Origin of the sequence: Bradyrhizobium sp. Rc2d (assembly GCF_900099855.1) — a bacterium.
Classification (GTDB): Bacteria; Pseudomonadota; Alphaproteobacteria; order Rhizobiales; family Xanthobacteraceae; genus Bradyrhizobium.
This window is the reverse complement of the sequence record NZ_FNCU01000065.1, coordinates 1-40,388: the sequence shown is the minus strand read 5'-3', so window position 1 is coordinate 40,388 and position 40,388 is coordinate 1. Positions and strand designations below refer to the sequence as shown.

Sequence of the window (40,388 nt, the reverse complement as noted above, 5' to 3'; positions counted from 1 at the left end):
AACATCATCCGCTGACCGACCGGCAGAAGCGCTTCAACGACGCTGTGGGGCGGCGCCGCGCGCCGGTCGAGCAGGTCTTCGCGCGCCTCAAGGTCGTCTATGGCTGGGCGCGCGCTCGCTATCTGGGCTTGGCGCGCAACCAGACGCATCTGCGTCTGCTTTGCCTCGCCATGAACCTCAAACGATGGGCGGTGCTGCGTCCGACAAGGGGGATGGCGTGACCGCCATCGCCCACGGCCATCGATTCAGCCGCGAAAACGGCCCGATCCACCGTTCGCGCCCCGCCCGAGGCCGCAAAAAAATCCTTGAAATCGCGCCTCACTCCTGCGCGACCGATTGCGCAAAGCTCTCGCTTGCGGGAGAGGTCGGCGCGAAGCGCCGGGTGAGGGTTCTCTCCAAACAGAGGTTCTCGCCTTTCGGAGACACCCTCTCCCCAACCCTCTCCCGCAAGCGGGAGAGGGAGCGCAGCTTCTTCGTTGCTGCATCAGGCCTAATCTCAATCCACTCTAGTTGCCGGAACGACACATCGGGTCGGCGGTCTGCGCGCGCCGATCCGCCCACCGTTGACATCCACTGACCGATCGGGCGATGTTACATTGTAACGCCGCGATGGCAGGGGATTGCTCGCGCGGTGTGGGGCGCTTTCGGATGAAATGGTTTCGGTCAAATGTGAGGCACGGTGCCCGGCTCGCGCTGTTCGCGATGCTGGTGCAGTTCGCACTGACGTTCGGCCACAGCCACTGGTTCGCGCAGGCCGCGCCCCTCGCCCAATCCTCGCTCCAGCAGACGGACAGCGCCAAGGACAAGGTCAAGGGCGTTGCTGCCATCGACCGCGCCGCAGTCCAGAAGCAATCGCCCGCCCGTCCTGACCGCGAGCATCCCGGCGACGACAATTGCGCGATCTGCGCCGTCGTCGCGCTGGCGGGCACAATCGTTTTCGCGACGCCGCCGGTGCTGCTGCTGCCGCAGGCGATCGAGCTGCTCCACCGCACCCTAGATGCCGAATTCATCCATCTGAAATCGGCCGGCACGGCGTTCCAGCCCCGCGCCCCTCCCGCCTCCTGACCTCCAACTCTTAATCACGCCCAGCCTCGCCGCATGGCGGCGAATGCCTGGGAGAAGTTGAAGTCGAATTCCGTCGCACCGCGACGGCAGGCCACCTCCGATCAGCAGATGATCACGCGGACGGCCTGACTGGAATCAGGACCATGTCATTTCAATTGCGACGCGCGCAGCGTCTTGGCGGAGCAAGCCTGCTCCTGCTCAGTGCCGCCGCCACGCCCGCCTTCGGCCAAGAGCCTGCGCAAGACAAATCGGCCACCGAGATCCCGGCCGTCACCGTGACGGCGCCGAGCCCGATCGTGCGCCGAGCGGTGGTGCCGTCCCGCAACGCAGGTCGCGGCACGCGGACCGCACGTGTGCGCAGCCGCCAACAAACGGCGGAAACCACGCCGGCAGCCCCCGTTCCCGCCGCGCCTCAGCAGGGCGTGCTGCCTGTTGTGACCAACCAGTTCGCCACCGTCACGGTGGTGCCGAACGAAGAGATCCGCCGCGAGGGCGGCGGTCAGCTCGGCGATCTCCTGTTCTCCAAGCCCGGCATCACCGGTTCCAGCTTCGCGCCCGGCGCCTCCAGCCGGCCGATCATCCGCGGCCTCGACGTCAACCGCGTCGGCATCATCGAGAACGGCACCAATGGCGGTGGCGCCTCCGATCTCGGCGAGGATCATTTCGTCCCGATCGACCCGCTCGCGACCAACCAGGTCGAAGTGGTGCGCGGGCCGGCGGCGCTGCGCTATGGCTCGACCTCGATCGGCGGCGTCGTCAGCGCCACCAACAACCGGATTCCGGATGCGATGCCGAGCTGCGCGCCGTCGTTCCAGACCTACGGCCTGCCGACCAAGGCGCCGCTCGCGAGCGCCGCGACCTCGCCTTGCGTCACCGCCGAGACGCGCACCGCGTTCAGCTCGGTCGATCGCGGCGTCGAGAGCGGCGTGCTGCTCGACACCGGCGGCGGCAATTTCGCGTTCCATGCCGATGCCTATGGCCGCACGACGTCGGACTATTACATTCCGAGCTATCCGTACTTGTTCGACCAAACACGGCCAGTCGGCAATCGCCAGCCGAACTCGGCAACGCGGTCGGATGGCGCGTCGATCGGCGGGTCCTACATTTTCACGGGCGGCTTCATCGGCGCGTCGATCACGCAGAACGATTCGCTCTATCATATCCCCGGCATCGATGGCGCCGATCACCGGACCCGGATCGATGCGCATCAGACCAAGATCAACGTCAAGGGCGAATATCGCCCGGATGGCGCCGCGATCGATGCGATCCGTTTCTGGGCGGGCGCCACCAATTACCGTCACAACGAGTTGGGTCTCGCCGATCCCGCCGATCCGACAACCGATGGTGTCCGGCAGACCTTCACCAATCGGGAGGAGGAGATTCGTGTTGAAACGCAGCTGATGCCGTTCAATGCACGCTTTGCCGAGGTGACGACTGCGTTCGGCTTTCAAGCAGGCCATCAGGAGTTGACTGCGCCGAGTCCGGACGATCCCGGCGCGCTGTTCAATGGATTGTGGGACCCGAACCGCAACTACCGCGTTGCCGGCTACGTCTTCAACGAGTTCAAGTTCAGTGAACAAACGAGAGCGCAGATCGCCGGCCGCATCGAGCATGTCGAGCTGCACGGCTCGACGCCGGATTTCCCGGCGGATTTCCTGCCCGACGGCAGTCCTCAAACGAGCATCGTCCGCAATCCGTCCTTCACGCCCAAGAGCGGCAGCATCGGCCTGTTGCAGGATCTGCCGGGCGGCATGGTCGGCAGCATCACCGCGCAATATGTCGAGCGCGCACCGAAGCCGGCCGAGCTGTTCTCGCGCGGCGGCCACGATGCGACCGCGACCTTCGATATCGGCAATCCGAACCTCACCATCGAGACCGCCAAGTCCGTCGAGGTCGGCGTGCGCAAGGCGACGGGACCGCTCCGCTTCGAAGCGACCGTCTACTACACCCATTTCGACAATTTCATCTTCCGCCGCCTCACCGGCGTGATGTGCGACGGCGATTTCGCCTCATGCGGTGCGCCCGACGCCGAGCTGAACCAAGCCGTCTATTCGCAGCGCAACGCGAACTTCCGCGGCGGCGAGTTCCAGTCGCAGATCGACCTCGGCGCATTCCAGGGCGGGATCTGGGGCATTGAGAACCAGCTCGACGTCGTTCGCGCCACCTTCACCGACGGCACCAACGTGCCGCGGATTCCGCCGGTGCGAATGGGCGGCGGCGTGTTCTGGCGTGACGACAACTGGCTGATGCGCGTCAACCTGCTGCATGCCTTTGCACAGAACAACGTCGCCGTGATCGCGGAGACGCCGACGGCGGGCTACAATCTGCTGAAGGCCGAGATCAGCTACAAGACCAAGCTCGACCGCAATTGGTTCGGCGCACGCGAGATGATGGCCGGCCTCGTCGGCAACAATCTCCTCAACGAGAACATCCGCAACTCGGTGTCCTACACCAAGGACGAGGTGCTCATGCCCGGCATCGGCGTCAGGGCATTCGCGAACTTCAAGTTCTAGTTTCGAACCAGTCGGGGCCTACGGGCCCCGACATACATTGTCATTGCGAGGAGCCCTTGCGACGAAGCAATCCAGGCTGCCTTTGCGGAAAGATTCTGGATTGCTTCGCGGAGCCTGTCATCGGGCCGCGCTTTGCGCGGACCCGGTGGCTCGCAATGACGGTGCACGAGGCAACACCGCGCGTAGCCTCTACCCCCGCGCCTTGCTCCAGTCGGGACCGACTACCCCCGACACGCCCTCGAAAGCGCCGTCGACGAGCTCGAACACCAGGATACGGGCGGCGTCGACCGGGCCCGGCATGGTGACGCGGCCCTTGGGGACCGGCTTGAAGCCGACCCGGCTGTAATAGGGCTCGTCGCCGACCAGGAGCACGATGGCGTGGCCTTTTTCCTTGGCATCCTTGAGCGCGCGCTCCATCAACAGACGGCCGATGCCGCGGTCGCGGAACGGCGGCTCGACGGTGAGCGGCCCCAGCAGCAACGCCGGCGTGTCGCCGATCAGGATCGGCAATTGCCTGACCGAGCCGACCAGCAGCGTGCCGATGCGCGCGGTGAAGGACAATTCGAGCAGATGGTCGACGTGCTCGCGAATCCGGTAGGCGCTGAGCACGAAGCGGCCGGGACCAAAGGTGCGCTCGTGCAGCCGTTCGATCGCCTGGGCGTCGCCGGCGGCCTCGGGAAGGATGGTGAGTGAGAGATCGGTCATGTCAGTTCGCGGGATAGCACCTGAACGCAGCGCGGTCCATCGGGCAGCAAAGATGCTCAGTTCCTTTTCAGCGCCGGCGGGAGAGGTATTCTGACTCGCCGGTCTGAATCCGTTGAACGACCAGCACAGCCCGCCCTCAGCGCCACGTCGCAATCAGGGGCGTGCCGCCCAGCACTTCCGCGATCCGCAGCCGTGTGCCGGGCGTGGTCCCCTCGGGCAGCGCCGTGATCGCGAAGAACCCGCATTCGACGATCTCGTGGTTGGGCGCCGGCAGGCGGTCCTGGCTGAACTGCCTGACCACGTAGACCGCGACGTGGTCGCGGCGCGAGACGTGGCTGTTGAGGAAGATGCCGTGCAGCACGGCATCTCCGATCAGATCGATGTCGCCCTCCTCCTTCAGCTCGCGCCGCAGCGCGTGCGCCATGGTCTCGCCGAAATCGACGCCGCCGCCGGGCAGATACCAGCCGCTGACGTAGCTGTGCCTGACCAGGAACACCCGGTTCTCCGCATCCAGCACCACGGCGCGGACGCCGAGCGTCATACCGCGGACCAGCAGGAAATAGACATGGAAGAGGCGCCGCAGCAGCGGCTCGAATTTTCGTCGAATGGTGTTCAGACGTTCTCCCATCAGGCTTTCCTTGACACCCCCTTTTTGAGGCCCTGCTTGCGCGCCGGCTGCGACCTTGCCATTACAGCGGAGCAATAGCGAGGCAATCGCGCGCCATGGCCCCCTTTACGCTCGCCCATCTGTCCGATCCGCATCTGCCGCCACTGCCGAAGCCGCGGCTGATCGAGCTCGCCGGCAAGCGCGCGCTCGGCTACGTCAACTGGACGCGCAACCGGCACAAATACCAGCGCCGCGAGGTGCTTGACGCGCTGGTTGCCGACATGAAGGCGCAGGCGCCCGACCACATCGCGGTGACGGGCGATCTCGTCAACCTGGCGCTGGAAGCCGAATTCGCGCCGGCCCTGGCCTGGCTCGAAAGCGTCGGCCCGCCCGACCGCGTCACCGCGATTCCCGGCAATCACGACGCCTATGTCAGCGCGACACGTCATCGCTTCGGCGAGACGTTCCTGCACTACATCGCCGCGGACACGATCGATACCGTGGCTTTCCCAGCCGTCCGTCGGCGTGGGCCGCTGGCGCTGATCAGCCTGTCGACGGCGGTGCCGACCCTGCCGCTGATGGCGACGGGCACGCTCGGGCGCGATCAGCTCGCGTCGCTCGAACAGGTTCTCGACCGGCTCGCCGCGGAAGACGTCTTCCGCGTGCTGCTGGTGCATCATCCGCTGAAATCCGTCGCGCGCCAGAAGCGGATGACGGACGCGGCCGAGTTGCTGGCCCTGTTGAAGCGCCACGGCGTCGAGCTGATCCTGCACGGCCACGACCACATTCATTCGACGATGTGGTTCGAGGGCCCGAACGGCAACATTCCCGCGCTCGGCGTGCCATCCGCCTCCGCGCTCGCGCACGGACGCTACCCGGCGGCGGCGTATAATCTGTTCACGATCGAGAAGGACAATGCCGGCTGGCGCTGCGAGCATACGGTGCGGAGCCTGGGGGCTGGATTCCAGATCGAGCAGATCAAGCATGCGCGGTTGATCTAGTTCACCGTCATTGCGAGCGCAGCGAAGCAATCCAGAATTCCCGCCGCGGAAAGATTCCTGGATTGCTTCGTCGCAAGGGCTCCTCGCAATGACGATGGAGAGAGCCTCACCAGCTCCGCAGCGCCGCCAGCACGGCGACGCCGAACAAGGCGGCGGCGCCGAGGATGAAGCCAAACACGAACGGCCACAGGCGCGAGCGGCGCGGCGGCTCGGTGGCCGGTGCTTGCGGTTCGGGCGGGACCACCATCGCATGCTCGCGCTCGATCATGCGCCGCGCGACATAGTCGGTGACGGCATCGACGATAACAGCGGTGTCGTGCGATTCGGCGAGCACGATGCGGCCGAAGCGGGTGTCCTGGACGAAGCGGTACATCCGCTTGTCACGCCCCATCATGATATGGGCGACGACGTCGATCCAGAGCCTGGGCGTATCGCCCTGGCTGATGCCGCGGTCGAACAGGTCGATCTGCTCTGGCACCTGCGCGAACAGGGGATCGAGCGCGTCGTTGAGGATTTCGAGCCGGGCCACCTCGGCGTCCCTGAGATCGACGACCACGCCGGTCCGGTCGGCGGCCTCGATCCGGGCGCGCAACAGCGCATCGCGCAGCCGCACCGGGCGCGGCTGGCTGGCATGGATTCCGCTGGTTTCGGGCTCTGACATTGTCGGCCTCGTCCTCAAACACCATGGTTAACCTATCAGCAACCACAGCGCCCGCAAAGGGCCCACAATTCCAGATACTTACGGCACCCACAGACGTTTCACCCGTGCCAAAAACAGACGATCCCACCCAGGCAGGGCCTGGATGGGACCATCCGTCCTTGGACGTCTTCTTAGTTCAGTGCGTCAGGCCGGGACCCGCGACGGCTCTTCCACGATGGAGAAGCGGACGCCGGCCTTGTGGCGGCTCTCCTCCGACACCTCGCGCCAGCAGTCCTCGGCTTCCTTGCGGGTCTTGAACGGACCTTTGACCTGGGCCGAGCCTTCCACGAGCTTGTGGAAGTTCATCGAACCGAACTCGCCGCCGATCACCCAGAAATTGCTGCCTTTGGTCATTGTCAGTCTCCTGTCCAATAGCGTGATGCGTTAGCCGAACTGGTTCATGGTGTTGTGGGCGCCGCCCGCCTTCAGGGCAGCCTCGCCGGCGAAGTACTCCTTGTGGTCGTCGCCGATGTCGGAGCCGGCCATGTTCTGATGCTTCACGCAGGCGATGCCCTGACGGATCTCGGCGCGCTGCACGTTCTTGACGTAGCCGAGCATGCCCTGCTCGCCGAAATACTCGCGTGCGAGATTGTCGGTCGAGAGCGCCGCCGTGTGATAGGTCGGCAACGTGATCAGATGGTGGAAGATGCCGGCACGCTTGGCCGAATCCGCCTGGAAGGTGCGGATGCGGTCGTCGGCTTCCTTCGCCAGCGGCGTGTCGTCATACTCCGCCTTCATCAGCTCGGCACGGTTGTACTGGCTGACGTCCTTGCCGGCTTCCTTCATCGCGTCGTAGACCTGCCAACGGAAGTTGAGGGTCCAGTTGAACGACGGCGAGTTGTTGTAGGCCAGCTTCGCATTCGGAACGACCTTGCGGATGCGGTCGACCATCTTGGCGATCTGCTCGATATGCGGCTTCTCGGTCTCGATCCAGAGCAGGTCGGCACCGTTCTGGAGCGAGGTGATGCAGTCCAGCACGCAGCGGTCTTCGCCGGTGCCGGGGCGGAACTGGTAGAGGTTGGAGGGCAGCCGCTTCGGACGCATCATCTTGCCGTTGCGGTTGATGATCACGTCGCCATTCTTGGCGTTCTCCGCCGTCACTTCCTCGCAATCGAGGAAGCTGTTGTACTGGTCGCCGATGTCGCCGGGCTTGTGGCTGACGGCGATCTGCTGCGTCAGGCCGGCGCCGAGCGAGTCGGTGCGGGTCACGACGACGCCGTCTTCGACGCCGAGCTCGAGGAAGGCGTGGCGGCAGGCCCGGATCTTCGCGAGGAAAACGTCATGCGGCACGGTGACCTTGCCGTCCTGGTGGCCGCACTGCTTTTCGTCTGAGACCTGGTTCTCGATCTGGAGCGCGCAGGCGCCCGCCTCGATCATCTTCTTGGCGAGCAGATAGGTCGCCTCCGCATTGCCGAAGCCGGCATCGATGTCGGCGATGACGGGCACGACGTGGGTCTGGAAGTTGTCGATCTTCTCGATCAGCTCCTTCTCCCTAGTCTTGTCGCCTTCCTTGCGCGCCTTGTCGAGCGCGCGGAAGATGTCGTTGAGCTCGCGCGAGTCGGCCTGACGCAGGAAGGTGTAGAGCTCCTCGATCAGCGCGGGCACCGAGGTCTTCTCGTGCATCGACTGGTCGGGCAGCGGGCCGAATTCGGAGCGCAGCGCGGCGATCATCCAGCCCGAGAGATACAGGTAGGTGCGATCGGTCTTGCCAAAGTGCTTCTTGACCGAGATCAGCTTCTGCTGGGCGATGAAGCCGTGCCAGCAGCCCAGCGACTGGGTGTACTTGGTGGGGTCGCCGTCATAGGCGGCCATGTCGGCGCGCATCAGCGCCGCGGTGTAGCGGGCGACGTCGAGGCCGGTCTTGAAGCGGTTCTGCAGGCGCATGCGGGCGACGGCCTCGGCCGTCACCCCGTTCCAGGTCGGCTGGGTCTTAAGAAGCGTCTGAGCCGCCTCGACCTCGCTCTGATACGACGCCGGGCGCACAAGGGGGCTGATGCCGCGGGGTTGATAATTCATGGCCTGATCCTTTTCGCTGACGATGGCCGTTTTGCCATCGACATTTTTGACAGTGCATTGCGAAATGCGTCTCAGGAGCTAAACGCGAAAACGGAAACTTCGTACAGATGCCTTGTTTCTTATTGGTGATGTCATGTAACATCTGAACGTGTAATAGATGTTATTTTGTAAATCCTGTAAATTAATAGGTCAGTGACGCTGTCCTTAATGCGCACGAGGACCTGAGAGGAGACTTGAGAAATGGCCGCCGATTCAGGCAAGAAACTCTTCGTCGGTCCGCGCTTCCGGCGGATCCGGCAGCAATTGGGGCTGTCGCAGACCCAGATCGCCGAGGGGCTCGGGATCTCGCCGAGCTACGTCAACCTGATCGAGCGCAACCAGCGCCCGGTGACGGCGCAGATCCTGCTGCGGCTGGCCGAGACCTATGACCTCGACCTGCGCGACCTCGCCACCGCCGACGAGGACCGCTTCTTCGCCGAGCTCAACGAGATCTTCTCCGATCCCTTGTTCCGCCAGATAGATGTTCCCAAGCAGGAGCTGCGCGACCTCGCCGAGCTCTGCCCGGGCGTGACCCATGCACTGCAACGGCTCTATGCCGCCTATACCGAGGCGCGCCAGGGCGAGACGCTGGCGGCCGCGCAAATGGCCGACCGTGACGTCGGCACGCGTTATGAAGCCAATCCGGTCGAGCGCGTGCGCGAGCTGATCGAGGCCAACCGCAACTATTTCCCGGAACTGGAGCAGGCCGCGGAAAATCTTCGCGACGAGTTGAACGTGCCGGCCGAAGGGCTCTACGCGGCGCTGGCCGCACGCTTGCGTGAAAAACATTCGATCCAGACCCGCATCATGCCCGTCGACGTGATGCGCGAGACGCTGCGGCGGTTCGACCGCCACCGCCGCCAGCTCCTGATCTCCGAACTGGTCGACCCGCCCGGCCGCGCGTTCCAGCTCGCCTTCCAGCTCGGCCTCGGTGAATGCGCGCAGCATCTGGAGACCATCATCGGTCGATCCGGGCCGCTCGACGACGCGCCGCGGCGGCTGTTCCGCATCACGCTCGGCAATTACTTTGCAGCCGCTGTCATGATGCCCTACCCGGCATTCCTGGCCGCGGCCGAGGCGCTCAATTACGACATCCACGTGCTGGCGCAGCGATTCAATTCCGGCTTCGAGCAGGTCTGCCATCGCCTCACCACCCTGCAGCGACCGAACGCGCGCGGCATTCCGTTCTTCCTGCTCCGTGTCGACAATGCCGGCAACGTCTCGAAGCGCTTCTCCTCCGGCACGTTTCCGTTTTCGAAATTCGGCGGCACCTGCCCCTTGTGGAACGTGCACTCGACCTTCGATACACCGGACCGCCTGCTCAAGCAGGTGATCGAGCTTCCCGACGGCACGCGCTATTTCTCGATCGCGCAGATGGTGCGCCGCCCGGTCGCGCCGCATCCGCTGCCGCAACCGCGCTTCGCCATCGGCCTCGGCTGCGAAATTCGCTACGCCGCGCGCCTGACCTACGCCGCAGGCATCGACCTGGAGAAGACCGAGGGCACGCCGATCGGCGTCAACTGCCGCCTCTGCGAGCGCGAAAACTGCGCCCAGCGCGCCGAGCCGCCGATCACGCGCACGCTGATCCTGGACGAGACGACGCGGCGGGTGTCGAGCTTCGCGTTCTCGAATGCAAGGGAGCTATGAGGTTGCGCGCTTAAGGGCAGACACGCGCCACTCACTCTGCCGTCATGCTCCGCGAAAGCGGGGCATCCAGTACGCCGCGGCCCATCGGCTCAATCACAGCCGTCACGGCGTACTGGATCGCCCGGTCAAGCCGGGCGATGACAGTTGAATGTGTGGCGGCGGCCTAAACCGCTACGCCAGCGTGTGCACGATCACCGGCCCGGCCGCCGCACTCGCATGTCCCGCCAGCAGCGGCCCCAGATCCTTCTCGATCCAGGCGATCGCGCGCCGGTTCGCCTCCTCCGCCTGCTCGAACTTGTCGAAGATCGAGATCGCGGTCACCGTGTCGTCGCCGGCATAGACGACGTAATAGGCGCGGAAACCGTCGACGTCGCTGATGATCGGAACGGCGCCGTCCTTGATGCGGCGCGCCAGCTCTTCCGCACTCCCGCTTTTCGCCTTGGCCTGACGGATGGCGGCATACATGGCATCCTCCTTCCGGCTACTGATGTGAGGGCCTGGTGCCCGAAGCGGATGTTACGCCGAAGCGCGCCGCCAATCCACGCTTGGTTAACCCCGCCCTAATCCGCCTCCGCGATCTGCAACCAAGGATTAAGCACGCCTCAACATCGGTGCCTTAGTCTTGCCCCACTCACTTTTCGCAAACAACGGTGGCCTATCCTGCCGGCGAAGTGAGATCAGGGGGTTCATCATGCGCATTGCGTTGCTGCTGACCGCAACCATCGTCGGCGCGCTCTTCGCCAATCCATCCATTGCCGGATCGCTCGATGCGTCCACTGACGCAGCGCAGCCGCTGCCGCCGGGCTTCCAGAGCTACCGCGGCTACATGTTCGACTTGTCCGAGAATCGCGACCGCAAAGATGTCGACAAGCTCACCGACAATCTGAAGAGCCAGATCGACGTCGTCGAAGGCGTCGGCCTGTCGCCGCGCGTGCTGCGCTTCTTCCACACCGTTCCGATCGTCGCGAGCGAGCTGGCCTGCCTCGACGAAGGTGCCGCGACCGCGTGCTACGGCCGGGTCACGCCGGACATCCAGCGCAGCGCTCCCCGGACGCTGACGGTCTGGGACCCCGGCAAGCAGCGCTGGACCAATCCCAATGCCATCGATCTCGCGGTCGATTCGGGCCTCGGCGTGATCATGCTGCGGCCCGACATGATGCGCTACGAGAAGGAGGCCGTGCTGCTGCACGAGCTTCTGCACGCCTATCACGCGCGGCTGTTGCCGGACGGCTACGCCAACAAGGGCGTGATCGCCTACTATGCCCTGGCCAAGTCCAAGGACCTGCTGCCCAAGGAATCCTATGCGATGAAGAATCCCATGGAGTTCTTTGCCGTGACCGCGAGCATCTTCCTCTCCGGAAAGAGCGAATTCCACGATCCGAAGTCGCGCGAGACGCTCAAGGAGAAGATGCCGGACTATTACAAATACCTGGTCGGCGTATTCGGTTTCGATCCCGACCCGGCAGCCTCGAGCGGTCCGGTCGCCTCGCTGAAGTGAGGCAGACGTCGCGCGTCCTGCGCCAGCCCACATCAGAGCCGCGCGAAATGCGCGGCTTTTTTGTTTTGCCAGCCGGAAGCTGCGGATGACGCCTCCGCGGCAATTGCCAAGGCGGGGCCCGATCTGCATAGTCCCGCCCGCATCGATACCGTTTTCGAAGGGGATAGAACAACATGGCGGACGCCGACCTGGATGTCGTGATCCGGCAACTGGCCAGACAGCTGCATACGGGCCTGATGACCCGCGCCAAGGAGCGGCGGGATCGCTTCAACGGCCTTGCGGCCAAGGCCAAGGGCAAGGAGACCAGCGATCGCTTCAAGATGATGGCCAAGGCCACCCTGGAGCAGGCCACCGCCGCCGCCAAGCGCCTGCAGATGTCCGCCGACAACGTCGCCGACAGCTACGCCCGCGCCATGCGCCTCGCCGCCAGCACGCCGGTCGCGGCCAAGGTGGAGAAGAAGGCGAAGGAAGAGAAGCCGGCGAAAAAGGCTGCCAAGGCGAAGAAGGCGAAAGCGAAGAAGGCGAAGTAGTCGCGGCGCTTCTCCCTTCTCCCTTGCGGGAGAAGGTGGCATAGGCGGCCTTCGGCCGCCGTTCTTGAGAACGCCGATGCTTCGCATCGGCTATGGCGCCGGATGCGGGGTTGTTTCCGCAAGTTCAGCCGCAAGAGATTCGCGCGCGGAGAGATACCCCTCACCCGTCTCGCCGCTATCGCGGCGAGCCACCCTCTCCCGCAAGGGGAGAGGGAAGGCAGCGAAGTCTCACGACAATCTCACCTTCTCGGCGCGGCGAGCCGGGTCGGCTCGACATTCGAAAGCTCGGCGAGCTTGGCGCGCGCGGCTTCGCGGGTGCGGGCGTCCTTGCCGGGCGGCAGTGCCAGCGTGGCTTCGAAATCGGCACGTGCGTCGTCGGTCTGGCCATGAGCGAGGAATGCGAAGCCCCGGTCGAGGCGGGCCTGCGCATCCGAGGGATCGAGGCGGACCGCGGTGCTGTAGCTCAGGATGGCGCGGTCGAGATCGCCCTTGGCGGCGAGCGCGAGACCGCGCTGGTGATAGGGCGCGGCGAGCTTGGGATCATGCGCGATCGCCTCGTCATAATCCGCGATGGCAAGCTCGAGGTCGCCGTTCTGCCGGCGCGCCAGCGCCCGGTCGCGATAGAGCGAGGCGCGGTTGGGATTGAGGTGGATGGCCTCGTCGAAATCGGCGATCGCCCGCCTGAAGTCGCCGTGGCGCAGTGCGATCCGCCCACGCCCTTCATAGGCGAAGGCGATCAGCGAGCCGCGCAGCGGCGAGAAGCCGATCACGGCCGAGCAGATGTCGGGATCGTCCTCGTCGCCGCAATTGACGACCATGTGCGTGGACAGCCCAATGAGCACGCAAAGGACGATCAGCAATGGTACGGCAGCTCTGGTCATCTTCGACGCTGGCCGGCTGAGGTCCGGCCACGCATCCCCTTTCGAAGAAATGGTCTCGCCGCGGTGTTAGCACCGGCGCCGGGGAATTTGTGTGCGCCAGGTCACAAAGCCTGGCGCAAATTCCAGCCGGTTCCGCGTCAGCCCCAAGGACCACGTGAAGGACCGCGTGAAGGACCTCGCGAAGAGGAGCGGCCCCACGGGCTTCGCGGCGGATAGTTCTCGTTGGCGCCGACCGACGGTGCCTGCGCGCCGAGCTCGGCCGCGAGCTGTTGAAGCGCGGCGATGCGGTTCTGGGTCGAGGGATGGGTGGCGAACAGATTGTCGACGCCGTGGCCCGACAGCGGATTGATGATGAACATGTGCGCGGTCGCTGGGTTTCGCTCCGCTTCCAAGTTCGGCACCTGATGCGCGGCGCCCTCGATCTTCACCAGCGCGGACGCCAGCCACATCGGCTGTCCCGCAATGCGCGCGCCGAGATTGTCGGCGGCATATTCGCGCGTGCGGCTGATCGCCATCTGCACCAGCATGGCGGCGAGCGGTGCGAGGATCATCATCAGGATCGAGCCGACGATGCCCAGACCATTGTTGTTGTCGCGATTGCCGCCGAAGAACATGCCGAACTGCGCCAGCATGGAGATCGCGCCGGCGATGGTCGCCGTGATCGTCATCAGAAGCGTGTCGTGATGCTTGATATGCGCGAGCTCATGCGCGATCACGCCGGCGAGCTCCTCGCGGCTGAGCTGGTTCATCAGGCCGGTGGTGACGGCAACCGCGGCGTTCTCTGGGTTGCGTCCGGTCGCGAACGCGTTGGGCTGCGGCTCGTCCATCAGGAACACGCGCGGCATCGGCAAGCCGGCGCGGCCGGCAAGCTCGGCGACGAGACCGACCAGCTCCGGCGCGCTGGCACGATCGACCTCGTGGGCGCCGTACATCGAGAGCACCATGCGGTCGGAGTTCCAGTAGGTGAAGAGATTGGTCGCGGCGGCGATGACGAGCGCGATCATGGCGCCCGAGGCACCGCCGATCAGATAGCCCACGCCCATGAACAGGGCAGTAAGGCCTGCGAGCAGCATTGCGGTACGAAGATAGTTCATGGCCGTCTCCTGGCGCGGCCGCGCCGCTGGAGGCATTGCAGGCCGGCAAGCCTGAGGTAGGGATGACCCCGGCCCGGGTGCAAGGTTTCAAGGTGCGTCGCGGGGCCGCGGCTATTGTGGGAAGAGGTCATTCGGGGTCACCCAATGGGCCCGGAATGACGAAGGGAATGGCTCGGCCGCTTTCATTCCTTTAGACTGCGGCAGATTCCTCCTCCCCTCCGGAAACCTCATGCTCCTGACCCGATGTGCGATCGCGACCATTGCTCTCGTCGCGTGCTCCTTTGCTGCCTCCGCCCAGTTCGCGCCAACGCCCGTCAAGCCCGCAGCTCCGAAACCCGCTTCCTCGCCGCGCGCGGCATCGTGCCACAATGGCGCGAGCTTCGATCGCTTCCTGGCCGACGTGAAGCAACAGGCGGTGGCCGCCGGCGTGTCGCAGCGCACGATCGCGGAGGCCTCGCCGTATCTCGTCTACGACCAGGGCATCGTCAACCGCGACCGCGGCCAGCGCGTGTTCGGTCAGCTCTTCACCGAATTTGCCGGCCGCATGGCCGCGCCCTATCGCATGCAGAACGGACAGCAGCACATCAAGCAATACGCGGCCGCATTCGCGCGCGCCGAGAAGGAATATGGCGTGCCGCCGGCCGTGATCGCCGCCTTCTGGGGGCTGGAGAGCGACTTCGGCGCCAACATGGGCAATTTGCCGACGCTGAAATCGCTGGTGTCGCTCGCCTATGACTGTCGCCGCTCCGAGATGTTCGTGAACGAGACCATCGCCGCACTGAAGATCATCGACCGCGGCGATCTGCATCCCGACGAGATGATCGGCTCCTGGGCCGGCGAGCTCGGGCAGACGCAATTCCTGCCCGTGCATTACGTCAACTATGCGGTCGATTATGACGGCGACGGGCGGCGCGACCTGTTGCGCTCGGGACCCGACGTGATCGGCTCGACCGCGAATTACATCGCCAATGGATTGAAATGGCGGCGCGGCGAGCCGTGGTTGGAAGAGATCAAGGTGCCGCAAAACCTGCCGTGGGATAAGACCGATCTCACGGTGCGAGAGCCACGCTCGACATGGGCCCAGCTCGGGGTGACCTATCCCGACGGCCGGCCGCTGCCGAACGACAATCTCGCGGGGTCCGTGCTGCTGCCGATGGGACGCTTTGGGCCGGCCTTCATGGCCTATGCGAATTTCGCGGCCTACACCGAGTGGAATAACTCGCTGATCTATTCGACTACCGCGGGCTATCTCGCCTCGCGCATTGCCGGTGCCGCGCCAATGCGCAAGCCAACGACGCCGGTGGCGCAGCTGCCGTTCAACGAGCTCAAGGAATTGCAGCAATTGCTGGTGCGTGCCGGCTTCAATGTCGGCAAGGTCGACGGCGTGCTGGGCCAGCAGAGCCGCGCCGCGGTGAAGGCGATGCAGATCAAATACGGCCTGCCGGCCGATTCCTGGCCGACCGCGGAGCTCTTGGCACGCATGCGCGGCGGCACGGCGCAGGCGCAGCCGGCGGGTGTGTTGCGATAGCGGTCTGTCATGCCCCGCCACCGGGTCTCGCCTTCGGCGAGCCCGATGATAGGCTCCGGCGGGGCATCCAGTACGCCGCGGCCCATCGGTTCAGCCACAGCCGTCTCGGCGTACTGGATCGCCCGGTCCCGGCTCCGCCAAAGGCTTCGCCGGGCATTCGGTATTGGGCCGGCGAAGGTTCAGCGAAGACGGCAAGCCGGGCGATGACAGCGCGATAGAATTTTCGCATCGCACAAGCCGCTTCCGCGATTGTATTTTTCCATGACGCTCCCATGTGAGTGGCTCAGGTTTTCTCCTGAGGTTTCCCACCATCACAGCGAGCATCACATGTCCTTCTACGACGCCGTCGTCCCCGCCTATTTGCAAATGCTGAACAGCCTCACCGGCCTGCTCACCAAGGCGGAGGCGCATTGCGCGGCCAAAAAGATCGACCCCGGCGTCCTGCTCGGATCACGCCTCTTTCCGGACATGCTGCCGCTGTCGAAGCAGGTCCAGCTCGTCAGCGATTTCGCCGCCAAGGGCTGTGCGCGGCTGACCCATAGCGAGGTGCCCGCGACGCCTGACACCGAGACGAGCTTTGCGGAATTGAAGCAGCGCCTGGCCAAGACCATCGACTACGTGAAATCGTTCAAGCCCGAGCAGTTCGAAGGTGCCGACGTCAAGGACGTCACCTTCCCGGCCGGTCCGGACAAATCCATCACCATGAAGGGCCAGCAATTCCTGAGCGCGTTCTCGCTGCCGAACTTCTATTTCCACGCCACGACCGCCCACGGCATCCTGCGCCACAACGGGGTCGAGATCGGCAAGCGCGATTTCCTCGGCGCGAACTGATTTGCCAAATCGCACGGCCGCGTAGCGGAATTCCCCTGTCGCGGCCGAAATTGCACATGAATCATGCTACGCGGCCTTGCCGCGTAGCTCGCCTGCAGTTTGAGTATGGCTGCGCCCTTGCGCCTGATGTCGCGATGCACAAGTGTTCGTGACCTCTCATTGCCTGGAAGCATTCCCCATGAGCCGTCCGACCAAATTGTTTGAGACCTACAAGCTCGGCCCGATCACGCTGGCCAACCGCCTGGTGATGGCGCCGCTGACGCGCAACCGTGCCGTATCAGGCACGTTCGTGCCCAGCCCGCTCGCCGCCGATTATTACAGCCAGCGCGCTTCCGCCGGGCTTCTGATTACCGAAGCGAGCCAGGTCTCGCAGCAAGGTCAGGGCTACCAGGACACACCCGGCATCTATTCCAAGGACCAGGTCGCCGGCTGGCGCAAGGTCACCGACCGCGTGCACGAACGCGGCGGCAAGATCTTCATCCAGCTCTGGCATGTCGGCCGCATCTCACATGTCGATCTCCAGGCGAATGGCGCAGCCCCGGTGGCGCCGAGCGCGATCCGCGCCAAGGGCAAGACTTTTGTGAACGGCACCTTCGCCGACGTCTCCGAGCCGCGGGCGCTCGAGCTCTCCGAAATTCCTGGGATCATCGACGACTTCAAGCGCGCGACGAAGAATGCGCTCGAGGCCGGCTTCGACGGCGTCGAGATCCACGGCGCCAACGGCTATCTGCTCGACCAGTTCGCCCGGGACGGCGCCAACAAGCGCACCGATGCCTATGGCGGCTCGATCGAGAACCGCGCGCGGCTGATGCTCGAGGTCTCCAAGGCGGTTGCCACTGAAGCCGGCGCCGATCGCACCGGCATCCGCATCTCGCCGGTGACGCCGGCCAACGACCTCTCCGACTCCAACCCACAAGCCTTGTTCGATCACATCGTCGATGGTCTCAGCGCGCTCAAGCTGGTCTATCTCCACGTCGTCGAGGGCGCCACCGGCGGTCCGCGCGACATCGCGCCGTTTGACTATGCGTCCTTGCGCAAACGCTTTGCCGGCACCTATGTCGCCAACAACGGCTACGATTTCGATCTCGCCACCAAGGTGCTGGACGCGAACGCGGCCGACCTGATCGCCTTCGGCAAGCCCTTCATCTCCAACCCCGACCTGGTCGAGCGGCTGAAGCAGGGCGCGGGCCTGAACGATTGGGACAAGGCCACCTTCTACGGCGGCAGCGCCAAGGGGTACACGGATTACCCGACGCTGGCGGCCGAGCCGGCGGAATAAGGCTGCTTCTTCCGTCATTGCGAGGAGCTCTTACGACGAAGCAATCCAGACTGGCTCCGTTGAAAGACTCTGGATTGCTTCGCTACGCTCGCAATGACGGCGCGGTTGCAGGGTGCGCTCACCAACAAAGAAGGCCGGGACTGCTCCCGGCCTGTACCTGCCGATAGGCCTCACGCCAATGCGCGTGTCTCGGCGTCTGCAGCGACCATGCGTTCCACGATGCGACGCATGCGCTGCGGGGCGGCATCGATGGCGAGGCGGATGGTCTTGGCATTGGGGCGCGCCTGTACGACCTCCTCGATGCGCTCCAGAATCTCCTTGTCCTCGTTAAAGGCGATACGGAAATCGGCGTGCAGGCGCTGATCGACATCGGCATCGTCAAGCGCAAAATTTCGCACATGGAGCCAGTGATCGATGCAGATGTGATCGTCGACCGGCGTGATGAAGTGGCATGCGAAGATGCGCAATCCCCGGCCTCGGTCCGTGGCATCGACGATCTTGCCGGCGTCCGCGCTGCCGAAATCGATCACCGCGATACAGGGCGCGATATAGTCGTAATAGTGCCAGCGATCGACATTGCCGGCGAAATTGCCGTACTTGGCGAAAAGCGGTATCGGCGGCGCGTTCCTGATCCACCGCCACACCAGCACGCCGTCCTCGGAAAAAGTGTGCTCGACCGGAATGTCTTCGCTGGCCGAATTGCCGAGCGTCGACAGGTGGACGAAGCTGACATGCGCGGGATCGCAGAGATTGTCGGCGAGGTTGAGATAGTTGGTTTCGATTCGAAGAGCGTCTCCTTCCGCCGCATGCCAGTCGTTCTGACCGTATTGCGGCAGATCATAAATCCGCGACGGGTTGGCGAGCGCGGGATCGCCGGGCCAGATCCAGACCAGTCCCATCTTCTCCCTGAGCGGATAGGACGACACCCGTGCATTCGGCGGGATCATCGGCTGACCCGGAATCCGGACACAGCGCCCGTCGGACCCGAAAGTCATGCCGTGATAGCCGCACTCGATTGCATCACCCTTGAGCTTGCCCATCGATAGCGGCGCCAACCGATGCGGACAAGCGTCGTCGAGCGCAACGACGCCACCCGCTTCGCTGCGGTAGACGACAAGATCCATGCCGAGAATGCGATGGCGCGACAGCGTGCGCGTGACGTTGCGCGACCACGTCAGCGGGTACCAGGTGTTGCGGGGAGCAAGCAGGTTCATGCGGCACCTCTAGTTCTTGAGCTTGGCCATCACCTCGGCGTCGGCGGGCTGGTAGTCGGCGCCGTCGACATAGCGCCAGTCGGTCATCACGCCCTGGCCGTCCCGTACTGCGAGCCTGCCGACATAGACGCCCATGGTGGATTGATGGTCGATCGCACGGAAGGCGATCGGCCCCACCGGCGTGTCGACCTTCAGATGCTCCATCGCCTTGATCAGATCATCGGTCTTGGTGGAGCCGGCCATCTCGATCGCCTTCGCGAGGACCAGCGTGTTGGTGTAGCCGATGAGTGCGCCGATGTTGGGCGGCTCCTTGAAACGAGCGACATAGGCTTGCAGGAACGCGTCATGGGCCTGGGTCTTGATCTCGCTCCAGGGATATCCGGTGACCAGCCAACCGGGCGGCGCTTCGTCCCTCAGCGGCGCGAGATATTCCGGTTCCCCGGAGAGGATGCTGACGACAGCGCGGTTTGCGAACGCCTTGCGCGTCGACCCCTCGCGCACGAACTTGGCGAGGTCGGCCCCGAATGTCGCGTTGAAGATGGCGTCCGGGCTCTCCGCCATCATCGCCTGCACCACTGCGCCCGCGTCGATCTTGCCGAGAGGCGGCCATTGTTCGGAGACGAATTCGACGTCGGGCTTCAATCGCTTCAGTTCGCGCTTGAAGCTCGCCACCGCCGCCTGACCGAACTCGTAGTTCGGTGCAATCGTCGCCCAGCGCCGCGCGGGGAACTTGGCCGCCTCCTTTGCGAGGATGGACGCCTGGGTATACGTGCTCGGCCGCAGCCTGAACGTATAGCGATTGCCCTTCTCCCAGATGAGGGCGTCAGTCAGAGGCTGTGAGGCGAGGAAGAATGTCCGCTTCTGCTTGGCGAAATCGGCGACGGCGAGGCCAACATGGGAGAGGATCGTGCCCGTCAGGAGGTCGACCTGCTCACCGTCGACGAGCTGACCGGCTGCGGTGATGGCGACGTCCGGTTTGCCGGCGTCGTCACGGGCGATGATCTCGAGCTTGCGGCCGAGCACGCCGCCGTTGCCGTTGATCTGGTCGCGCGCGAGCTCCCAGCCCTGGCGATAGCCGCGGGTCCCCAGCGGGAGGGCCGAATAGCTTGAGATCTCTCCGATCCTGATCGGCGGCGGCTCTGCGGCCCGACCTGCGCCGCAGGCCACCGCCAGGACAAGTCCGATGAACTTCGCAACAGCCGAAATGCGCATATCAGCCTCCCGCCATTGGGACCAGCTTATGTATGTAGTACTTACTACATAGCGAATACCAAGAGCTAATGATTGTCAATGGCGAAGAAATCGGCGGGCTTGCCAAAAAAACGGCAAGCCCCATCCTGCTGGTTGTGATTCCCTGGGATACGCGATGCCCAACGATACAGAGCTGCCAGCCCGTACACTGGCCGGCCCGCGCCTCAAGCGGGCAGCCAAGCGGAAAAAAGCTTCAACGGTTCGACGGACGCGAGCGCCCGATCAGACCCGCGAGGCCATTCTGCGTGCGGCCGTCGCCGAGTTCGCCCGCGAAGGCTATGGCGGCGCGCGGGTCGATCGCATCAGCAAGGCCGCCAAGAGCAACGACCGGATGCTCTATTACTACTTCAAGAGCAAGGAGAAGCTCTTTCATCAGGTCATCGAGCATTGCTATGCCGATCTGGTCGCGTCGGAAGAGGCGCTCGATCTCGACTTTTCCAGCCCGCGCCAGGCGCTGGCGGCACTCGTCGCCTTCAATTGGAACTACTATTGGGCCCACCCGGAGCTATTGAGCATTCTCGCTACGGAGAATCTCTTCAAGGGTCGTCACGTCAGGAACAACATCCGCCGCAGCTTCGCCAATACCCAACTGGGCATGCTGGAGCGCGTGCTCCAGAGCGGCATCGAGCGGCGTGAGTTCAGGCCGGACTGTGACCGCCTCCACCTTTATCTGTCGATCCTATCGCTGACCTATTTCTACCGCGCCAACCTCTATACGCTGTCGAGCTACATGCAGACCGACCTCGCCGATCAGGAGATGCGGAGCGCGTGGCTTGCACATGTGCAGGCCATGATCGAGGATCTGGTGAGACGGAAGGAGTGAAGGCGCGCGCCACAGGCTCGTCATAGCGAGAGCAGCGAAGCAAACCAGAATCCTTCCGCGGCGACAGTCTGGATTGCTTCCGCCTACGCCAAGGCTTCGGCGGACAAGTCGCTGCGTTCGCAGTGACGGTGTGGAGACAGCGCGCCGAACTCCAGAAAAAAGAGAAAGGCCGGGATCGCTCCCGGCCTTTCGTATTTGATGACTTACGCGCCGCTCACTTGGCTTCCGCGCGCTTGGGCGGAGTTGCCGGCCACGACTTGATCAGCGTGTCGTAGTCGACCGTCTCGCCCTTCGGCTTCTCGTTGGCGAGCTTGCGCTGCGGGGCAATCGTGCCGTCCTTCTGGGCCTTGGCGAACCAGTATTCGGCCGATTCCTTCTTGTGCAGTTTCGGACCGCAGGCGCCCTGCACGCCGGACTTCTCCAGGCGCTCCATAACGGAGTCCTGGGCGGCCGCAAGGGCATCCATCGCGGCTTGCGGCGTCTTCGCACCGGACGACGCATCGCCGATGTTCTGCCACCAGAGCTGCGCGAGCTTCGGATAGTCGGGCACGTTGTTGCCGGTCGGGGTCCACTGCACGCGGGCGGGCGAACGGTAGAACTCGATCAGGCCGCCGAGCTTCGGCGCACGTTCCGTGAAGGACTTATCCCAGATGTCGGATTCACGGATGAAGGTGAGACCGACATGACTCTTCTTCAAGCTCACCGACTTGGAGATGATGAACTGGAGATAGAGCCAGGCCGCCTTGCGGCGATCTGCCGGGGTCGACTTCAGCAGCGTCACGGAGCCGGCGTCCTGATAACCGAGCTTCATGCCTTCCTTCCAGTACGAGCCGTGCGGCGACGGAGCCATACGCCACTTCGGCGTACCGTCCGCGTTCATCACGGCGATGCCCGGCTTCACCATGTCGGCGGTGAAGGCGGTGTACCAGAACATCTGCTGGGCGATGTTGCCCTGCGCCGGCACCGGGCCCGCCTCCGAGAAGGTCATGCCCTGCGCCTGCGGCGGCGCGTACTTCTTCAACCACTCGAGATACTTGGTGATCGAGTAGACCGCGGCCGGGCCGTTGGTGTCGCCACCACGCTCCACCGAGGAGCCGACCGGACGGCAGCCTTCCATACGGATGCCCCACTCGTCGACCGGCAGGCCGTTCGGAATGCCCTTGTCACCGTTGCCGGCCATCGACAGCCAGGCGTCGGTGAAACGCCATCCGAGCGAGGGGTCCTTCTTGCCATAATCCATATGGCCGTAGACCTTGACGCCGTTGATCTCCTTGATGTCGTTGGTGAAGAACTCGGCGATGTCCTCATAGGCGGACCAGTTCACGGGCACGCCGAGCTCGTAGCCATACTTGGCCTTGAACTTGGCCTTGTAGTCGGGATTGGTGAACCAGTCGTAGCGGAACCAGTAGAGGTTGGCGAACTGCTGGTCGGGAAGCTGATACAGCTTGCCGTCCGGCCCCGTGGTGAACGACTTGCCGATGAAGTCGTTGACGTCGAGCATGGGATCGGTGACGTCCTTGCCCTCGCCGGTCATGTAATCCGACAGCACGATGGTCTGACCGTAGCGGAAGTGCGTGCCGATCAGGTCGGAATCGTTGATCCAGCCGTCATAGACGTTCTTGCCCGACTGCATCTGGGTCTGGAGCTTCTCGACGACGTCACCTTCCTGGATGAGGTCGTGCTTGAGCTTGATGCCGGTGAGCTCGGAGAACGCCTTGGCCAGCGTCTGCGATTCATATTCGTGGGTCGTGATGGTCTCGGAGACGACGTTGATCTCCATGCCCTTGAAGGGTTCGGCGGCCTTGGCGAACCACTCCAGCTCCTTCTTCTGGTCTTCCTTCGACAGCGTCGAGGGCTGGAATTCCGCGATCCACTTCTGGATCACGGCATCGTCGGCGGCGCGAACCGGCGCCGAGACGGCGAACGACACCGCAACAATCGCGGCGACGCTGGACATGGTCAGAAAGCTATTCTTGGTCAATGGACCTTTCCTTCTCCTAAACTGTCGCATGTTATTCCTCCGTTGCAGCGACAAACTTTTATACAGGCCCGGGTTGGTCCCGGATCTGGCCGTCCCTTCGCGAGCTTCAGACCGTGCGGAAAATGAGCACGGCCGTGGCCAGCGAAATTCCTGACGCGAGCCACAGGCTCGAGATCTCAAAACCCTCCTCACCGATCGGCAGCGTGGCGATCGCATCGGTGCCGACGAGGCCGATCCACACGAGGTGAATGACGGCGGCCGCGATCAGCGAGATGAATAGGCGGTCGCCGCGCGTGGTCGGAATACTGAGCACGCCGACGCGCTCGGCCTCCGGGTAGACCGCGGCGAGCCACGTCATCACCGCGAGCGTGCAGGCCAGCCCAGCGAAGAAGATCGCGGTCGGCAATGTCCAGGCCATCCATGCGATGGATTCCATGCTCGCCTCCTTACACGCGACCGAGCGCAAAGCCGCGCGCGATATAGTTGCGGACGAACCAGATCACGAGCGCGCCCGGAATGATGGTGAGCACGCCGGCGGCGGCGAGCAGGCCCCAATCCATGCCGGCGGCCGACACCGTGCGCGTCATGATCGCGGCGATCGGCTTGGCCTGCACCGAGGTCAGCGTGCGCGCGAGCAGAAGCTCGACCCAGGAGAACATGAAGCAGAAGAACGCGGCGACGCCGATGCCGCTCGCGATCAGCGGCACCAGGATCTTGATGAAGAAGCGCGGGAACGAATAGCCGTCGAGGAAGGCGGTCTCGTCGATCTCGCGCGGCACGCCGGAGACGAAGCCTTCGAGGATCCACACCGCCAGCGGAACGTTGAAGATGCAGTGCGCGAGCGCGACCGCCCAGGGCGTATCGAACAGGCCGATCGCCGAATAGAGGTTGAAGAACGGCAGCGCATAGACCGCGGCCGGCGCCATGCGGTTCGACAAGAGCCAGAAGAACAGGTGCTTGTCGCCGAGGAAGCGGTAGCGCGAGAAGGCGTAGGCCGCCGGCAGCGCCACCGCGATCGAGATGATGGTGTTGAGAACGACATATTCCAGCGAGTTGATGTAGCCGGAATACCAGCTCTCGTCGGTGAAGATGCGCTTGTAGTGCTGCAGCGTTGGGGTGTGCGGCCACAGCGTCATCGTCGAGACGATCTCGCTGTTGGTCTTGAAGCTCATGTTGACGAGCCAATAGATCGGCAACAACAGGAAGATCAGGAACAGCCCCATGACGAGGCGGCGGCCGGGGATCGAATGCATCAGGCCACTCCTTCCTTTGGCTTGAGCGCGGGCACGGGCTTGAGCGCGGCCGAAGGTTTTGGCTCCACTGCCGGCTCGCTCTCCGCCTGGACTTTGCGTTCGACGCCGGCATTGGTCATGACGGTGTAGAAGATCCAGCAGACGATCAGGATGATCAGATTGTAGACCAGCGACAGCGCCGCGGCCTTGCCGAGGTCGAACTGGCCGAGCGCAATCTTGACGAGCTCGATCGACACGAAGGTCGTGGAGTTGCCGGGCCCGCCGCCGGTGACGACGAAGGGCTCGGTGTAGATCATGAAACTGTCCATGAAGCGCAGCAGCACCGCGATCAAGAGCACGCGATTCATCTTCGGCAGCTGGATCGCCTTGAACACCGCCCAGCGCGAGGCACCGTCGATCTGGGCAGCCTGGTAATAGGCTTCCGGAATCGACTTCAGGCCGGCATAGCAGAGCAGCGCGACGAGGCTGGTCCAGTGCCAGACATCCATCACGATGACCGTGACCCAGGCGTCGATGTCGTTGGAGACGTAATTGTAGTCGAAGCCCATCGCGTTGAGGACATAGCCGAGCAGGCCGATGTCCGGACGGCCGAAGATCTGCCAGATCGTGCCGACCACGTTCCACGGAATCAATAGCGGCAGCGCGAGGATCACGAGGCAGGCCGCGACGGTCCAGCCCTCGCGCGGCATCGACAGCGCGACGATGATGCCGAGCGGCACCTCGATGGCGAGGATCACCAGCGAGAAAAACAGATTACGGCCGAGCGAGGCGAGGAAGCGGCCGCCGAGATCGGTCGAGGGATCGAGCAGCTCCTTGAACCAGCCGACGCCGTTCCAGAAGAACTGGTTGTTGCCGAAGGTGTCCTGCATCGAATAGTTCACCACCGTCATCAGCGGCAGCACTGCCGAGAAGGCGACGACCAGGAACACCGGCAACACCAGGAACCAGGCTTTTTGGTTGACGGTCTTGTCCATCAGGCGGCTCCCTCCACCAGAAGGCTGTCGGCATAGACGTGGACATGCGACGGATCGAATTGCAGCCCGGCGTTGCCATCCGGGCTGGTGAATCCGCCAGGGGCGCGCGCCGCGAGCTTTGCGTCGCCGAGCCGCGCCCGCGCGAAACGGATGCGGCCGAGATCATCGATGCGCTCGATCTTCGCGGTGAGCAGGTCGGGCGCGGGCGCGACGACCTCGACGAATTCGGGACGGACGCCGATCTCGATCTTCGCGCCCGAAGGCAGATTGTCGTAGCTGCGGTTGAGCGCGATGACATGGCCGCCGATCCGCGCCTCGCGTCCCCTCACCTCCGCGGGCAGGATGTTCATGCCGGGCGAGCCGATGAAATAGCCGACGAAGGTGTGTGCCGGCTTGTCGAACAGTTCGGCCGGGGTGCCGCTCTGCACCACGCGGCCGTCATGCATGACGACCACGGTGTCGGCGAAGGTCAGCGCCTCGGTCTGGTCATGGGTGACGTAGATCATCGTGAGATCGAGCTCGCGATGCAGCGCCTTCAGCTTGGAACGAAGCTGCCATTTCAGCTCGGGGTCGATCACCGTCAGCGGCTCGTCGAACAGCACGGCGGCGACGTCGGAGCGGACCAGGCCGCGGCCGAGCGAGATCTTCTGCTTGGCGTCGGCGGTAAGCCGCGTCGCCTTGCGGTTCAGATAGGGTTCGAGATCGAGCAGGCGGCCGATCTCGGCAACGCGCTTGTCGATCTCGGCCTTCGGCACGCCGCGATTCTTCAGCGGAAACGCCAGGTTCTGCCCGACCGTCATGGTGTCGTAGATCACCGGAAACTGGAACACTTGGGCGATGTTGCGCTTCTGGGTTGACAGAGGTGTGATGTCCACCCCGTCGAACATGATCCTTCCGCGCGAGGGCGTGATGATGCCGGAGATGACGTTGAGCAGCGTGGTCTTGCCGCAGCCGGACGGCCCGAGCAGCGCATAGGCGCCGCCCTGCCGCCAGGTCATGGTCACAGGCTTCAGCGCAAAGCTTTCCGGCGCAGCATCATTGCCGCCGTAGGAGTGCGCGAGATCGACGAGGTCAATGCGGGCCATGTCGCACCTCCCTCAAGAGCTTTTTCTGTTTGACGCGTTTTCTTCACGCGAACCGCTACGCACTTCGCTTGAAAACGCTATGCCAGGTGCCGCGACGAGCCGGTCGGCCGCGTCGAAGACAAAGACATCATTGGGGTCGAGCACGGCATCGATGGTCTGGCCCGGCTCGAACTCGTGCACGCCGTGCAGCACTGCCACCCAATTCAATCCGTCGCGGGTCAGATGCACGAAACTCTCCGAACCGGTGATCTCGGTCACCGTCACCGTGGCATGGAAGGCGTGGCGGTCGGCATCGCCATTGGCAAGGGCGAGCTGATGCGCGCGGAAGCCGACGCGATAGGCGCCATCGGCAAGGCCGGCATAGAGCCCCGAGGCCGGCGAGGCGGTGCCGCCGGCATATAGCACGGAGCCGTTCTTCTTCTCGAGACCGACGAGATTGAGCGGCGGATCCGAAAACACCTGCGCGACGCGCAGCGTCTGCGGGCGGCGGTAGACGTTGGCGGTCTCGCCCATCTGAAGTGCCCGGCCCTCCCACATGCACACCGTGTTGCCGCCGAGCAGCAGCGCCTCGGTCGGCTCGGTCGTGGCATAGACGAAGATCGCGCCAGAAGCCTCGAAGATGCGCGGCAGCTCGGCGCGCAGCTCCTCGCGGAGCTTGTAATCGAGATTGGCGAGCGGCTCGTCGAGCAGCACGAGATCGGCGCCCTTGACCAGCGCGCGCGCGATCGCGGTACGCTGCTGCTGGCCGCCGGAGAGCTGGAGCGGCGTGCGCTTCAGGAACGGCTCGAGGCGGAGCAGTCTTGCAGCCTCCGCGACACGCGCCTCGATCTCGTCGCGCGGCTTGCCCTGCACGCGCAGGGGCGATGCGATGTTCTCATAGACCGTGAGCGAGGGGTAATTGATGAATTGCTGATAGACCATCGCAACCGAACGCTGGCGCACATCGGCGCCGGTGACGTCCTTGCCATTGACCAGCACCTTGCCCGTGGTCGGCTTGTCGAGGCCGGCGAGCAGCCGCATGATCGAGGTCTTGCCTGACAGCGTCGGCCCGAGCAGCACGTTGAGGGTTCCGCTCTCGAGCGTCAGTGAGACGTCGCGGATGTGCGGGATCCCCTCGACAGTCCGGGTCACGTGATCGAGCGTCACGGTCATGAGCGTCCTCCCGCTTCCAGCAGGGGAGTTTGCGGCACAGCGTGGGTCCTGATCCAGTCGTCAAGCGCCGCGATCTCGTCGGCAGATAGTCGCAGGCCGAGCTTGGACCGGCGCCAGACGATGTCCTCGGCGGTGACGGCCCATTCATTGGCCATGAGATAACGGACCTCGCGCTCGGTCAGCGTCGCGCCAAAGGCCTGGCCGAGATCGGCCGCCGATTTCGCATCGCCGAGCAGCTTGATCGCCCTTGTGCCGTAGGCGCGGGCGAGGCGCCGCGCATGCTCGTGGCTGAGGAAGGGATAGCCGCGCTGGAGCTCGGCGATCAGGCCGTCGATGTCGGACACGTTCATGTCGCCGCCGGGCAGCGGCCATTTGCCGGTCCAGCCCTCGCGCGCTTTGGCGCTGCGAAGATAAGGCGCGAGCCGTTCCAGCGCCTCTTCGGCGAGGCGGCGGTAGGTTGTGATCTTGCCGCCATAGATCGACAGCAGCGGCACGCCGCCGGGTGTGTCGAGCTCGAACACATAGTCGCGGGTCGCGGCCTTGGCTTCGCTGGCGCCATCGTCATAGAGCGGGCGCACCCCGGAATAGGTCCAGACCACGTCCTCTGGCGTGACCGGCTTGGCCAGATATTCGCTGGCGGCGGCGCAAAGATACTGGATCTCCTCAGGTGTCGCCTTCACTTTGGCGGGATCGCCGTCATAGTCGCGGTCGGTGGTTCCGATCAGCGTGAAATCGTCTTGGTACGGGATCACGAAGATGATGCGGCCGTCGGCGTTCTGGAACATGTAGGCGCGGTCGTGGTCGTAGAGCTTTTTGACCACGATGTGCGAGCCCTGGACCAGGCGTACCTTGGCTTTCGCGTTGACGCCGGCGCCGCGGCCGAGCACGTCCTCGACCCAGGGACCACCGGCATTGACCAGCGCGCGCGCCTGGATCGACGAGCGCGTGCCAGTCAGCGTGTCGACCATGCTCACGGTCCAGACGCCGTCGGACTGACGGATCTCGGTGGCGCGGGTGCGGGTGCGGATCTCGGCGCCCTTGTCGGCGGCATCGCGCGCGTTGAGCACGACGAGACGGGCGTCGTCGACGAAGCAGTCGGAATATTCGAACGCGCGGGAGTAGCGGTTCGGGATCAGCGGGCGGCCGACCTCGTCGCGTCTGAGATCGATCGTGCGCGTGGCAGGCAGCAGGTGGCGGCCGCCAATGTGGTCGTAGAGGAAGAGGCCGAGGCGCAGCAGCCAGGCCGGGCGCAGGCCGGCGTGATGCGGCAGGACGAACCTCAGGGGGCGGATGATGTGGGGCGCGATGCCCCAGAGGATCTCGCGCTCGATCAGCGCCTCGCGGACCAGGCGGAACTCGTAATATTCGAGATAGCGCAGGCCGCCATGCACCAGCTTGGTCGACCAGGACGACGTCCCGCTCGCCAGATCGTTCATTTCGCACAGGAAAACCGTGTTGCCGCGGCCCACCGCATCGCGCGCGATGCCGCAGCCGTTCACACCGCCTCCGATGATGGCGAGGTCGAAAATACGCTCCAACAGACGCATCCCCCGAAGACCGCCCGTTCCGTCGAGCGGCTACTTTCGCTTTTGATTAGATCACACCGTAAAACGAAAGCAAGATGAAAGAGAGGCGAAAGGAAGTGAAAGCAGAACATTTTTTGTGGGCGTTGCGACGGACAAGCCGCAACGTAGCGGAGACCCAAAGCAGGACTCACTGAGTGGAGCGGGGAATCGAGCTACCAGTAAGCGTTGACGGCTTGAATGTAGTAACATGCCTACATAAGATTTGTACCGGCGAAGCCCCGGCCAGGAGGTGCAAGCAATGGTGACCACTCTCACCAGCCGAGAGTTCAATCACGATACCAGCGGCGCAAAAAAAGCGGCTTCGCGGGGACCGGTCTTTATTACGGACCGCGGCCGCCCGGCCCATGTCCTGCTGACGATCGAAGATTATTTGCGCCTAACTGGCGGGCACATGAGCCTTGCCGAAGCCTTGGCGCAGGCCGGAACGGACTTCGATTTCGATCCGCCGCGCATTGCCGGCGGGATCTTCAAGCCGGCCGATCTCGACTGATGTTTCTGCTGGACACCAATGTCATTTCCGAACTGAGGCGACCAGATAAAGCTCATCGCAACGTCGCCGCCTGGGCCAGCTCAATTCCGGCGGCAAGCTTCTTCATATCCGTCATCTCGATACTCGAAATCGAACTTGGCGCACGCCTTATCGAGCGCAAAGACACCACGCAAGGGGCCATTCTGCGCGCTTGGATCGACAATCATATTCTGGCTCGTTTTGAAGACCGAATCCTGGCCATCGACACGGCCGTGGCGCAGCGCTGCGCACAACTTCACGTTCCCAACCCGCGAGCCGAACGCGACGCTCTTATTGCGGCAACCGCGTTTGTTCACGGCTTGACGATCGTTACACGCAACGTCGGGGATTTCGAACCTATCGGCGTGCCGCTACTCAACCCGTGGGGCGACGCCTAAGGCACTATCTCAGCCTGACCACCGGCGCCGCTTCAGGCGCGGCGTCTTGTGCATCGGCCTGGGCCTCATCGATCTCCCTCACCTCCTTCGGCATCGCTTCGACCACCTCGATGCCTTTGCTGTGGCAGATGGTGGCGAGGCGCTCGGGCAGCTCCTGGTCGGTGACGAAGGTCTGGATCTGGGTGATGTGGGCGATGCGCACCGGCGCGCTGCGGCGCAGCTTTGTGGAATCGGCGACCAGCATGACGCTGCGGGCATTGGCGATGATGGCCTGCGCCACCTGCACCTCGCGATAATCGAAGTCGAGCAAAGCGCCCTCTTCATCGATCGCGGACGCACCGATGATGGCATAGTCGACCTTGAACTGGCCGATCAGCTGCGTCGCGGTCGAGCCGACCACCGCGCCGTCGGCGCGCCGCACCGTGCCGCCGGCGACCACCACCTCGATGCGGGGATGGCGGTAAAGCAGCATGGCAACGTTGAGATTGTTGGTGATGACGAGCAGGTCCTCGTGCGAGGTCAGCGCGCTCGCGACCTCCTCGGTCGTAGTGCCGATGTTGATGAACAGCGAGCAGCCGTTCGGGATCAGCGAGGCCGCGGCGGCGCCAATCGCCTTCTTCTCGTCGGCGGCGACGAAGCGGCGCGCCTCATAAGCAAGATTTTCGACGCCCGAGGCGATGATGGCACCGCCATGGATGCGGGTCAGCGATCTCCGCTCGCAGAGATCGTTGAGATCTTTCCGGATGGTCTGCGCGGAAACCTCGAACCGGCGCGCGAGCTCCTCGACCATGACGCGGCCCGAGGCGCGCGCGATGTTGAGGATTTCGGCTTGGCGATGGGTCAGTCCGGTCACGGCAAGGGCCTCACATCAGCAAGCTGCATGGTGCGGCGGTTCACGCGTCCGGTCAATGCGTGATCACGGTTAACGGACAAGGATCTTCACCACGCCATCGCGGCTGCGAGGTGCGCAAGCAGCTCCGGATCGTCGAACGCACTGGCGGAAGCGACCGCGCCGGCCGCAACGAGGTCGGCATGACTGAGCGTGGTGCGCAGCCCGATGGTGGGAATGCCGGCCGCCGCGGCCGATTGCACGCCCGAGCGTGAATCCTCGAACGCGATCGAGGCTGGCGCGCTGGCGCCGACGAAACGCAGCCCCTCCTGATAGGGCAGCGGATGCGGCTTGCCGTGCGGCAGCTCGTCGCCGATCACGATTGCCTTGAACCGCTCGGTGATGCCGAGGCCCGAGAGCAGCAGCTCGGCGTTGAGGCGCGGCGCGTTGGTCACGGCGACCATAGGGATGCCGGCGCCATCTGCACGGTCGAGCAGCGCCATCAGCCCCGGTATCGGCGCGATCTGCCCGGCCACCAGATCACGAAAGATCGCCTCCTTCTCGCCGAGGATCGCGAGCCGCCGTTCCGGCGATTCGTCTGGCAGAAATCGCTCCCCGATCGACACATTGGAAAAGCCCTGAAGTTCGCGCTTGAAGCGCTCATCATCCACGACGTGGCCGCGCGGGGCGAACACGCGGTGAAAGGCCTCGCGATGAAGCGGATCCGTATCGGCCAGCGTGCCGTCGATGTCGAACAGCAACGCCCTGCCCATCGCTTGCCTTTTGGCGTCGATCATTTCCCTACTTTCCCAAATACGCAGCGCATCAATGCGAAAGACGTATCAATACGGCCTCGCACGCGCAATGAGCATCCACATGACGACAATGCGACACTCGACAAAGTCGCGCGCGGCTGCAACACTCGTCGCAAGATCAAAAAGGAGGAAACGATGACGATCAACCGACGCGATCTGGCTCTCTCGACTCTCGCCGTGTCCGCGCTCGCTCTCACCACACCGGCGTTCGCTGCCTCGGCAGACGAAGAGGCCGTGGCGAAGAAGGTGGAGGCCTTCCGTCTCGCCCAGATCGCGGCCGATCCGAAGGCGCTCGGCGCGCTGTGCTGGGACGATCTCAGCTACAGCCATTCCAGCGGCAAGGTCGAGGACAAGGCGACCTTCATCGCCAACGCCACCGACGGCAAGTCGAAATTCCTGTCGATCGAATACAAGGACCCGACCATCAAGGTCGTCGGCCCTGCGGCGATCGTCCGTTTCCACTGGCTCGGCGAGCAGGAGATGGCAGCCGATGGGAAAAAAGTGTCGACCAATCTTCATATCCTGATGAACTGGCAGAAGCAGGGCGACGACTGGAAGCTGCTCTCGCGGGCTGCGACGAAGTTGTGATGACAGTTCTTACCCTCTCCCCTTGCGCGGGAGAGGGTGGCATAGGCTGCCTTCGGCCGCCGTTCTTAGAACGCTGAAGCTTTGCTTCGGCGTTTTCTTAAGAACGGCCACTGAAGGCAGCCTATGCCACCTTCGCCCGCAAGGGGAGAAGGAACGGCAGCTGTGTGCTCGGCAAAAAATTCCGACCTCGCGCTTCGCGCGCCGCAGAATGACGAGTGCGGCGCTTACGCCGCCTCCTTCTCATCGCCGTTAATCAGCTTGCGCGCGGCGCGCTCGGCTTCGCGGGCGTTGCGGAAGAGTTGACCTTCGAGGCGGTTGAAGCGGTGGGATGAAGCGAAGAAGCAGTAGCCTCCGGAAGAACGAACGACGATACCTGCGGTCTGCGAGTCGACTTCGATGATGTAGCTATCCGGCATGGTCCGTGGATTCCTCAGTGCGGGCAAATAACGGTGCTCCTGCCCAAAGGTTCCTCAGGCATTTGAGGCCGTTTCCACCCCGAATCGACACGCAATTGAGTACGCCGGGACCTCATCCGTTTTATGACTGGTTCTTGACTGGTTCTTGGCGAGGGCGCGACGCGATGACTTAGTCGCGCCGCGTTTGGCGGTGCTGCACATCTTCGTGAGATGAGGCAGAGCGTCGCGCGCGATTACGTCGCGATCCTCGTGTCGGTCGCGCGAACCGCCTGCGGGCGGCCGTGCTCGTCGATCGAGACGTAGGTGAAGTTGCCGTCGGTGACGAGGAACGGATGCTCCTCGCCGCGCCGCAGCGCCCAGGCTTCCAGATGCACGGTGAGCGAGGTGCGGCCGACGCGCACGAGATTGGCGTAGACAGACACGAGATCGCCGACATAGACCGCCTTGCGAAAATTCATCGCTTCGATCGCGACAGTCACCGTGCGCGACTTCGCGACCTTCGAGGCGAACACACCGCCGCCAACATCCATCTGGCTGAGCAGCCAGCCGCCGAAGATATCACCATTGGCGTTGGTGTCGGCGGGCATCGCCAGCGTGCGGATGCAGAGATCGCCGCTCGGCCCGGTCATGGCTTGTTCGTTCATGCCTGTCTCACTTGAAATTGTCCCAGCCCGGATCGGGCGCGAAGCGCTCGCCGAATCGCTCGGCCAGTGCGCGCAAGGTGGATACGACATTCTCCACGCCACGCGTGCGCGCATAGTTCAACGGACCGCCACGGAACGGTGCATAACCGGTGCCGAAGATCATGGCGCCATCGACCGCGTCGGCATCGTCGACGATGCCTTCGCGCAGCGCCGCGACGCAAACATTGGACATCGGCAGCACCAGGCGATCGATCATCTGGTCGGTGACGCGCGGACCGGTCTCCGGAAGCTGTGCCTTCTCCGCCTTGCCGTCCTTCCAAACATAAAAACCCTTGCCGCTCTTGCGGCCGAGTTCGCCCTTGGTGACCTTCTCGCGCAGCCAGGCCGGCGTCGGCGGCAAGAGATCGCCGAACTTGGTGCGCAGCATGTCGCCGACGTCGAGACAGATGTCGAGCCCGACCTGGTCGGCCAGCTCGATCGGTCCCATCGGCATGCCGAACTGCTCGGCCGCGGCGTCGATCAGCCGCTGGTCGGTTTTCTCGTCCAGCATCACCATCGCTTCCAGCATGTACGGCGTCAGCGCGCGGTTGACGAGGAAGCCGGGCGAGCTCTTCACGGCGAGCGGCAGGCGATCAATCGCGCCGACGAAGGCGAGCGCCTCCTTCACTACCTCAGGGGCATTGCCGTCATGGCTGACGACCTCGACCAGTTGCAGCCGCGATACCGGATTGAAGAAGTGCAGGCCGACCAGCCGCTCCGGCCGCGCCAGCGTCGTTCGCAGATCCTGGAGCGGAATGCTCGACGTGTTGGTCGCAAGGATCGCCCCTAGCTTCATCCGCGGCTCGAGGCTGGCATAGACCTTCTGCTTCAGCTCTAACTTTTCCGGCACGGCCTCGATGATGAGATCGGCGTTGCGCACGCCTTCCCCGTCCATGTCAGGGATGAGGCGATCGAGTGCGTCGCGCACGTCGGTCGGCTTGCGGATGATCTTGGCGTAGAGCTCGTTGGCGCGCTTCACCGCGCCGGCGATCGGCTCCGCCTTCATGTCGGCGAGCGAGACGCGCAGCCCCTGCCCCGCGCACCAGGCCGCGATGTCGCCGCCCATGGCGCCGGCGCCGATGACATGGACATGCTTGACGGCATTGCCGCTGCCCGCCGCCTTCTTCATCTGCTCGCGCAGGAAGAACACGCGGATCAGGTTCTGTGCGGTCGGCGTCACCATCAGCTTGGCAAATGACGCCTGCTCGGCCTTCAGCATCGCGGCCTTGCTGCCGCCATGGGTCTCCCAGAGATCGATCAGCGCATAAGGTGCGGGATAATGCTCGCGGGACGCCGCCTTCGCCGCCTCCGAGCGCATGCGCTTGGCGAGCAGCCCGCGCACGAAGCCGAAACTCGCAGCGCGCGTCAGCAAGCCCGGCCGCGCTCGCTTCAGGCGTCCGAACAGCGCGTCCTTCACGGCGTTGTGGACGTGGCGCTCCTGCGTGACGGTGTCGACGAGGCCGAGTGATCTGGCGCGGCGCGCATCGATGGTGCGCCCGGTCAGCATCAGGGTCATCGACTGCGTCGGATTGACCAGCGCGGTGAAGCGCGCGGTGCCGCCGAGGCCGGGATGCAAGCCCAGCATCACCTCCGGGAAGCCGAACCGCGCCCCCTCGATGGCGATGCGCGCCTGGCAGGCGAGCGCAACCTCGAGGCCGCCGCCGAGGCAGAAACCGTGGATGACCGCCACCGTCGGCAACCTCAGGGCTTCCAGATGGTCGACCACCGCATGCGCGGCGCGGATGCGCGTCTCCACCATGTCGGGATCGCTGGCGCCGCGGAATTCATTGACGTCGGCGCCCGCAATGAAGCCGGAGGGCTTTGCCGAGCGGATCACGAGACCGGCGGGACGCTCGGTCTCGATCGCCGCGAGCACAGCGTCGAACTCCTCCATCACATCCGAGGACAGCGTGTTGGCACTTGTCTCGGCGCGGTCGAACAGCAGCCAGGCGACACCATCGGCATCGCGCGTCAGCTTGAAGTGCTTGTAGGGACCGTCGGTCGCAGGCTTGGGCCCGAGCGCCAGCACGCGGTCGCCAAGCGCGGTCATGATCTTGGAATCCATGGTCACACCGCCTCGATCAGCATGGCGCCGCCGAGCCCGCCGCCGATGCATTCGGTGGCAACGCCGCGCCGCGTGCCAAGCCGCTTCATCGCGTTGACGAGATGCAGCACGATCCGGTTGCCGGAGGTGCCGACGGGATGGCCGAGCGAGATCGCGCCGCCGTCGACATTCAGTCTTTCGTGATCGATCTCGCCGGCCGCGCCGTCGAGGCCGAGAATCTCACGGCAGAATTTATCGTCCTTCCAGGCGGCGAGGCAGCCGAGCACTTGCGTCGCAAAAGCCTCGTTCAACTCCCAGGTCTCGACGTCCTTGATGGTGAGGTCGTTGCGCTGGAGCAGCGGCGTCGCCGACATCACCGGACCCAGGCCCATGATGCTGGGATCGAGCGCAGCCCAATGGCTGTCGACGATGACGGCTTTCGGCGTCAGCTTGTGCTTGGCCACCGCCTGGTCTGAGGCCAGGATCACCCAGGAGGCGCCATCGGTGATCTGCGAGGAATTTCCGGCGGTGACCTGTCCCCAGGGGCGCTCGAACACCGGTCGGAGCTTTGCCAGCGTCTCGGCCGTCGAGTCCTTGCGCACGCCGTCGTCATGGTCGAAGAACTTGCCGTCGCGGGAAAACGCGGTCTCGACCTCGCCCTTGAGAAAACCTGCACCTTGCGCATGCGCGAGCCGGCGATGGCTCTCGGCGGCGTAAGCATCGGACTGCGCTCGGGTGATGCCGAAGAGATGGCCGACGACCTCGGCGGTCTGGCCCATATTCAGATCGGTGACGGGATCGGTCAGTCCGCGCTCGAGGCCAATGATCGGCTTGAGATAACGCGGGCGCAGCTTGAAGGCCGCGCCGAGCTTCGCAGCCACGCCCTTGGCGGTGGCGAGGCCGGCAAACCAGCGCACGCCGGAATTCGGCCAGACCAGCGGCGCGTGGCTCAGCGCCTCGGTGCCGCCGGCCAGGATCATGTCGGCATGGCCTTCGCGGATGTAGCGATAGGCGGTGTCGATCGACTGCATCCCGGAACCGCAATTGATCTGCACGGTGAAGGCGACCATGTCCTCGCCCATGCCGAGCCGCAGCGCCGCGACGCGGGCCGGATTCATCTCGTCCGCGATCACATTGACGCAGCCGAGGATGACCTGGTCGAAGTCGGTCGGGGCGAACAGCTGGCGCGCCAGCAACGGCCGGCCGCATTGCACGGCCAGATCGACCGGCGTGAACGGCCCGGGTCCCGAGCGCGCCTTCAGAAACGGCGTGCGGCTGCCGTCGACGATGAAAACCGGTCGTGCCATCAGCTCGCCGCCCTCTGTTCACCGAGTTCCTGGAAGAATTGATGCACGTCGGTGGATTTCTTGTAAATCGGCGACAGCATCTCCGGCGCAAAATCGTCGACCTCGATCACCTCAGTGACGGCGTCGCGGGCCGCGGCAAGCTGCTCGCCCTCGGCTTGCGTGATCACGCCTTTGGTGACCGCTTCCTTCCAATCGCGGACATGCGCCGCGCGCATTCGCTTGGCGATGGCCTCAGTGCCGGCGACCAGCTTGAACGCGCGCTCCAGCCGGGCAAAACCGCCGTTGTCATCGACATGGGCCAGATCCGGCGTGAGGCGCTCGCGCGCCGCCGACGGCTCCAGCACCAGGCTCGCGCATTGGTGCACGACACGGTCGGAGGGGCCGAGCACGCGGGCACCGAACGGCTGGACCACGAGCTTGAGGAAGGCTGCGACGAAGCGGTTCGGCAGATTGGCGAGGATTTCGGCAAGCCGGTTCTCGATGGTCCGGAAGCCCGTTGCCATGCACCATTCCAGCGCGGCGAAATCCTCCTTCTGCCGGCCCTCGTCCTGCCAGCGTTTCAGTACGGCCGAGAGCAGATAGAGCTCGGACAGGATGTCGCCGAACCGCGCCGACAGCATCTCCTTGCGCTTGAGTGCACCGCCTAGCGTCAGCAGCGCCATGTCGGCGCAGAGCGCGAAGGCGGCGGAGTAACGCGAGAGCTGGCGATAGAAGGGCGTGGCACCGCCCGCGTCCGGTGCAAGCGCGAACGCGCCAAAGGTCCAGCTCCGGCCGAACGCGCGGAACAGGGTCCGGAAGCTGTGACCGACGTGCTTCCAGAACGCCTTGTCGAACGCGGCGAGGCCGCGCTCGCGGTCGGCGTCGGCGAGCGCGTTCATCTCGTCGAGTAGATGGGGATGGGCGCGGATAGCGCCCTGCCCGAACACGATCAGATTACGAGTCAGGATGTTGGCGCCTTCCACCGTGATGCCGACCGGCACGGCGCGATGCAGATTGCCGAGATAGTTTTGCGGACCGTCGATCACGGCCTTGCCGCCGTGGATGTCCATGGCATCGTCGATCGCGACCCGCATCCGCTCGGTCGCGTGCAGCTTCATGATGCCGGAGATGACGGCAGGATGAATGCCGGCATTCAGCGCCGAGCAGGTCAGGCGCCGCGCGGCGTCCAGCTGATAGGCGGTCGCGACGATGCGCGCGAGCGGCTCCTCGATGCCTTCAAATTTGGAGATGGAGATGCCGAACTGCTCGCGGATTCGGGCATAGGCGCCGGTGGTGCGCGCCGCAAAGGCAGCGCCGGCGGCCGAGAGTGATGGCAGCGAGATGCCGCGACCGGCGGCGAGCGCCGTCATCAGCATCTTCCAGCCCTGCCCCAGGCGCTCCTTGTCGCCGATGACATAGTCGAGCGGAATGAAGACGTCGCGGCCCCGGTTCGGGCCGTTCTGGAACACCTGCATCGACGGCAGATGACGGTGACCGATCTCGACGCTGGGCAGATTGCTCGGGATCAGTGCCACGGTGATGCCGAGCTCTTCCTGATCGCCGACGAGATGATCGGGATCATAGGCCTTGAAGGCGAGGCCAAGCAGCGTCGCAACGGGGCCGAGCGTGATGTAGCGCTTGTGCCAGTTGAGCCTGAGGCCGAGGACTTCGCGGCCCTCGAATTCGCCCTTGCAGATGATGCCGGTATCGACCATCGAGGCGGCGTCGGAGCCGGCCTCGGGGCTGGTGAGGCCGAAGCAGGGAATGTCACGGCCGTCGGCGAGGCGCGGCAGCCAGCGCTGCTGCTGCTCTTTGGTGCCGAAGCGCATCAGCAGTTCGCCGGGGCCGAGCGAGTTCGGCACCATCACCGTGACCGCGGCCGCGATCGAGCGCGTCGAGATTTTTCGCACGACTTCGGAATGCGCATAGGGCGAGAAGCCGAGGCCGCCAAACTCCTTCGGAATGATGATGCCGAAGAACTTTTCGCGCTTGACGAAGTGCCAGACGTCCTGCGGCAGGTCGCGCCATTCCCAGAAGATCTTCCACTCGTCGAGCATGGCGCAGAGTTCGTCGACGGGGCCATTGAGGAAAGCCTGCTCCTCCGCGGTCAACCTCGCCTGCGGGACCTTCAGCAGCTTCGACCAATCAGGGTTTCCGGTGAAGAGATCGGCGTCCCACCAGACGTCACCGGCCTCCAGCGCCTCGCGCTCGGTATCGGACATCGCCGGCAGCACGCCGCGCGCGAGAGTGAAGATCGGCTTTGTCAGGATGTCGCGGCGGAAGCTCATGGCGGACCTCATGCATCGGCGCGGTATCAGGCATTTTAGCGGAAACTGGCTGGCGCAGGCGAACACTTCGCCTGCGAAATTGACGCGGCCGGGCGGCCGCCCCCGACCATAACGGCCGGGGCGTGAGGGCAGTTCCAGGAGGGGAAATGGGGCTGAATGCCTCCCCGGGTCATTCCGGGGCGCGCGAAGCGTGAACTATGGTGCGCAATTGCACACCTGAGAATCCATCGTGCGGCAGCGTTGGTCGATTCTCTGATGCGCAATTGCGCATCATAGTTCGCGCCTGGCGGCGCGCCCCGGAATGACGGCATAGGAAGAGGCGCCGGCCTAATCCGGCCGGACCATCTCGAACATATTTTCCGGCTTGATCTCGAAATAATCGCCGCGGCGCCCTGCGCGAACGATCGGGCGGGCGGCGGCGGTCTGGTAGATGCCATCCTTGATCATGGCCTTGTCGATGTGGACGGCGACGACCTCGCCCAGCGTCAGCCAGGCGTCGGCCTCCTTGCCGTCAGCACCCTTCAGGCGGACGATGTCGGAGACCTTGCATTCGAAGGCGACGGGGCTCTCAGCCACGCGAGGCACGTTGACGAGCCGGCCGGGCACGGCGGTGAGGCCCGCGACCTCGAACTCGTCGACCTCGGGGGCGACATGCGCGGCGGTCGCGTTCATGTGCTTCGCCAGATCCATCGTGGCGAGATTCCAGACGAACTCGCCGGTCTGCTGGATGTTCTCGACCGTGTCCTTCCAGTTGGTGGAGGAGAAACCGATGATCGGCGGCACGTAACAGAAGGCGTTGAAGAAGCTGTAGGGCGCGAGATTGACGTGGCCCCTGGCGTCGCGCGAGGAGATCCAACCGATCGGCCGCGGCGCGATAATGGCGTTGAAGGGATCGTGCTTGAGGCCGTGCCCCTTGGAGGGCTCGTAGAAGTACAGGTCTTTGTCGGTCACCGCTGCTTCCTTTTCGTCATGTATGGACGGCCCCCTCTCGGCAAGGGCTTTTTGGTGCTTCAGCAAATGAATCGGGGAGCGGTCATGTATACGGCCTCGAGAAGCGGCCATTGACCGCGGGCCCTGATGGAGATCGCTGATCGAATTCCAATCATTGCGGCGCGCTGTGACGCGCGATGACGATGCGGAGTGTTTCGATCCCGGTTTCCAGACCATTTGCCATCACATCTTTAGTGCCCTTCCGATAGGCATGGAGCGCGAGCGCGGCGGCTGTTGCCCCTCAACTAGGCCGCAGCCGGCGCGCTCGCGCGGTCTCGGTAGGTTTCTCC

The 40,388-nt window shown here is 64.3% G+C and carries 39 protein-coding genes; 14 read left to right on the top strand and 25 right to left on the bottom strand.

The window, feature by feature from the left end; all coding sequences use genetic code 11:
- The 3 genes from BLV07_RS41580 to BLV07_RS41565 form a co-directional block, all read left to right on the top strand.
- The coding region (locus BLV07_RS41580) for a transposase (RefSeq protein WP_143035679.1) at positions 1–221 on the top strand (221 nt) is incomplete at its 5' end.
- 427 nt (positions 222–648) lie between these two features.
- Positions 649–1,065 (top strand): DUF2946 family protein, encoded by a 417-nt coding sequence (locus tag BLV07_RS41570; protein ID WP_176946107.1) that lies wholly within the window; start codon positions 649–651, stop codon positions 1,063–1,065.
- A gap of 143 nt (positions 1,066–1,208) precedes the next feature.
- Entirely contained in the window at positions 1,209–3,578 is a 2,370-nt protein-coding gene (locus tag BLV07_RS41565; protein WP_091898109.1) for a TonB-dependent receptor, read from the top strand.
- A 189-nt stretch (positions 3,579–3,767) separates the two neighbouring features.
- Here BLV07_RS41565 and BLV07_RS41560 read toward each other — a convergent pair whose 3' ends face one another.
- The gene (locus BLV07_RS41560; RefSeq protein WP_091898107.1) at positions 3,768–4,283 is read right to left on the bottom strand and encodes a GNAT family N-acetyltransferase; all 516 of its coding nucleotides are present in this window, start codon (positions 4,281–4,283) and stop codon (positions 3,768–3,770) included.
- Positions 4,284–4,419: 136 nt separating this feature from the next.
- The gene (locus tag BLV07_RS41555; protein ID WP_091898105.1) at positions 4,420–4,911 is read right to left on the bottom strand and encodes an NUDIX domain-containing protein; all 492 of its coding nucleotides are present in this window, start codon (positions 4,909–4,911) and stop codon (positions 4,420–4,422) included.
- A gap of 95 nt (positions 4,912–5,006) precedes the next feature.
- Here BLV07_RS41555 and BLV07_RS41550 point away from each other — a divergent pair, with 95 nt between their 5' ends.
- Positions 5,007–5,891, top strand: coding sequence for a metallophosphoesterase family protein (locus tag BLV07_RS41550; RefSeq protein ID WP_091898103.1), 885 nt, complete (start codon positions 5,007–5,009; stop codon positions 5,889–5,891).
- Positions 5,892–5,997: 106 nt separating this feature from the next.
- Here BLV07_RS41550 and BLV07_RS41545 read toward each other — a convergent pair whose 3' ends face one another.
- The 3 genes from BLV07_RS41545 to BLV07_RS41535 all read right to left on the bottom strand — a co-directional run bounded on the left by BLV07_RS41545 (position 5,998) and on the right by BLV07_RS41535 (position 8,607).
- On the bottom strand, positions 5,998–6,552 hold the full coding sequence (locus BLV07_RS41545) for a hypothetical protein (protein ID WP_176946106.1): 555 nt from the start codon (positions 6,550–6,552) through the stop codon (positions 5,998–6,000).
- A 183-nt stretch (positions 6,553–6,735) separates the two neighbouring features.
- Positions 6,736–6,945 carry a DUF4170 domain-containing protein gene (locus tag BLV07_RS41540; RefSeq protein ID WP_091898099.1) on the bottom strand — a complete coding sequence of 70 codons (210 nt, stop codon included), beginning with the start codon at positions 6,943–6,945 and terminating at the stop codon, positions 6,736–6,738.
- Between the two features lie 30 nt (positions 6,946–6,975).
- The gene (locus BLV07_RS41535; protein WP_091898097.1) at positions 6,976–8,607 is read right to left on the bottom strand and encodes an isocitrate lyase; all 1,632 of its coding nucleotides are present in this window, start codon (positions 8,605–8,607) and stop codon (positions 6,976–6,978) included.
- Between the two features lie 240 nt (positions 8,608–8,847).
- Between BLV07_RS41535 and BLV07_RS41530 the strand changes: the two genes are divergently transcribed.
- Positions 8,848–10,293 (top strand): helix-turn-helix domain-containing protein, encoded by a 1,446-nt coding sequence (locus BLV07_RS41530; protein WP_091898095.1) that lies wholly within the window; start codon positions 8,848–8,850, stop codon positions 10,291–10,293.
- 171 nt (positions 10,294–10,464) lie between these two features.
- Here BLV07_RS41530 and BLV07_RS48150 read toward each other — a convergent pair whose 3' ends face one another.
- Positions 10,465–10,758 carry an antibiotic biosynthesis monooxygenase gene (locus BLV07_RS48150; RefSeq protein ID WP_014497428.1) on the bottom strand — a complete coding sequence of 98 codons (294 nt, stop codon included), beginning with the start codon at positions 10,756–10,758 and terminating at the stop codon, positions 10,465–10,467.
- 226 nt (positions 10,759–10,984) lie between these two features.
- On the opposite strand from BLV07_RS48150, the gene BLV07_RS41520 reads away from it, so the two are divergent.
- Positions 10,985–11,791 (top strand): hypothetical protein, encoded by an 807-nt coding sequence (locus BLV07_RS41520; RefSeq protein ID WP_091898094.1) that lies wholly within the window; start codon positions 10,985–10,987, stop codon positions 11,789–11,791.
- Positions 11,792–11,964: 173 nt separating this feature from the next.
- The gene (locus BLV07_RS41515) at positions 11,965–12,321 is read left to right on the top strand and encodes a hypothetical protein (RefSeq protein ID WP_091898092.1); all 357 of its coding nucleotides are present in this window, start codon (positions 11,965–11,967) and stop codon (positions 12,319–12,321) included.
- Between the two features lie 239 nt (positions 12,322–12,560).
- Here the strand turns inward: BLV07_RS41515 and BLV07_RS41510 are convergent, their stop codons facing one another.
- Both BLV07_RS41510 and htpX read right to left on the bottom strand, forming a co-directional pair.
- Positions 12,561–13,202 carry a tetratricopeptide repeat protein gene (locus BLV07_RS41510; protein ID WP_091898090.1) on the bottom strand — a complete coding sequence of 214 codons (642 nt, stop codon included), beginning with the start codon at positions 13,200–13,202 and terminating at the stop codon, positions 12,561–12,563.
- Between the two features lie 137 nt (positions 13,203–13,339).
- Positions 13,340–14,296 carry a zinc metalloprotease HtpX gene (gene htpX / locus BLV07_RS41505; protein ID WP_091898116.1) on the bottom strand — a complete coding sequence of 319 codons (957 nt, stop codon included), beginning with the start codon at positions 14,294–14,296 and terminating at the stop codon, positions 13,340–13,342.
- 229 nt (positions 14,297–14,525) lie between these two features.
- Here htpX and BLV07_RS41500 point away from each other — a divergent pair, with 229 nt between their 5' ends.
- The 3 genes from BLV07_RS41500 to BLV07_RS41490 all read left to right on the top strand — a co-directional run bounded on the left by BLV07_RS41500 (position 14,526) and on the right by BLV07_RS41490 (position 17,934).
- Positions 14,526–15,824 carry a lytic murein transglycosylase gene (locus BLV07_RS41500; RefSeq protein WP_091898088.1) on the top strand — a complete coding sequence of 433 codons (1,299 nt, stop codon included), beginning with the start codon at positions 14,526–14,528 and terminating at the stop codon, positions 15,822–15,824.
- Positions 15,825–16,151: 327 nt separating this feature from the next.
- Positions 16,152–16,655, top strand: coding sequence for a DUF1993 domain-containing protein (locus tag BLV07_RS41495; RefSeq protein WP_091898086.1), 504 nt, complete (start codon positions 16,152–16,154; stop codon positions 16,653–16,655).
- Positions 16,656–16,833: 178 nt separating this feature from the next.
- Positions 16,834–17,934: an alkene reductase gene (locus tag BLV07_RS41490; protein WP_091898084.1), complete on the top strand. Its 1,101-nt coding sequence runs from the start codon at positions 16,834–16,836 to the stop codon at positions 17,932–17,934.
- A gap of 170 nt (positions 17,935–18,104) precedes the next feature.
- Here the strand turns inward: BLV07_RS41490 and BLV07_RS41485 are convergent, their stop codons facing one another.
- The gene (locus BLV07_RS41485; protein WP_091898082.1) at positions 18,105–19,148 is read right to left on the bottom strand and encodes an aromatic ring-hydroxylating dioxygenase subunit alpha; all 1,044 of its coding nucleotides are present in this window, start codon (positions 19,146–19,148) and stop codon (positions 18,105–18,107) included.
- A 9-nt stretch (positions 19,149–19,157) separates the two neighbouring features.
- The gene (locus tag BLV07_RS41480) at positions 19,158–20,360 is read right to left on the bottom strand and encodes an ABC transporter substrate-binding protein (RefSeq protein WP_091898080.1); all 1,203 of its coding nucleotides are present in this window, start codon (positions 20,358–20,360) and stop codon (positions 19,158–19,160) included.
- Positions 20,361–20,514: 154 nt separating this feature from the next.
- Between BLV07_RS41480 and BLV07_RS41475 the strand changes: the two genes are divergently transcribed.
- Positions 20,515–21,222 (top strand): TetR/AcrR family transcriptional regulator, encoded by a 708-nt coding sequence (locus BLV07_RS41475; RefSeq protein ID WP_091898078.1) that lies wholly within the window; start codon positions 20,515–20,517, stop codon positions 21,220–21,222.
- Between the two features lie 214 nt (positions 21,223–21,436).
- Here the strand turns inward: BLV07_RS41475 and BLV07_RS41470 are convergent, their stop codons facing one another.
- From BLV07_RS41470 to glpD, 7 genes are all read right to left on the bottom strand, one after another.
- Positions 21,437–23,179, bottom strand: a complete 1,743-nt coding sequence (locus BLV07_RS41470; RefSeq protein WP_176946108.1) for an ABC transporter substrate-binding protein — start codon at positions 23,177–23,179, stop codon at positions 21,437–21,439.
- A gap of 130 nt (positions 23,180–23,309) precedes the next feature.
- Positions 23,310–23,639, bottom strand: coding sequence for a DUF2160 domain-containing protein (locus BLV07_RS41465; RefSeq protein ID WP_091898074.1), 330 nt, complete (start codon positions 23,637–23,639; stop codon positions 23,310–23,312).
- Positions 23,640–23,649: 10 nt separating this feature from the next.
- Entirely contained in the window at positions 23,650–24,456 is an 807-nt protein-coding gene (locus BLV07_RS41460; RefSeq protein WP_091898072.1) for a carbohydrate ABC transporter permease, read from the bottom strand.
- Positions 24,456–25,430, bottom strand: coding sequence for a carbohydrate ABC transporter permease (locus BLV07_RS41455; protein ID WP_091898070.1), 975 nt, complete (start codon positions 25,428–25,430; stop codon positions 24,456–24,458). The genes BLV07_RS41460 and BLV07_RS41455 overlap by 1 nt, the downstream gene beginning before the upstream one ends.
- Positions 25,430–26,515: an ABC transporter ATP-binding protein gene (locus BLV07_RS41450; protein WP_091898068.1), complete on the bottom strand. Its 1,086-nt coding sequence runs from the start codon at positions 26,513–26,515 to the stop codon at positions 25,430–25,432. Before BLV07_RS41450 ends, BLV07_RS41455 begins: the two co-directional genes overlap by 1 nt.
- Before the next feature lie 12 nt (positions 26,516–26,527).
- Positions 26,528–27,667 (bottom strand): ABC transporter ATP-binding protein, encoded by a 1,140-nt coding sequence (locus tag BLV07_RS41445; protein WP_091898066.1) that lies wholly within the window; start codon positions 27,665–27,667, stop codon positions 26,528–26,530.
- Positions 27,664–29,214 (bottom strand): glycerol-3-phosphate dehydrogenase, encoded by a 1,551-nt coding sequence (glpD, locus tag BLV07_RS41440; RefSeq protein ID WP_091898064.1) that lies wholly within the window; start codon positions 29,212–29,214, stop codon positions 27,664–27,666. Before glpD ends, BLV07_RS41445 begins: the two co-directional genes overlap by 4 nt.
- Positions 29,215–29,491: 277 nt before the next feature.
- On the opposite strand from glpD, the gene BLV07_RS41435 reads away from it, so the two are divergent.
- A complete protein-coding gene (locus BLV07_RS41435; protein ID WP_091898062.1) occupies positions 29,492–29,743 on the top strand; it encodes a type II toxin-antitoxin system prevent-host-death family antitoxin in 252 nt (83 codons plus the stop codon).
- Positions 29,743–30,159 (top strand): type II toxin-antitoxin system VapC family toxin, encoded by a 417-nt coding sequence (locus tag BLV07_RS41430; RefSeq protein ID WP_091898060.1) that lies wholly within the window; start codon positions 29,743–29,745, stop codon positions 30,157–30,159. Before BLV07_RS41435 ends, BLV07_RS41430 begins: the two co-directional genes overlap by 1 nt.
- A 4-nt stretch (positions 30,160–30,163) precedes the next feature.
- Here the strand turns inward: BLV07_RS41430 and BLV07_RS41425 are convergent, their stop codons facing one another.
- Together BLV07_RS41425 and BLV07_RS41420 are read right to left on the bottom strand one after the other, a co-directional pair.
- The gene (locus tag BLV07_RS41425) at positions 30,164–31,012 is read right to left on the bottom strand and encodes a DeoR/GlpR family DNA-binding transcription regulator (protein WP_091898058.1); all 849 of its coding nucleotides are present in this window, start codon (positions 31,010–31,012) and stop codon (positions 30,164–30,166) included.
- An 86-nt stretch (positions 31,013–31,098) separates the two neighbouring features.
- Positions 31,099–31,785 carry an HAD family hydrolase gene (locus tag BLV07_RS41420; RefSeq protein WP_091898056.1) on the bottom strand — a complete coding sequence of 229 codons (687 nt, stop codon included), beginning with the start codon at positions 31,783–31,785 and terminating at the stop codon, positions 31,099–31,101.
- A 153-nt stretch (positions 31,786–31,938) separates the two neighbouring features.
- Here BLV07_RS41420 and BLV07_RS41415 point away from each other — a divergent pair, with 153 nt between their 5' ends.
- The gene (locus BLV07_RS41415) at positions 31,939–32,391 is read left to right on the top strand and encodes a nuclear transport factor 2 family protein (protein WP_091898055.1); all 453 of its coding nucleotides are present in this window, start codon (positions 31,939–31,941) and stop codon (positions 32,389–32,391) included.
- A gap of 224 nt (positions 32,392–32,615) precedes the next feature.
- Here the strand turns inward: BLV07_RS41415 and BLV07_RS41410 are convergent, their stop codons facing one another.
- From BLV07_RS41410 to BLV07_RS41385, 6 genes are all read right to left on the bottom strand, one after another.
- On the bottom strand, positions 32,616–32,807 hold the full coding sequence (locus BLV07_RS41410; protein ID WP_091898053.1) for a hypothetical protein: 192 nt from the start codon (positions 32,805–32,807) through the stop codon (positions 32,616–32,618).
- 233 nt (positions 32,808–33,040) lie between these two features.
- The gene (locus tag BLV07_RS41405) at positions 33,041–33,451 is read right to left on the bottom strand and encodes an acyl-CoA thioesterase (protein ID WP_091898051.1); all 411 of its coding nucleotides are present in this window, start codon (positions 33,449–33,451) and stop codon (positions 33,041–33,043) included.
- 7 nt (positions 33,452–33,458) lie between these two features.
- Complete coding sequence (locus tag BLV07_RS41400; protein WP_176946105.1) at positions 33,459–35,555, bottom strand: 3-hydroxyacyl-CoA dehydrogenase NAD-binding domain-containing protein; 2,097 nt, start codon at positions 35,553–35,555, stop codon at positions 33,459–33,461.
- A gap of 2 nt (positions 35,556–35,557) precedes the next feature.
- Positions 35,558–36,841, bottom strand: a complete 1,284-nt coding sequence (locus BLV07_RS41395; protein WP_091898048.1) for an acetyl-CoA C-acetyltransferase — start codon at positions 36,839–36,841, stop codon at positions 35,558–35,560.
- On the bottom strand, positions 36,841–39,108 hold the full coding sequence (locus BLV07_RS41390) for an acyl-CoA dehydrogenase (RefSeq protein WP_176946104.1): 2,268 nt from the start codon (positions 39,106–39,108) through the stop codon (positions 36,841–36,843). The genes BLV07_RS41395 and BLV07_RS41390 overlap by 1 nt, the downstream gene beginning before the upstream one ends.
- Positions 39,109–39,435: 327 nt before the next feature.
- Positions 39,436–40,059: a flavin reductase family protein gene (locus BLV07_RS41385; RefSeq protein ID WP_091898115.1), complete on the bottom strand. Its 624-nt coding sequence runs from the start codon at positions 40,057–40,059 to the stop codon at positions 39,436–39,438.
- Positions 40,060–40,388: the final 329 nt, after the last annotated feature.

What these genes read in the sequence shown, in the direction of transcription:
- BLV07_RS41570 (WP_176946107.1), top strand. Translation starts at nt 649, where the DNA reads ATGAAATGGTTTCGGTCAAATGTGAGGCACGGTGCCCGGCTCGCGCTG.
- BLV07_RS41565 (WP_091898109.1), top strand. Translation starts at nt 1,209, where the DNA reads ATGTCATTTCAATTGCGACGCGCGCAGCGTCTTGGCGGAGCAAGCCTG.
- BLV07_RS41560 (WP_091898107.1), bottom strand. Translation starts at nt 4,283, where the DNA reads ATGACCGATCTCTCACTCACCATCCTTCCCGAGGCCGCCGGCGACGCC.
- BLV07_RS41555 (WP_091898105.1), bottom strand. Translation starts at nt 4,911, where the DNA reads ATGGGAGAACGTCTGAACACCATTCGACGAAAATTCGAGCCGCTGCTG.
- BLV07_RS41550 (WP_091898103.1), top strand. Translation starts at nt 5,007, where the DNA reads ATGGCCCCCTTTACGCTCGCCCATCTGTCCGATCCGCATCTGCCGCCA.
- BLV07_RS41545 (WP_176946106.1), bottom strand. Translation starts at nt 6,552, where the DNA reads ATGTCAGAGCCCGAAACCAGCGGAATCCATGCCAGCCAGCCGCGCCCG.
- BLV07_RS41540 (WP_091898099.1), bottom strand. Translation starts at nt 6,945, where the DNA reads ATGACCAAAGGCAGCAATTTCTGGGTGATCGGCGGCGAGTTCGGTTCG.
- BLV07_RS41535 (WP_091898097.1), bottom strand. Translation starts at nt 8,607, where the DNA reads ATGAATTATCAACCCCGCGGCATCAGCCCCCTTGTGCGCCCGGCGTCG.
- BLV07_RS41530 (WP_091898095.1), top strand. Translation starts at nt 8,848, where the DNA reads ATGGCCGCCGATTCAGGCAAGAAACTCTTCGTCGGTCCGCGCTTCCGG.
- BLV07_RS48150 (WP_014497428.1), bottom strand. Translation starts at nt 10,758, where the DNA reads ATGTATGCCGCCATCCGTCAGGCCAAGGCGAAAAGCGGGAGTGCGGAA.
- BLV07_RS41520 (WP_091898094.1), top strand. Translation starts at nt 10,985, where the DNA reads ATGCGCATTGCGTTGCTGCTGACCGCAACCATCGTCGGCGCGCTCTTC.
- BLV07_RS41515 (WP_091898092.1), top strand. Translation starts at nt 11,965, where the DNA reads ATGGCGGACGCCGACCTGGATGTCGTGATCCGGCAACTGGCCAGACAG.
- BLV07_RS41510 (WP_091898090.1), bottom strand. Translation starts at nt 13,202, where the DNA reads ATGACCAGAGCTGCCGTACCATTGCTGATCGTCCTTTGCGTGCTCATT.
- htpX (WP_091898116.1), bottom strand. Translation starts at nt 14,296, where the DNA reads ATGAACTATCTTCGTACCGCAATGCTGCTCGCAGGCCTTACTGCCCTG.
- BLV07_RS41500 (WP_091898088.1), top strand. Translation starts at nt 14,526, where the DNA reads ATGCTCCTGACCCGATGTGCGATCGCGACCATTGCTCTCGTCGCGTGC.
- BLV07_RS41495 (WP_091898086.1), top strand. Translation starts at nt 16,152, where the DNA reads ATGTCCTTCTACGACGCCGTCGTCCCCGCCTATTTGCAAATGCTGAAC.
- BLV07_RS41490 (WP_091898084.1), top strand. Translation starts at nt 16,834, where the DNA reads ATGAGCCGTCCGACCAAATTGTTTGAGACCTACAAGCTCGGCCCGATC.
- BLV07_RS41485 (WP_091898082.1), bottom strand. Translation starts at nt 19,148, where the DNA reads ATGAACCTGCTTGCTCCCCGCAACACCTGGTACCCGCTGACGTGGTCG.
- BLV07_RS41480 (WP_091898080.1), bottom strand. Translation starts at nt 20,360, where the DNA reads ATGCGCATTTCGGCTGTTGCGAAGTTCATCGGACTTGTCCTGGCGGTG.
- BLV07_RS41475 (WP_091898078.1), top strand. Translation starts at nt 20,515, where the DNA reads ATGCCCAACGATACAGAGCTGCCAGCCCGTACACTGGCCGGCCCGCGC.
- BLV07_RS41470 (WP_176946108.1), bottom strand. Translation starts at nt 23,179, where the DNA reads ATGTCCAGCGTCGCCGCGATTGTTGCGGTGTCGTTCGCCGTCTCGGCG.
- BLV07_RS41465 (WP_091898074.1), bottom strand. Translation starts at nt 23,639, where the DNA reads ATGGAATCCATCGCATGGATGGCCTGGACATTGCCGACCGCGATCTTC.
- BLV07_RS41460 (WP_091898072.1), bottom strand. Translation starts at nt 24,456, where the DNA reads ATGCATTCGATCCCCGGCCGCCGCCTCGTCATGGGGCTGTTCCTGATC.
- BLV07_RS41455 (WP_091898070.1), bottom strand. Translation starts at nt 25,430, where the DNA reads ATGGACAAGACCGTCAACCAAAAAGCCTGGTTCCTGGTGTTGCCGGTG.
- BLV07_RS41450 (WP_091898068.1), bottom strand. Translation starts at nt 26,515, where the DNA reads ATGGCCCGCATTGACCTCGTCGATCTCGCGCACTCCTACGGCGGCAAT.
- BLV07_RS41445 (WP_091898066.1), bottom strand. Translation starts at nt 27,667, where the DNA reads ATGACCGTGACGCTCGATCACGTGACCCGGACTGTCGAGGGGATCCCG.
- glpD (WP_091898064.1), bottom strand. Translation starts at nt 29,214, where the DNA reads ATGCGTCTGTTGGAGCGTATTTTCGACCTCGCCATCATCGGAGGCGGT.
- BLV07_RS41435 (WP_091898062.1), top strand. Translation starts at nt 29,492, where the DNA reads ATGGTGACCACTCTCACCAGCCGAGAGTTCAATCACGATACCAGCGGC.
- BLV07_RS41430 (WP_091898060.1), top strand. Translation starts at nt 29,743, where the DNA reads ATGTTTCTGCTGGACACCAATGTCATTTCCGAACTGAGGCGACCAGAT.
- BLV07_RS41420 (WP_091898056.1), bottom strand. Translation starts at nt 31,785, where the DNA reads ATGATCGACGCCAAAAGGCAAGCGATGGGCAGGGCGTTGCTGTTCGAC.
- BLV07_RS41415 (WP_091898055.1), top strand. Translation starts at nt 31,939, where the DNA reads ATGACGATCAACCGACGCGATCTGGCTCTCTCGACTCTCGCCGTGTCC.
- BLV07_RS41410 (WP_091898053.1), bottom strand. Translation starts at nt 32,807, where the DNA reads ATGCCGGATAGCTACATCATCGAAGTCGACTCGCAGACCGCAGGTATC.
- BLV07_RS41405 (WP_091898051.1), bottom strand. Translation starts at nt 33,451, where the DNA reads ATGAACGAACAAGCCATGACCGGGCCGAGCGGCGATCTCTGCATCCGC.
- BLV07_RS41400 (WP_176946105.1), bottom strand. Translation starts at nt 35,555, where the DNA reads ATGGATTCCAAGATCATGACCGCGCTTGGCGACCGCGTGCTGGCGCTC.
- BLV07_RS41395 (WP_091898048.1), bottom strand. Translation starts at nt 36,841, where the DNA reads ATGGCACGACCGGTTTTCATCGTCGACGGCAGCCGCACGCCGTTTCTG.
- BLV07_RS41390 (WP_176946104.1), bottom strand. Translation starts at nt 39,108, where the DNA reads ATGAGCTTCCGCCGCGACATCCTGACAAAGCCGATCTTCACTCTCGCG.